We start from the raw sequence: 57,671 nt of genomic DNA, 5'->3' as shown, positions 1-57,671 counted from the left end.
TTTCGGCAAGTCCCGATATATGGTTCTCAAAACTATTTAACGGGACGGAGAATCCCTTTTGAGGATATTGGCCCCACGTCATCCCGCCAGGCGCGGGCCGCACCCATCGCCGCCTCTGCACGGGCGGTCGGCTTGGGGGAATATGCCGACCTCGGCATATTCCCCCATTTTGCTTCCTTACCGGATGTGCAGCCCGTCATGAGTCTGCCGCTCTTGCTGATCGCCATGGCCGCTGCCGCGCCGGCTTCCCTCCATTTCGACCTCAGCGACCGATCGCCGCAGCGCCATCAGGTCTATCAGCCCGGCGGGCATGGCATGGAGCCGGGCGTGACGGAGCGCGACTATCTGTTTTCCGTTGCGCTGCCGGAGGGCAATTATCGCGTGACGGTGCGGCTGGGCAGTCGCACATCGGCCGGCAACACCAGCGTCAAGGCGGAAGCACGGCGGTTGATGCTGCGCAATATCGCCACGCGCAAGGGCCAGTATGTAGAGCGCAGTTTCCTGGTCAATATCCGCACCCCCGCGCTGCCGCCGCCCCCTGAAAATGCGCCCGGTGGCGCGCGGGTGCTGCTGACGCCGGGCGACCGCGCCGAATATACATGGGATGACAAGCTGACGCTGGAATTTCTGGGCCAGCCGCGCGTCGCCTCGCTCGACATCGCGTCCGTCGATGCGCCGACCCTGTATCTTGCCGGCGATTCCACCGTTACCGACCAGTATGCCGAACCGGCGGCCAGTTGGGGCCAGATGCTGCCGGCCATGCTGGACGATCAGGTCGCGGTCGCCAATCATGCCAAGTCCGGCGCGACGATGAAAAGCTTTTCCAGCGACCTGCGCCTGGCGAAATTGCTGTCGGGCATGAAGGCGGGCGACTGGCTGTTCATCCAGTTCGGGCATAACGACCAGAAACGGCAATGGCCGCAAACCTATGTCGATCCGCAGACCACCTATCCCGCCTGGCTGCGCGTCTACATCGCCGAAGCGCGGCGGCGCGGCGCGCATCCGGTGCTGGTCACATCGCCCGAGCGGCGCAATTTCGACGCCGGGGGCCGGATAGAGGACACGCTGGGCGCCTATGCCGATGCGATGCGCCGCGTCGCTCGGGACGACGGCGTGCCGCTGATCGACCTGAACGCTGATAGTCGCGCCATCTATGAAGCGCTTGGTCCTGACGTCGCCCCCACTGCCTTCAACGATGGCGGTCGCGACAAGACGCATCACAATAATTATGGCGCTTTCCTGTTGGCTAGCGCCGTGGCGCAGCGGATCCGGACGATCCTTCCCGATCTTGCGCCGCACGTTACGGCGCCGGCATTCGATCCGCGCCATCCGCCGAGCGCAGAGCGAATCGCCATTGTGCCCAGCCTGATCCACAGCGATCAGCGCCCGGCCGGCAATTGAGCATGATGGCGATGAGCCGCCGCGACGTCGCACTGGGCCTGATCGCCGGCGGCTTTGCCAGCCTGCCTTTCCCCGCCCATGCCGCGCGCCAGTTCGACGTGCGCGATCATGGCGCGCGCGGCGACGGGCGGACGATCGACAGCGCCGCGATCAACGCCGCGATCCTGGCCGCATCCGCGGCCGGCGGGGGCACCGTCATCGTGCCGCGCGGGCGCTATCTCTGTTTTTCCCTGCGGCTGCAAAGCCGCGTCACCCTGTTGCTGGCGGGCGGCGCGGTGATCGAGGCGGCCGACCCTGCCCGTCATGCAGGGCGCTATGACCTGCCCGAAGACGGCATCGACCAGCTCTATCAGGATTTCGGCCACAGCCATTGGCACAACAGCCTCATCTGGGGAGACAATGTTGAACAGGTGACGATAACGGGGGCGGGCATGATCCATGGCGTGGGCCTCACCCGCGATGGCCCCGGCGCGCGCTGGAAGACGCAGGCCGGCGAACGGCCGCTGTCCATGGCGCAGATGACCGATGCCGATATCGCAAGGCTGGAACCGGACGCGGCGAAGATGCGCGGCCTTGGCAACAAGGCGATCGCGCTCAAAAATGGCCGCGACATTCGCCTGTCGGGCTTCACGATCCTGAAGGGCGGGCATTTCGCCATCCTGGCGACCGGAACGCAGCGGCTGACGATCGACGGCCTTTCCATCGACACCGATCGCGACGGCATCGACCTCGACTGCGTGCGCGATGTGCTGGTGGAACGCTGCCGCGTCAATTCGCCCAATGACGACGCCATCGTGGTCAAGAGCAGCTATGCGCTCGGCCGCGCCATCGCGGCGGAAAATATCCTGATCCGCGATTGCGACGTGTCGGGCTATGACATGGGGTCCATGCTGGACGGCACGCGCGGCACCACCCAGCAGGTCGCCCCAGATCAGGACCGGGTCACGGGCCGCATCAAGCTGGGCACCGAAAGCAATGGCGGCTATCGCAACATCCGGATCGAGGATTGCCGCTTCACGCGCTCCCGGGGCCTCGCACTGGAAACCGTCGATGGCGGAGCGATGGAGCATATCGTCGCCCGCCGCCTCACCCTGCGCGACGTCACCACCGCGCCGTTGTTCCTGCGCCTCGGCGACCGCCGGCGTGGGCCGCAGGACACCGGCATCGGCATGATTCGCGACGTGGAAATCAGCGAAGTGGACGCGCGCGGCATCGACCATCGTTTTCCCGCCGCGCTGGCGGGCCTGCCCGGCCACCCGATCCGCGACGTGGTGCTGCGCGACGTCCACCTGGCTTATGCCGGCGGCGGGACGGCGCAGGACGCCGCGCGTCGCCCGGCCGAACTGGCCGACGCCTATCCCGAACCCAGCATGTTCGGCGTACTGCCCAGCTGGGCGCTCTGGGCACGGCATGTCGAGGGGCTGACGCTCGACCGCTTCACTGCGACGACCAAAGCGCCCGATGCGCGGCCGCCGTTGCTGCTCGATGACGTCGCCCGTCTCACCATACGCGACACGCCTTTGGCTGATTGACGAACATATGGGACACTGCTACCAAATATCGGTCTAAGGTTCCATAATATGGTTCATCGAGGGGAAGCCATGACGATCCACGCCTTCAAGATGCAGCTCAAGCCCGGCGTGGTCGAGGAATATCGCCGTCGCCATGACGAGATATGGCCCGAACTGTCCGCTTTGCTGTCCGAATCGGGCATCCATGACTATTCAATCTTTCTGGACGAAGACACGCTCAGCCTCTTTGCCGTGCTCAAGCTGCGTGCCGACAACAGCCGCGACGCCCTGCCCGATCATCCGGTGATGAAGCGCTGGTGGGACTATATGGCGCCGCTGATGGAAGTGCAGCCGGGCAACCAGCCGCGCGAATGGCCGCTCCCCCTGCTGTTCCACATGGATTGACGGCACACCCATGCGCACCCTGATCGCCGCCCTGCTGCTGGGCTCCTCACTCGCTGCCGCACCCCTGCCCGTCCGCGCGCAGGAAGCCCGGCCCACCGCCAACCTGTCCGCGCCGGTCAAGACGTTCGGCCGCGTTTCCTATGACGCGCGCTCGCTGATGATCGATGGCAAGCGGGCCATCATCTGGGGCGGGGAATTCCATCCCTTCCGCCTGCCTTCGCCCGATCTGTGGCGCGACATCCTTCAGAAGATGAAGGCCAGCGGCTTCAACACCGTCGCCCTCTATTTCGACTGGGGCTATCACAGCCCGAAACAGGGCGTTTACGACTTTACCGGCATCCGTGATCTCGACCGGCTGCTGACGATGGCGGAGGAAGAGGGCCTCTACGTCATCACCCGCGCCGGCCCCTATGTGAATGCGGAACTGACGCGCGGCGGCTTTCCGGGCTGGCTCGTCAACCAGCGCGCCCGCGCCCGCACCGACGATCCCGATTATCTCAAGGCGGCCGACGAATGGCTGAGCCACATCAATCCGATCATCGCCCGGCATCAGATCAATGCGGACCCCAAGCGCAAATATGGGGTCATCCTGCATCAGATCGAAAATGAGCTGGCGCTGACCACGCCGGCGCAGCGGCGCTACATGGACCATATCTTTGCCAAGGCACGCGCCGACGGCATCACCGTGCCGATCTTCCATAACGATCAGGGCCGCAACGGCTATTGGGTGCCGGAAAGCAGCCAGGTGGACAAGGTCGTCCACGGCCCCAACGACATGTATGCGTTCGACGGCTATCCCGGCGGCACCTGCACGGTGGAGGGCGAACCCACGCGCGGGTCGGCCGCGCCCGACTGGGGCTATTATGGTCCGGGCGGCCCAAGAGGCGGCGCATCGGCTTCCCCCGACACGCCCGGCTTCCTCGCCGAATTTGGCGGTGGCTGGTTCGACTATTGGGGGTCGAACGGCGGCTATGACTGCAACGCGATCCAGCGCGGCAAGCGGTTCCAGCGCGTCTTCTATGGTACCAACCTGGCCAACGGCATCGGCATCCAGAGCTTCTACATGACCTATGGCGGCACCAGCTGGGGCTGGCTGCCCGCCCCGGTCGTGTTCACCAGCTATGATTATGGCGCGGCCATTTCCGAACCGCGCGCGCTGCGTGAGAAAGCGGAGGAGATGAAGCAGCTGGGCGGCCTCATCGCCTCTGTCCCCGACCTGGCCGGCATGATTCCCGCCGGCGCAGTCCAGATCAGCGATCCCGACATTCAGGTCTATCATAACAAGAGCCCGGAAACCGACACCCGCTTCCTGATGGTGACGCACAAGCCGTCTAATGGCCAAAGCCGCGACAGCTTCAGCTTCACCGCCGACCTGCCCGATGGCCGCTATACCGTGCCGATGCAGCTCAATGGCTTCGACGCCAAATGGCTGATCGCCGGCGCAAATCTGGGCGGTCAGCGGCTCGTCTATTCGACATCGGAGCTGCAATCGGCGCAGGGCATGGGCGACCGCGACGTGCTGCTGTTCTACGGCCGTGCGGGCGAACCGGGCGAAACCGTCCTGCGCTACGCCTCCGCGCCCCGCGTGACGTTGATCGAAGGACAGGCGACCAGCGCCTTTGACGCAGGCAAGGGCGACCTCAAGATCACATATGCCCATCAGGGCCGCGCGATATTGCGCGTCGAAGGCGGCGGGCGTCCCCCGCTGACCCTCATCCTTGCCGATGAAGCGGAAGGGGCGCGCTACTGGCGGCGCGACGGGATGCTGGTGCGCGGCCCCGTCCTGCTGCGCGATGCGTCGGTGCGCGGCGGCACGCTCGCGCTCACCGGCGATACCGCGCAGGACAGCCCGCTCGAAATCTGGGCGCCTGCCGCCGTGCGCGCCGTCACATGGAATGGCGCCCGGGTCGCAACCGCCGCCACGCCGGCTGGCAGCATCGCCGCCAGCCGGCCGCTCGCGGGACCTGCCGACATTGCCCTGCCGCCGCTCACCGACTGGCGCATGGCCAAGGGCTCGCCCGAATCCGATCCCACCTTTGACGACAGCGCCTGGCAGGCGATCGATCGCCGCGCCTATGCCAGCACCACCGCCCGCCCCGATGGCCAGCCCAACATGCTGATGGACGCCTATGGCTTCCATGAAGGCGACGTCTGGTATCGCGGTCGCTTCACCGGCACGCCCGACGCAAAGGCGCTTTCGCTTTTCTATGGCGCGGGCGGATCAGGCCTCGTCCAGGCATGGATCGACGGCCGGTTCCTGGGCGAAGCGGAAACGCCCCATGGCCTCCCCCGCCCGATCACGACCGGCACGGCCCGCTTCGCCCTGCCCGCGAGCGCGCAGTCGGGCGATCATGTCCTGTCCGTCATGGTCCGCAACAATGGCCATAATTGGGACCTGGATTCCGACGATTTCCACAAGGAAGCGCGCGGCCTTGTCTCCGCCTCGCTGGAAGGCGGCCCGTCCGGCCGCAGCTTCGCCGTGCCGATCGACTGGAAGATCCAGGGGCGCAAGGGCGGCGAGACGCTGGCCGACCCGGTGCGGGGCGTCGCCAATAATGGCGGCCTGTATGGCGAGCGGATGGGCTGGCACCTGCCTGGCTTCGACGACAGCGCATGGGCGAAAGCCAGCGTCCCCGCGCAACAGGCGATGGCAGGCACCAGCTGGTTCCGCACCGCCTTCACCCTTGCCGTGCCCAAGGGGCAGGACGCGACCATTGGCCTGAGCTTCGGCAATCCCGACACGCCACGGTCACCGGTTCGCTATCGCGTGCTGGTCTTCGTCAACGGCTGGAACATGGGCCAGTTCATCGCCCATATCGGCCCGCAACGCACCTTCCCCATTCCCGAAGGCATCCTCAATCATCGGGGCGAAAATCATGTCGCGCTCGCCGTCACGTCGGACGGCGCGCCCGGTGACGCGCTGGAAAGCGTGCGCCTCGTCACCCTTCGCAACGTCAAAGGCGGTCTGCCCGTGCAGATGGTAACCGCGCCAAAAGCACCTTCAGACCTCAAGGAGATCAAATAACGTGGCCGCTCTCAATCATGACGTCCCGCGCAGCCAGGTCGTCGAGTCCATCGGCCGGCTGATGGACAATCTCGTCAATATCAAGGACGAGACCGGCGAATTCCTGCTCCATCTGGACGATGGCCGCATCATCGACACCAAGGGCTGGGCCGGGTGGGAATGGACCCATGGCGTCGGCCTGTTCGGCATGTGGCGCTATTTCGAGCAGACCGGCGATGCCAAGGCGCTGGAGATCATCAAGCAATGGTTCGAGGATCGCTTTGCCGAAGGCACGCCGACCAAGAATATCAACACGATGGCCCCGTTCATCACGCTGGCCTATCTCTATGAATATGAACCCGACCCGCGCTACATCCCCTATCTCGACACCTGGGCCGAATGGCTGATGGCGCCCGACGGCCTGCCCAAGACCGAAGAGGGCGGGTTCCAGCACATCGTCTATAATGACGAAAATCCCGGCGAAATGTGGGACGATACGTTGATGATGTCGGTCCTGCCGCTGGCCAAGATCGGCCTGTTGCTGAACCGCCCCCATTATATCGAGGAAGCCAAGCGCCAGTTCCTGGTCCACATCAAATATCTGTTCGATACCAAGACCGGCCTGTGGTTCCACGGCTGGGATTTCAACGGCCGTCACAATTTCGCGCAGGCGCTGTGGGCGCGCGGCAATTGCTGGGTGACGATCGCGATCCCTGAAATCATCGAGATTCTCGACCTCAAGGATGGCGACTTCTTCCGCACCTTCCTGATCGACACGCTCGCCGCGCAGGTAAAGACGCTTGCCGAGACGCAGGACGCGGAAACCGGCCTGTGGCACACCCTGATCGTCGATCCGACCAGCTATCTGGAAGCTTCGGCTACCGCCGGCTTTGCCTATGGCATCCTCAAGGCCGTGCGTAAGGGCTATCTGCCCCGCCATTATGAGGATGTCGGCATCAAGGCGGTGCGCGGCGTGCTCGCGAACATCGACGAAGCCGGCGAATTGCAGCAGGTCAGCTTCGGCACCGCGATGGGCGACACCCAGCAATTCTACAAGGACATCGCGCTCACCTCCATGCCCTATGGCCAGAGCCTGGCCATTTGTGCGCTTGGGGAATTTCTGCGCACCTATATCTGACGCGGTCAGCGGCGGGAGGAAGGGAGATGGAAGGACCGTTCGAGCGCCGCTTTCTGCTGAAGGGCGCCGCCGGCATGTCGATGCTGGCGGCGCTTCCCGCGTTCGAGCCGAACCGCGCCTGATGCTGGCGCGGCTGTGCCTGATCTTGATGCTGCTCGTTGGCGGCGCACGCGCGCAGGCCGCCGACTGGGTCGGCGCCGCCGCCGGGCAAGGCAGCTTTCCGCTCGCGGCCGATGGCGCGGCCGCGCGGATCGTGACCGATCCCGCCGATCATGCGGTGGTCCAGATCGCCGCCACCGATCTACGCGCCGACATCGCCAGGGTCACCGGCGCGTCCCCCGGCGGCACGGCACAGGTCTGGATCGGCACGCTGGGCCGCAACGCCGCCATCGACGGGCTGGTCGCCAGCGGTCGCATCGACGTTTCCCGCCTGCGCGGCGCATGGGAAAGCTTCCTCATCCAGACCATCGACCGCCCCGCGCCCGGCGTGCGGCAGGCCCTGCTCATCATCGGCAGCGACCGGCGCGGCACCGCCTATGGCGCCTATGAGTTGTCGCAGGCCATCGGCGTGTCCCCCTGGCATTGGTGGGCGGACGTCACGCCGCTGCATCGCGACGCGCTGCATGTCTCACCGGGCACCCGCCGCTTCGGCCCGCCTTCGGTGCGCTATCGCGGCATCTTCCTTAATGACGAGGATTGGGGGCTCGTCCCCTGGGCGGCAGGCACCCATGCCCCGGACGAACCGCCGCTCGGCCCCAAAAGCTACGCTCGGGTCTTCGAACTGTTGCTCCGGCTCAAGGCTAATCTGCTCTGGCCGGCGATGCACCGCATCACCCGGCCCTTCAACGCCGATCCCGCCAATGCCGCCCTGGCCGATCGCTATGCCATCGTCATGGGGTCCAGCCATGCCGAACCGATGCTGCGCAACAATGTGGGCGAATGGACTGCCCCGGCCGCTGATTTCGACTATGCGAAAAATTCCGGCGGCGTCGGCGCCTATTGGCGCGAACGAGTCGCGACTAACGCCCGCTATGAAAGCGTCTGGACGCTGGGGATGCGCGGCATCCATGACAGCGGCATGGTCGGCCCCACCAGCATGGCGGACAAGCGCGCAACGCTGGAGCGCATCTTCGCCGACCAGCGCGCCATGCTCCGCGACCATGGTATCGAACGCGCGCCGCAGGTGTTCATGCCCTATAAGGAAGTGCTCGACATTTATCGCGCCGGGCTGACCGTTCCCGACGACGTCACGCTGATGTGGCCGGACGATAATTTCGGCTATATCCGTCGCTTCCCCGATGCCGCCGAACGCGCCCGGCCGGGCGGATCGGGCATTTACTATCATCTCTCCTATCTTGGCGCGCCGCTGTCCTATCTCTGGATCTCCACCACGCCGCCCGCGCTCATCCGCGAAGAGATGGGCCGCGCCTGGGATCGGGGCGCGCGGATGATGTGGGTGGCCAATGTCGGCGATCTCAAGCCCGCCGAGCTTGCCACCGACTATTTTCTGCGCCTCGCCTGGGATGTGGAAGGGACGCGCGCGCGGCCGATCGACGATGTTGTCGCCCAATGGGCGGACGAGAACATCGCGCCGGGACAGGGCGCGCGGATCGCCCCGCTCTTTGCCGCCTATCACCGGCTGAACTTCGCGCGGCGGCCCGAACATCTGCAATGGTATCTGCCCGGTGAAAAGGCGCACCCCAGCCCGCTCGACATCGCGCAGGCCGATGCCCGGCTGGCCGAATTTGCGCGGCTGGAAGCGGCGACCGACGCCCTCACCCCGTCGATTCCTGCCGCGCGGCAGGATGCTTTTTTCGAACTGCTCGCCTATCCAGTGCATGCTTCCGCCGCCGCCAACCGCCGCGTCTTTGCCGCCGAAGCCCATGACCAGCTGCGCGATACCGACCTTGCCGGAGCGACGGCGCGGGGACGGATGGCCTGGGCGGCCGACGCACAGCTTCGCGCGCTGACCCGGCGCTATAATCGCGACCTTGCCGGCGGCAAGTGGCGGGGCATGATGGCGATGGAACCGGCCGACGGCCAGTGGCGCAGCTATCGCATGGCCGCGCCGCTGCTGCCCTCAGCCGACGCGCCGCTGCCTGGACCCAGGTCCGGCGCCACGTCCCCCGCGCCCGCGCCGACCGTCGCGCCTATGATCGTCGCGCCGGATCGTTTTGCCGTGTCGGCCGGCTGGCGCAAGGTGGATGGCCTTGGGCGGCAGGATGGGGTTCTGGCGAGCGATGGCAGCGGCGCAGCCCGCGTCCGGATCAATCTACCCCAGGGTTCATGGCGCATGGTCGTCGATATACTCCCCACCTATGCCGGCGCGGACGGTGGCCCGCTGCGTCTCGTCGTGGCGGTCGACGGCAGGCGTCAACGCATCGACATTCCCCGTACGACCGGCGACCGCGACTGGGCCGATGCGGTGCTGGACAATCGGATTACCGTGCCGGTCCCCACGCGGCTTGACGGCGGCGCGCACCGCATAGCCCTTGAAGGCGCAGGAGAACCGTTGCTGGTGGAGGCGGTGCGGTTCCTGCCGGAACGGATGTTGGATGGCAGCTTGCACTAATTCCAAAATATGTGATAGCGACCCACTATATGACATTAGCTATGTCACGTGCGCGAAGATCAGGAAGAATGGGCGCATCGCATGACGAGGCGGAGGAACTGAATTGCCCGATATTGCCCCACCCGTGACGCGCCCGGTCCGCCTCCACAATTATCTCGCCTATGGCTCCAACGACGTGCTGGGTGCCGGGTCGATGGCGGTGATCTCGGGCTGGGTGCTGATCTTCTACACGCAATTTTGCGGCCTGTCCGCCGGCCAGGCGGCGACCATCTTTGCCGTGGCGCGCATTCTCGATGCCTTCGCTTCACCGATGATCGGCTATATTTCGGATCATTTCGGCGGCACCTGGCTTGGCCAGCGTTTCGGTCGTCGGCGCTTCTTCATCCTCGCGGCCATTCCCCTGCTGCCCAGCTTCGCGCTGATGTGGCTGCCAGGGCAGGGTTTCTGGTATTATCTCGTCAGCTATGTGCTGTTCGAACTGGTCTACGCGATGGAGATCATCCCGTTCGAAACGCTCGCCGCCGAAATGTCGAGCGACTATCGGACGAAAGCGAAATTCGCGGGGTCGCGGATTCTCTTCGGTCAGGCGTCCGCCATCCTCGCCGGCTTCCTGCCGCTCTGGCTGATCGAGGCGCTGGGTCGCGACAGTGCCGATACCTTCTTCTACATGGGCATCATCTTCGCCATCCTGTTCATGGCCACGGCGGGCCTGCTTTACGCATTCAGCTGGGAACGGCATCTTCCCGCCGAAGCCGCCGCCGCGGCGCGGGCCGGTCCACGTACCGCCGGCGGGCCGGGTCAGGCTCTGAAGGCGCTCTACCGCAATCTCTTTTCCACCATGCGCATCCGCGCCTTCCGCCTGCATCTGGGCATGTATCTGGGCGGCTATATCAGCCAGGACATTTTCAACGCGGCCTTCACCTTCTTCGTGATCTTCGCGCTGGCCGGCTCGACAGCCATCGCCTCGGGGCTGCTCGGCACCATGTATATCGTCCAGTTCGTGGCGGTTATCATCGCGATCAACCTGGCGCTGCGCGCGTCCCCATCGCGCGCCTATCAGGTGGCGGCGGCGGATTTCGCGGTCGGCGCGCTCGCGCTGGTCGGGCTGTGGCTTTTGGGCGTGCCCGCCACGTCACCCTGGATCTGGCTGCCGATCATCCTGTCAGGCCTCGGCCGCGGCGCGCTCAACTATATTCCCTGGGCAACGTACAACTATATGGCCGACGTCGATGAAATCGTCACCGGCCAGCGGCGCGAGGGCAGCTTTGCCGGCGTCATGACCTTCGTGCGCAAGGCGACCCAGGCGGCGGCGGTCGCGGGCGTCGGATTCATCATGCAGGCGGGCGGCTTCGTGTCGGGCGCGCAGGTGCAGAGCGATCAGGCGATCCTGACCATGGCGCTGCTGCTGGGCATCGGTACGGTGGGGTGCCTGTCGGCAGGCATCTATATTTCCACCCGTTTCCGCCTCAGCCCCGCGACGCACGATATATTGATGCACGAAATAGAACATCTGCGCAGCGGCGCACGCACCCCCAGCACCCCGGCCGCCCGCGCGGTGGTGGAGGATCTGTCGGGCTGGCGCTATGATCAGCTGTGGGGCAACAACCCGGTCGCGGGCGCCGCCGCGCGATAAAGGAAAAGGGAGATATCAAGGATGCGCAGCCTTCTATCCATCGGCCTGTTGCTGGCCCTGTCCGCTGCGCCCGCCCAAGCGCAAAGCTGGTCGCGCAGCTGGATGGCCGCGCCCTTGGTGTCCCGCACGCCACCGGAAAAGCGCCCCGACCTTGGCAATCGCACATTGCGGCAGGTGGTGCGCATATCAACCGGAGGGACGCGTATCCGTCTGCGCCTCTCAAACGAGATGTCGACCCAGCCCCTGCTGCTCGGCGCGGTCCATGTCGCGCTGGCCGGCGACAATGGCGAAACGCTGCCCGGCACCGACCATGTCGTGACCTTCAATCAGGCCCAGGGCGCGACCATCCCCGCCCGCGCGCCGCTGCTAAGCGACCCGATCGCGATGCCGGTCAAGCCGCTGACCCGCCTCACCATCAGCATTCACCTGCCCCGGGGCGCGCCGGACGCCACCGTGCACAGCTATTCGGCCGCCACCGGCTGGACCGCGCCGGGCGACCAGACCGCCGCGCCGCGCATGACTGACACGACAACGCTCGGCCCGCGCGTCATCATTGCCGGCGTGGAGGTCGAAAACCGAAAACCCGCCCGCACCATCGTCACCCTGGGCGATTCCATCACCGACGGGGTGCGCGCCACGCCCGACAGCAATCGCCGCTGGCCCGACCTGCTGGCCGAACGCCTGCAAAAGGCTGGCATGACGCTGACCGGTGTCGCCAATGCCGGCATCAGCGCCAACCGCCTGCTATCCGAAGCCGATGGGTATAACGCCCTTGCGCGCTTCGACAGCGATGTGCTGGCGGTACCGGGCGTCAGCCATGTCATCATCCTGGAAGGCGTCAATGATCTGGGCGCGGCCGCGCGCGAACAACGCCCCATGCTGCCGCCTGCGACCATCATCGGCGCCTATCGGCAGATGATCGCGCGCGCCCATGGTCGCGGCGTGAAGGTGATCCTGGCCACCATCCTGCCCTATAAGGGCGCTGGCTATTGGAGCGAACAGGGGGAGGCTACGCGCGTCGCCGTCAATGACTGGATCCGCACCACCACTGAAGCGGATGGCCATGTCGATCTCGCCAAGGCGGTCGCCGATCCGGCCGACCCCGCGCGCATGGCCAAGCCCTATGATGTGGGCGACGCGCTGCATCCCAATGATGCGGGCTTTGCCGTCATGGCCGACGCCATCGACCTGGCCCTGCTGTGATGATCGCATCGCTGTTGGTGATGGCGATGGCGGCATCCAGCGCGCCGGTTGCGCCAAAACCGCTCTATCGCGACCCGGTGCATGACGGCGCGGCGGACGCATCGACCGTCTACGACAAGGCGGCGGGCGAATGGGTGATGTTCTACACCAATCGCCGCGCCGACCTGCCCCGCGCCGACGAAAAGGATGTGCGCTGGGTGCATGGCACCGCGATCGGCACCGCGCGGTCGAAGGACGGCGCGCAGTGGCGGTACAGCGGCACGGCCGATATTCCCCAAGGCTGCACCGGTCCCACCTTGTGGGCGCCCGAAGTGCAATGGCTGGCGGGCCAGTGGCATATGTGGCTGACGGTCGTGCCCGGCGTCTTTCGCGACTGGAATGCGCCGCGCTACATCGTCCATCTGACCAGCCCCGATCTTGCGTCATGGACTTGCGGCGACCGGCTCGATCTCGGGTCGGACCGCGTCATCGACGCCAGCGTGCTGGCGCTGGGCCAGAGCCACTACCGCCTCTTTTTCAATGATGAGCGGCAGAACAAGGCGATCGTCACCGCCGACAGCCCGGACCTTGTCCACTGGACGGTCGGGAAGCGGCTGACGCAGACGCCGGGCGAAGGCCCCAAGGCCTTTCGCTGGAAGGGGCGCACCTGGCTCATTTCCGACGCGTGGAAAGGGCTGCTGGTCATGCGATCCGACGATAGCGGCGACAATTGGATCACGCAGCCCGGCCATATTCTAGGCACGTCTGGCCGCCACCCCACTGATCGCGCAAAGGGCCAGCATCCCGACATCGTTGTTGCCGGCGACCGGGCCTATATTCTCTATTTCGTCCATCAGGATGGCGAGGATGAGGCGAAGGCCGACCCTGAATGGCATCGCCGATCCGTTATTCAGATTGCCGAACTCCAGGAAAAGAGCGGTATCATCAGCGTCGATCGCAACGCCCCCGTCACGATCCGCCTGACCCCCTGATCAGGGCCGATTTTCCTTTGCCTGTAAAATGGCTAAGGATCGGTCACGATGCAGAGAAACGACCGCAAGCCGCCCACGATCAAGGATGTCGCCGCCCGTGCCGGCGTATCGGTCATGACCGCATCGCGCGCCATAAACGGCAAGGCGCTGGTCAGTCCCAGCGCGCGGCAGGCCGTGGCGCGCGCGGTGGAGGCGCTGGGCTATGTTCCCAATGCGTCCGCGCGCGCATTGGCAGGCAGCGCCGACCGGCGCGTCGCCCTGCTCCACAGCAACAGCACCACATCGGCCTATCTTGGCGAATTGCTGCTCGGCGCTCTGGCTGAAGCGCCCCAGCGTCACCTGCATCTGGTGGTCGAACAATGTGCGCCCGGCGCCTCCGCGCAGGAGGTGGTCGATCAGGTCGCGCAGGCGCATGTGGCCGGTGTCATCCTGCCCCCGCCGCTGTGCGACTGGTCGGAACTGGTCGATCTCCTGACCCAGCGCGACATCGCCGTCGTGGCGATCGCGCCCGACAGAGACGGCCCGGACCGGCTGTCGGTCGGCACGGACGATAGACATGCCGCCTATGATCTTGCCCGCCACCTGATCGACCTTGGCCACCGCCGCATCGGCTTTATCGAGGGCAATCCGCGTCACCGCGCCAGCGCCCGGCGGCTACAAGGGTTTCGCGACTGCCTGGCGGATCATGGCATCGCGGTCGATGACGCGCTGGTGGCGGCGGGCGACTTTTCCTTCCGCTCGGGATTGGACGCGGCCGAACTATTGCTCGGCCTTGCAACGCCACCGACCGCGATTTTCGCCTGTAATGATGATATGGCGGCGGCCGCCATCACCGTCGCGCATCAGCGCCGGCTGAACGTGCCTGGTGACATCAGCATCTGCGGTTTCGACGACACGCCGCTCGCCAGCGCCATCTGGCCCGCGCTGACCACCATTCGCCAGCCCATCCGCGACATGAGCCGCGAAGCGATCGGTCTCCTCGCCATGCGGTTCCGCAGCCAGGACGAAGGCAGCGCGGGCAGCATCGCCGCTGTGAAACTCGACTATCAGCTCATCCGCCGCCAGTCCGACGCCGTGCCCGCCCGGCATTGACCCCGGCTCACAGGAACCCTTCCTGACGCAACCATGCTTCGCACAGGCGCGGCCATAGCGACACCGGCAAGTCGGGCGTATCGAGCGCAAAGCCATGCGGCGCGTCGGCAAAGACATGCAACTCCGCGCGTCCGCCCGCATCGCGCCATGCCCCTGCCAGCCGATGGGCATTGTCCACCGGCACCACCGGATCATTGCCGGCATAGACGATGAAGGCGGGCGGGGGACCGGCCAGCAACTGCGCGTCGGGCTGCAATGCATCATACAGCGCCTGCTTTTCCACCGGCGGCAGCGGCGGCTTGTCGGCGATGATCGTCCGCCCGCGGGCATTGGTGGAAATGGGCGCATAGCCGATCACCATGATGTCCGGCCGCTGTGGTGTCCCTGTCCCCCATTCGGCAGGATAGGCGGCCGCCAGGCAGGCGGCGAGATGACCACCCGACGAAAGGCCGACGACGCCCAGCCCCCGATCGGCAAGGCCGCTGCGACGGATCATCGCCATCGCCGCCATTGCGTCGTCCAGCGGGGCCGCCGGCCCGGTCCCGGCATGGGGAAAGCGGTGGATCAGAACGAAGGCATGATAGCCAAGGCCATTCAGCCAGCGCGCGACCTGCACGCCCTCCCGTCCTGCCATCAGCGCGGTGTACCCGCCACCGCCCAGCACCAGCATCGCCCGACCATTGGGGTGTTCAGGTGCATAGCCCAGCAGCACCGGTCGTTCGACGGCGCTGACGACGGCGGCCTCGGGCGCTGCGGCGTCATCCTCCAGCGTGAATGCGCCGCTGGCCGCCCCGTGCAGCGGCCAGATCAGATCAGCAGCCAGCATCGCGCGCTTCCATCGGGCAGCCATGGGTGGGATAGGCCTCGCCATCCAATTCCACCGCTTCGCGCACCACCTCCAGCCGGTCGCCCGCGTCACGCATTTCATAGAATTTCGCCAAGGCGCGCTTGAACGGGCGGTGCAGCACCAGCATCAGCCGCCCATCGAATGCGCGAAACAGCATGCCATGCCCGCTGTCCCGCTCGATCAGCGGCCCCAATTGCTCCCACGGCCCCGCCAGTGTCCCGCTGGTCGATCGCGCCTGCGCCTGGACATAACCGTCCTTGCCCCAGCTCGACCAGAGCATCAGCAGCGTGCCAGTCTTCGTGCGGAACAACTCCGGCCCGTCGGTGACATAGCCGGTATCGCCTTCGGGCTGCGTCTGCCCCACCACCCAGTCGGCGGCGTCGGCCCGGAACAGGACGCGCGGCTTGCCGGCGGGCGACAGATCGTCCTTCAGCGGCAGCGCCTCCATCGTGCCGACCCTCAGTTGCAGCCATTCATGCGCATAAACCATCCAGGGCTTGCCCGCCGCATCAATATGCAGCGTGCCGTCCAGCGTCATGGCATCCACCGGCGTCGGCGGCTCTCCGCGATTGATAAGGACATAAGGCCCCTCAATCCGGTCGGCCACCGCCAGCAGGGTCGCGCGCCGGTAAAGCGGGCGTTTGGACTTGGCCGGCAGGGCCGCTTTTTCATTGTGAAAGGTCGCGAACAGATACCAGCGACCCTTCCAGCGATGCACTTCGGGCGCCCAGCCGCCATCATCGGCCCAGCTGCCCTGCGGCAGGGCGAATACCAGCCTGGGCCTTTGCCAATGGGCCAGGTCGCCGCTGGCATAGGCCATGATGCCGACCCGCCGATCGCCCGTGACCGCCGGGTCATTCTTCGAAAACAGCCAGTAGGTCCGGTTCGCGTCGTCCGCCACCACCCAGGGGTCGTGAATGCGCAGGTGCGACGTCAGCAATGGCGCGTCGGCCGCCGCGGGCGCGGCAAGGCCCAGCAGCAGGGCGGCGACGAGCGTCCAGCGCATCACATCGCCAGCCTGTTGCCATAGCCGATGATGATCGTCGCCAGGATCAGCAGGCCAACGCCGCTCCACACCATGCGCCGCACGGCGGGCGCCGCGTCCTTCCACTCGCGAAAGGCAAAGCCCCAGCAGGTGCCGAAGATGATGATCGACGCCATGTGCAGCGTCCAGCTGGAAAAGCCGAAGCGACCCATCTGGCTTTCGCCCATGGTGTAGAAGAAGAACTGGAAATACCAGGCCGTGCCGGCGAGCGCACAGAGCAGGAAATTGGGGAGCAATGCGGGGCGTTGACCCGACGCATCCGCCGCACCAACCCATTGGCCTGCCGACTTGTTCTTCCTGATGAGCCAGGCGCACCAGAGTGCATTGGTGATCAGGCCGCCGAACATGACGATGCAGAGCGTCGGCAGGCCGACCCACAGCGGTCCGGTGCCCGCCGCACGGCTGAGTTCATTCACCGGCTGCCCGGCTGCAAGTCCGAAGGCAAAGCAACTGGACATGATGCCGGAGAAGATGGCGACCGCGATGCCCTTCTTGAAATCGAACTCTGCGACGGCTGCGGCCTTCTGATCGGCCGATAACGCTGCATCCTTGCGCGCGCCGGCCATAGCGACGACGACGATGCCCAATATCGTGACGGCAAGGCCGAGCAGCACGATCTGACCGTGTAGCGTGCCGGCAATCTCCGTTATGAACGTGCCCTCGACGATGGGGGGGATCAATGTGCCGAACACTGTGCACAGGCCCAGCACCACCGCCATGCCGAGCGATAGGCCGAGATACCGCATGGTAAGGCCATAGGTGAGGCCGCCAAAGCCCCAGAGGAAGCCGAAGAACACACACCAGCCAACCACGGACGAAGGCACCTGGGCCATCACACCCATCAGGTCGCTGGTCTGGATCGAGGCGAAGAACCAGGGCGCGATCACCCAGGAAAACAGGCCCCCCGTCAGCCAGAATATCTCCCAGTTCCAACGCTTTACGCCGCGATAAGGCACGTAGAAGCTGGCCGAAGCGAGACCGCCCAACCAGTGGAAGAGGACACCGAGCAGTGGATTTCCGATCATAGGTCAAGTTCCAGGCGATAAAGGCGATTGGCGTTGTCGCCGAACAGTGCGCGGCGGTCGGCTTCCGGAAAATCCGCGACGATGGCGTGATAGGCTTCCATATAGCGGTCGATGGGCGAGAACAGTTTGTCGGTCGGCATATCGCTGGCGAACATGCACCGTTCGACGCCGAATAGGTCGATTGTCTCGCGCACCAGATGCCCGATCGTCTCGCGGCTCCAGTCGCGCCGGATGAAGCCCATGCCCGACAGCTTGACCGCGACATGGGGCAGGCGGCTGAGCGCCTTCATGCCCGCGCGCCAATCCGACAGTCCATCAGGGTCGGTAAGGACCGGCATGCCCATATGGTTGATGATGACGGGAATGTCGGGATGCCGCTCGATCAGCGGGACGAGGCCCGGCATCTGCCCCGGATAGCATTGCAGGTCGAACGACAGGCCATATTTGGCGAGCAGCGCATAGCCCGCCTGCCACTGCGGATCGACGGTCAGGTCGACCGGGCCATAGGTCCGCTGCGGGTCGGCATGCCAGTTGACGATATGGCGGATGCCCCTGACGCGCGGATGTGTGGCCTGCGCGGCCAGCAGCGCGTCGACGTCCGGATCGTTGAGCGCGGCAAAGGCGACGATGCCGGTCGGCAGGCCTTCGATCCGGGCGAGGCCGTCCAGCCACTGCGTCTCGCGCAGCGCGCTGTCCGCCGCCGCGCCCGCATCGACATGCACCGCGCCCACGACATTCCAGCGGGCCAGGTCGGCGCGATATTGGGCGACGCCATAATCCTGCGCGATCGCCTCGACACTGCCGTTCGGCCCCTCGTCGGAAAAGGGCGGGCTCAGCCAGTCATAGCGTATGTGGTTCAGGTCCCACAGATGGATATGCGCATCGACAAAGGGGATCATGAACCTCTCCCGTCATGGACATCCGGCGCTCCGGCTCTTCCGGCCGGTCGCGCCGCGTGGCTTTGCAATTCAGAAGGTCGTGCGCCCGCCCGACGTGTCGAAGGTCGACGCCGTGGTGAAGCTGCATTCCTCGCTGGCCATGAAGCAGACCATGGCGGCCGATTCCTCGACCAAGCCAAGGCGTCCCATCGGGATTTTCGATCGCATATAATCGACTTGGCTTTGCGGCAGCTGGTCAAGGATCGGGCTTTCGAAGGTCGCGGGGGTCAGCGCATTGGCGATCACGCCCTTGCCCGCCAGTTCCTTGCCCAGGCTCTTGGTGAAGCCGATCACGCCCGCCTTGCTCGCGCTATAGGCGCTGGCGTTGGGATTGCCCTCCTTGCCCGCGACCGAGGCGAGGTTCACGATCCGGCCATAGCCATTTTCGAGCATGAACGGCACGACTTCCCGGTTGCAATAGAACAGGCCGTTGAGGTTGATGTCGATCACCCGCTGGAAACTATCGACCGGAAATTCCCAGACAGGTACGGTTGCCCCCGTGATCCCGGCCGAACAAATGAGGATATCCACCTTGCCCAAGGCTGCTGCGCTGTCCTTGGCGGCGGCCGCGACGGCGGCATGGTCTGACACATCCAGCGCGACCACATGGGTCGCGTCGATCTCCGCCTGCGTCGCCGCCAGCGCATCGCCGTTCAGGTCCCACAGCGCTACCGCGCCGCCTTCGGCAATGATGCGCGCGGCGACCTGTTTGCCCAGCCCCGACGCGCCCCCGGTGACGATGGCGCAGCGGCCTGCATAACGTCCGGCAAAAACGCTCATCCGAACACCTCGTCGCCCAGGTGGCGCCATTCCGACACCTGCTGGCGCTGCGTGCCCAGCTTCTCGATGCCCAGTTCCATGACGTCGCCGGCCTTGAGGTAGATGGCTTGCGGCTTCTTGCCCTCGCCCACCCCCGGCGGCGTGCCGGTGATCATCAGGTCGCCGGGATAAAGGGTGATATATTCGCTGACATAGGAGATCAGCTGCGCGACATTGAAGATCATCGTCTTCGTATTGCCGGTCTGCATCCGTGTCCCATTGACGTTCAGATGCATGTCCAGATCCTGCGGATCGCCCACTTCGTCGGGCGTCACCAGCCAGGGGCCGACCGGGCAGAAAGTATCGTGGCCCTTGCCCTTGGACCATTGCGTGCCGCGCTGCTTCTGGTTGAAGCGCTCCGACACGTCGTTGACCAGGACATAGCCCGCGACTTTGGACAGCGCCTCATCTTCGCTGACGAAGCGGCAGGTTTCGCCGATCACCACGCCCAGTTCGACTTCCCAGTCGCCGTGGGTGCTGTTCTTCGGCAGCACGACTTCGTCATTGGGGCCGTTGAGCGAGGATAGCGCCTTCATGAACATCATCGGCTCGGTCGGGATCGGCAGGTTCGATTCGATCGCATGGTCCTCATAATTGAGGCCGATGGCGACGATCTTGCCGATGCCCTTGACCGGCACGCCATAGCGCGGTTCGCCCTCGACCAGCGGCAGCGACGCGACATCCGCGCCCTTCGCGGCGGCCAGCGCTTCGATCGTCAGTTCGGGCACCACGCCCGACAGGTCGCGGATCTTGCCATCGGCATCGATGATACCGGGCTTTTCCTGGCCACGCTGGCCAAAACGGCAGAATTTCATGGGGTCAGTCTCTCTTCTGTCGGATCAATGGGTGTAAGGGCGATGCATCGCGATGTCGGGGTTGAGGTCGACGCCAAAGCCCGGCTTGTCGAGCGCGCTCACCTTCATCCGGCCATTGTCCGGCACGGGCTCGCCCAGCAATTGGGGGTGGAACATCGGCACAACCTCGGTCGGTCCAGGATGCATCATCAGGAACTCGGCGAAGGGCGAATTATGCCGGGTAATGACGAAGTGATAGCTGTAGACGGACGATCCGTGCGGCACGACCATCTTGCCATGGGCGTCGGCCAGCGCGCTGATCTTTAGCAATTCGGTCACGCCGCCGCACCAGCCGACGTCGGGCTGGATGATGTCGCAGCAGTCCATCTCCATCAGCATGCGAAAGCCCCAGCGGGTCGCTTCATGCTCGCCAGTGGTGACCAGCATGCCCTTGGGCACGTTGCGCTTGAGCTGCTGGTAGCCCCAATAATCGTCCGGGCTGATCGCCTCTTCGATCCATTTGAGGCCAAAGTCATGGGCGGCGATGGCAAGGCGGGTCGCATAGTCGACGTCCAGCGCCATCCAGCAATCCCACATCAACCAGAAATCATCGCCGACCTTCGAGCGCATGTCGGCCAGTTCGGCGATGTTTTTCTTCAAGCCCTCAACGCCTTCGGCCGGGCCATGGTGCAATGGCATCTTGCCGCCGATGAAGCCGAATTCCTTCGCCTTGTCCGGCCGTGCGCCGGTGGCGTAGAATTGCAGTTCGTCGCGCACCGCGCCGCCCAGCAGATGATAGACCGGCTCCTGCCGCAGCTTGCCCAGCAAATCCCACAGCGCCAGGTCGACGCCGGAGATGGCGTTCACCACCAGCCCCTTGCGGCCGTAATATTGGGTCGAGAAATACATCTGATCCCAGATCTTCTCGTAATCGGTAGGCGCGCGCCCCTCCAGGAAGCGGGCGAGATGCTTTTCGACGATATAGGCGGCCGGCTCGCCCCCGGTGGTGACAGCGAAGCCGACGGTGCCGTCCTCCGCCTCGATTTCCACCACCAGCGTGCCCAGCACATTGATGCCGAAGCTCTGGCGCGACTGGCGATAGTCGGGATAGCGCGACATGGGCGTCGCGATATGATCGTCGATCCAGTGGCCCTCGCCCTGGTCATGATAATCCGCGCCGCCGCCGCGTACGGTAAAGGCCCGGACATGTTTGATCTTTGGCAAGCTCACGATCGGCACGCAGTCACTCCTTGAACCCCAATTGAACCCGACCCGCTGCCCGATCGTCCGGGCCAGTGCGGCAATTCATTGCAAATACGGGCGAACTCGCCCCAATCTGGACGAGCATGAGGGTCTGGCGCGATCGAGAAGAATCATGTCGGCCCCTCCTTCACCCTTGTTTTTCTCATTTTGTGGGATAGAGTGTTAGTAGATGAGACAAAATTCGTCAAACCCTGAATCGGGACAAAAGACGGGAGGGCAAAAGGGCATGGCGGACGGCAGCGAAAAGGCCGAACCGGCGCGCGCTTCGGGATCGCAAACGCTGCAACGCGGGCTCGACCTGCTGGACCAGGTGATCGACGGTCCGGTCAGGCTCGCCGACCTGTCCGAGCGCATGGGCCTCACCCGCTCGACCACGCATCGGCTCGCCAATGCGCTGGTTGATCGCGGCTTCCTCACCTTCCTGCCGCGCGAAGGCTATCAACTGGGGCCAAAGCTGTTGCAGCTCGGCTTCCTCGCGCAAAGCCAGACCGACGTGGTGCAGATCGCCCGCCCTCATCTCGAAGCGCTTGCCGCCGCGAGCGAGGATGTCGTGCATCTCGGCCGGCTCGACAGCGACCATGCCCTCTATCTCGACAAGATACCCGGCCGCCGCCGGGTCGAAATCTCCAGTCGTATCGGCGATCGCCAGCCGCTCACCTCCACCGGCCTTGGCAAGGCGCTGCTGCTCGATGACCCGGAAGCCAATTGGAGACGCCTGTTCGACGCCGATCAGGCGGCCGGCACGCATCCGATCGACTATGACCTGTGGGTCGAACGCATGCGCGGCTATGCCGCCGCCGGCCGCGCCTTCGACCTGGAGGAAAATGAGGATCAGATACGCTGCGTCGCCGCCCCCATCCGCGATGCGTCCGGCGCGATCGTCGCCGCCATCAGCCTGTCGAGCGCGGCGCAATATATGGACGACGCGCGGATGGACATGCTGACCGAAGATGTCCGCGCCACCGCGCAGAAAGTCAGTGCCGACCTGGGCTGGACCCCCGGCGTCAAATCCCCCCGCCGCCCGGTGCGGCGCTAACAGTCAAGGAAACGCCCCCATGAAGCTGCTTGAAGGCAAGACCGTCCTCGTCACCGGCGCATCGACCGGCATCGGCCGCGCCGCCGCCATCGGCGCTGCGCAGCATGGTGCCGATGTCGCGATCAACTACGCGCATAGCGACGGTCCCGCGCAAAGCTGCGTTGCAGAGATCGAGGCGCTGGGCCAGCGCGCCATCGCGGTGAAGGGCGATGTCGCCGATCCGCAGACCGCGCAGGACTTCGTGGCGAAGGCCGTCGAAACCTTCGGCAAGGTGGACGTGATGGTCAGCAACGCCGGCATCTGCCCCTTCCACGCCTTTCTCGACATGCCGGTCGATGTGGTGGAACGCACGTTCAAGGTGAACCTGCATGGCGCCTATTTCATGGTGCAGGCGGCTGCGCAGCAGATGGTCAGGCAAGGGCATGGCGGTTCGATCGTCGCCGTGTCGTCCATCTCGGCGCTGGTCGGCGGCGAATATCAGACCCACTATACCCCGACCAAGGCGGGCGTGCACTCGCTGATGCAGTCCACGGCGATCGCGCTCGGCAAGCATGGCATTCGCTGCAACAGCGTCCTGCCCGGCACCATCCTCACCGAAATCAACAAGGACGACCTCGCCGACCAGGAAAAGCGGGAATATATGGAAGCCCGCACCCCACTCGGTCGTCTCGGCGCACCCGAAGACCTGGCCGGACCGATCGTCTTCCTCGCCTCCGACATGGCCGCTTATGTCACCGGCGCTGCGCTGCTGGTCGACGGCGGCATGTATGTGAATTTGCAGTAACCTTCATCGGTGGAAAAGATCGCAGCATGAGGATTGCCCAGAAAGCCGTCATCGCCTTCGCGGCCCTGCTGGCGCCCCTGCCCGCGCAGGCCGCGCGGCCGGGCGACACCATCCTGATCGCCGGTGATTCGACGGCCTCCGCCTACACAGGCGATCGCTATCCGCAGACCGGCTGGGGCCAGATGCTGCAATGCGGCCTGGCGCCCGACGTGCGGGTGCTCAACCATGCGATGGGCGGCCGCTCCACCCGCACCTTCCTTGGCGAAGGACGATGGCAGGCGCTGCTGGCCGACATGATGCCGGGCGACACGGTGCTCATTCAGTTCGGCCATAATGACGCCTATCGCGCCAAGCCCGAGCGTTGGGCGCCGGCCCGTACCGAGTATCGCGACAATCTGCTGCGCTTCATCTGGGACGTGCGCATCGCGGGTGGCCATCCGGTGCTCCTCACGCCCGTCGCGCGCCGCAGTTTCGGGGCGGACGGTCGGGCCAAGGCGGATTTCGCCGACTATAGCGCGGTGGTGCGCGAACTGGCGGCCAGCACCGACACGCCGCTCATTGATCTGGAATCGCTTTCGCGCGCCTGGGTGAACCGCGCCGGGCGCGACGGATCGAAAGCCTATTATCTTCACTACAGCCCGCAGGACCACGCCCCCGGCTTCCCCAAGGGCGTCGATGACGACACGCATTTCAGCGAGCTGGGTGCGCGGCAAGTCGCCAATCTCGTCGCCGGCGGCCTCAAGGCGCTGAACCTGTCCATCTCGGCCAAGGTGCTTGCGCCGCGTCCCGCGCTGACCCGCACCACCCCGCTCGGCAGCACGGAGTGCCAGTGACCATGCCCGATTTCGACCGCCGCACCCTGATGGCCGGCGCGCTTGCCGGCGCCGCCCTTTCCGCCGCCCCGGCAATGGCGCAGAGCTTTCCGCTGCCAAAGGGCTTCACGCGATTTCCCATCTGGCCGGGCAAGGCGCCGGGCGGTGAAAAGGTGACGGTGCAGGAAGTCGAGACGCTGCGCCGCCCTGACAGCGGGCCGGACGACGGCGTCTTCGCCCATATCGTCACGCCCACGCTCACCATGTTGCGGCCAGAAGCGGTGGGGGCGAAACCCAATGGCGCGGCGATGCTGCTGTTTCCCGGCGGCGGCTACAGTCGCGTCGCGATCGGTCATGAAGGCTATGCTATCGCCCGCCGCTTCGCCCAGGCCGGCTATGTCTGCTTCGCGTTGCTGTACCGCCTGCCCGCCGACAATTGGGCGGCCGGCCCGGAAGCCCCGCTACAGGACGCGCAGCGCGCATTGCGCGTCGTGCGCAGCCTGGCCGCGCGCGAGAAATTCGATGCCGGCCGTGTCGGCGTCATGGGATTTTCCGCCGGCGGCCATCTCGCCGCCTGGCTCACCAGCCGCGCGCCGGTCGACAGCTATCGGCCCGTCGACGCGGTCGACCGCGAACCGATCGCCGCCGCACTCGCCGCCTATCTCTATCCGGTCATTTTGATGGAGGGGCCGTTCGTCCACGCCGGATCACGCACCCAGTTGCTCGGCCCCGATCCTTCAGCGCAGCGGATGCGCGCCTACTCGCTCGACCAGCAGGTGAGCGATCGCACCCCGCCCGTCTTCCTCGCCCATGCGCTGGACGACAATGCCGTGCCGCCGGAAAACAGCCTCGCCATGCTCGCCGCCTTGCGCGCCAGGGGCGTGGCCAGCGAATGTCACCTGTTCGAAAGCGGCGGCCATGGTTTTGGCCTGGTTGCGCCGCCCGCCGCCCCCGCGCCCTGGCCCGACCTGTTCGTCAACTTCGCGAAACGACATGGCCTGTGACGCAGCAGGTCGCCCTCTTCGTCACCTGCCTGGTCGACCTGATGCGCCCGCGCATCGGCTTCGCCGCGATCCGCGCGCTCGAAGCAGCCGGTTGCGACGTGATCGTGCCGCAGGGCCAGACCTGCTGCGGCCAGCCCGCACTCAACAGCGGCGACCACGCCCATGCCGCCGCGCTGGCGAAACAGACGATCGAAGCGCTCGAACCCTATGCGGCCGTCGTCGTCCCGTCCGGCTCCTGCGCCGGCACCATCCGCTGCCATTATCCCGAAATCTTCGAAGGCGACGCGGACTGGCTCCCCCGCGCGCAGACGGTCGCCGCCAAAACCTACGAGGTCATGGCCTATCTGGACGAAGTGCTGGGCTGGAAGCCCGAAAGCATCAGCATTGACGCCACCGCCACCTATCATGATAGCTGCTCGGGGCTGCGGGAACTGGGCATCAAGGCGCAACCACGCCGCCTGCTCAAGGCAATCGATGGCCTCAGGCTCGCGCCGCTGGCGGGCGAGGAGACATGCTGCGGCTTTGGCGGCACCTTCTGCGTCAAATATCCCGCCATCTCCAATGCCATTGTTGGCGAAAAGGCCGATGCCATCGACGCGACGGGCGCGGACCTGCTGCTGGCGGGCGATCTTGGCTGCCTCATGAACATGGCCGGAAAGCTGCATCGTGACGGCAGCACGGTGCGCGCCTTCCACGCCATCGAATTGATTGCTGGTATGGGCGATGGTCCTGCCATCGGGGAGGAGCCATGAGCGGGTTCGACACCCGCGCCGCCGCCGCGCTTGCCGACCCGCTCCTCAAGACAGCCGTTGAGCGTACCGCCGGCACCGCCGAGGCCAAGCGCACGCTCGCCGTCTCGGCCTTCCCTGATTTCGACGCCGCGCGCACCCGCGCCGCCGCGATCAAGGATCATGTGATCGCCCATCTGGGCCATTATCTCGAACAGTTTGAGGCCAATGCCATCGCCGCGGGCGCGCAGGTGCATTGGGCCGCCACCGCCGACGAAGCCTGCCGCATCGTCATCGACCTCTGCCAGGCAGCAAGCGCCAAGACCGTCGCCCGCTCCAAATCCATGCTGGGGGAGGAAATCGGCCTGCCCCACGCCCTGGCGGAGGCCGGGATCGGCCGGATCGAAACCGACCTGGCCGAACATATCATCCAGCTGGCCGACGAGCGCCCGTCGCACATCATCTGGCCCGCCATGCACAAGACGCGCGAACAGGTGTCGGCCCTCTTCAAGGCGAAACATCGCACCCCGCATGAGGAAGACAGCATCGCCGCCATGGCCGAAAGCGCCCGGCGCGAACTGCGCGACCGGATGCTGGGCGCGGATGTCGGCATATCGGGCGCCAACTTCCTCATCGCCGATAGCGGCGCGGTGTGCACCGTCACCAATGAAGGCAATGCCGAATTGTCTCTAGTGCCGCCACGTGTCCATATCGTGACGGCGGGCATCGAAAAGATCGTGCCGTCCATGCCTCATGCCGTGCATATGCTGCGCATGCTGGCGCGCTCCGCCACCGGCGCGGCGCTCACCCAATATACGACCTTCTATACCGGCCCGAAACGTCCCGACGACCGCGACGGGCCAGAAGAAATGCACATCGTGCTGGTCGACAATGGCCGCACGAAAATGCGCGAGGAGGGGCTGGCGGATATGCTGCGCTGCATCCGCTGTGGCGCGTGCATGAACCATTGCGTCGTTTTTCGCCAGATTGGCGGCCATGCCTATGGCGGCACCTATCCCGGTCCCATGGGCGCGGTGCTGACCCCCGCGCTCGATGGCCTCGCCCCCAATCGCGACCTCGTCCATGCCTGCACGCTCAATGGCAAATGCCAGGAAGTCTGCCCGGTGCGCATCCCCCTCCCCACCCTGCTGAAGGGCTGGCGGGAGAAAAGCTGGCGCGAAGGGCTGGAGCCGACCTCCATGCGCATGGGCCTTGGCCTGTGGGCCTGGGTCGCGCGTCGCCCGGCGCTCTACCGCCTTGTCACCAGCCTTGCGCTGCGCGCGATGCGGCTGATGGGTCGGCGCGGCTGGATCGAGACACTGCCGCTGGCGGGCGGCTGGACCCGCCATCGCGCCATGCCCCGGCCCGCCGCCAGCAGCTTCATGGAGCAGTATCGCAAGGAACGCCGCCCATGAACGCGCGCGACGCCATCCTTGGCCGGCTGAAAGGCGCAGCGCCCGATGCGGCGCAGGCCGCCGCGCTGCTGGTCGCGCCCGAACGCCCGGCCGTGGACGAAGCCGCGCTGGAGGCCGAATTTCTCGCGCGCCTCGCCCTCCCCAGCGTCAGCGCAAGCCATGACGCGATCGACAGCATGGCGGACCTGCCCGCCGCTATTCGCCGCTACCTCGATGCGCAGGGCGAGGACCGGACATTGTGCCTGCCGCCCGATCCGCGGCTCGATTCTTGCGACTGGAACGGTTTCACCCTGCATGATGTCGCCGCGCCTGCCGAAGTCGCCGCGCTCGCCATCGCGCGGCGCGGCATCGCCGAAACCGGATCTTTGGTCTTCGAAACCGGCCCGGCCGCGCCGATGCTGCCCAATTTCCTGGCCCTGCATCACATCGTGCTGCTGGCGACGCGCGACATCGCCCCCTATCTGGAGGACGCGCCGTTGCCCGGCGCGCAACCGCGCGCCCATTACTGGATCACCGGCGTATCTGGCACCACCGATATCGAGGGCACCTATGTCCGGGGCGCCCATGGCCCCCGCTTCCTGCACGTCATCCTGTTGCGCGCTTGATGACCGCATATTAGAACATCATTCCATATTGCGGGAATTTTCTTGGACTTTGCGACGGGGAGCGTATAGTGTGATGCGTCCCTATCCTATGCAAGAGGCTTGCCCGGCATGACCACCCCCTTCGATCTTCATGGCAAGACCGCGATCGTCACCGGCGCCAATACCGGCATCGGCCAGGCCATTGCCCTGTCGCTCGCGCAGGCTGGCGCGGATATCGCCGCCGTCGGCCGCACGCCCGCACAGGACACGGTCGATCAGGTCCGCGCGCTCGGCCGCCGGGCGGACATTATCTCGGCCGACCTTTCGACCATCGAACCGGTCCAGCGCGTCCTCGACGAAACGCTGGAAAAGCTTGGTGCCTTGGACATACTGGTCAACAATGCCGGCATCATCCGCCGCGCCGACAGCGTCGATTTCACCGAGGAGGATTGGGACGCGGTGATCGACACCAATCTCAAGACCACCTTCTTCCTCTGTCAGGCCGCCGGTCGCCACATGCTTGCCCAAGGCGCTGGCAAGATCATCAACATCGCCTCGCTTCTTTCCTTCCAGGGCGGCATTCGCGTGCCCAGCTACACCGCGTCCAAGAGTGGCGTCGCGGGCCTGACCAAGCTGCTCGCCAACGAATGGGCCGCCAAGGGCGTCAATGTAAACGCCATCGCGCCGGGCTATATCGCCACCAACAACACCGCCGCGCTCCAGGCCGACGAGACGCGCAACCGCCAGATCCAGGAGCGCATCCCGGCTGGCCGCTGGGGCGACCCCGCCGACATTGGCGGCGCGGCCGTGTTCCTGGCGTCCAGCGCCGCCGATTATATCCATGGCCACACGCTCGCCGTCGACGGCGGCTGGCTCGCGCGCTGATCGGCACACGGCACAACCGATTTTGCACCGTTCGCACTGAGCTTGTCCAAGTGCCTGCCTTCTTCGGACGACAAGCGCAGGCTCCGTGCGAACGGTGAATGACAGGAGAGGGACATACCCTCCCATCCCATCAGGAGAGGAACGATGCCCCAATTCGACAGGCGAACCGCGCTCACCGCCACGGGCCTTGCCGCAATGGGCGCTGCCCTCCCCGCCCGCGCCGCCGCACAAGCCCCGCTTCCCCTCGACGCACGCAAGCCCGGCCTGCCGCTCAAATCCGGCCATCTCCATATGGGCACCGGCACCGGTCCGCACGGCACATTCGGCATCACCAACCGCTATCTGACCCGCGATGACGCGCCCTGGTTGCCGGTCATGGGCGAATTTCACTTCACCCGCTTCCCTTGCGCCTATTGGGAAGAGGAACTGCTCAAGATGAAGGCGGCGGGCGTCACCATCGTCGCCAGCTACATCTTGTGGAACCATGTCGAGTTATCGCCCGGCCAGCTGGACTGGAGTGGCGACCGCGACATTCGCCGCTTCGTCACCCTGTGCCAGACCCACGGCCTGCTCTTCTTCCTGCGCCCCGGCCCCTGGGGCCATGCCGAGGCGCGCTTTGGCGGCATCCCCGACTGGATCGTCGCGGGCACGCGCCCTCGCAGCAACGACCCGGCCTATATGGTCGAGGTCGAACGCTTCTGGCGCAGCCTCCACGATCAGGTGCGTGGGCTGTTCTGGAAGGATGGCGGGCCGATCCTCGGCATGCAGATCGAAAATGAATATAATCTCGACGGTCCGGGACAAGGCCGGGCGCATATTGCGGCGCTCAAGAGCCTGGCGCTCAAACTCGGCTATGACGTGCCGCTCTACACAGTCACCGGATGGGACCAGACGCTCTATCCCAAGGGCGAGGTGGTGCCCGTCCATGGCGGCTATCCTGACGAACCCTGGTCGGCGAAGACCACGAAGCTGCCGCCCAAGGAGAATTATCTCTTCCGGTTCGACAGCCGGGTGAGCGGCGACCTGGGCGCGCAAACCCGCAACAACCGGCGCGGCGACGCCGACGACGACATGGACGACACGCCCTTTCTGGGCGCGGAATATGGCGGCGGCGTCCCCGTCATGTATCGCCGCCGCCCGCTGCTTGCGCCCGCCGACGTTGCTGCCGCCGTCACCACGCAGGTCGGATCAGGCGTCAACCTGCTGGGCTATTATATGTTTCATGGCGGTGCGAACCCACTTGCGGCCGGCCGCAGCCTGGAAGAAACGCAGCGGTCGGGCGGCTATAATGACTGCCCGATGATCGGCTATGATTTTCAGGCGCCGATCGGCCAATATGGGGAGGTCAACGCGGTCAGCGCCGCGCTGCGCCCCCTCCATTATTTTCTGGGCGCCTATGGCGACCGGCTCGCCCCCATGACCGTGCACGCCCCCACGATCCAGCCTGGCGACAAGGATGACCTCAAAACCCTGCGCTGGTCGGTCCGGGCGGCTGGCGGCAGCGGCTTCCTGTTCGTCAACAACCATGTCCGCCAATATGCGACCGCCGCCCATACCGCGACGCGCTTCACCGTCACGCTCCCCAACGGCGCGCTGACCTTTCCCTCTCGCGCCGTGACCATTGCACCGGGCGCCTATTTCTTCTGGCCGTTCGGCATGGACCTGGATGGCGTGCCGCTGGACTGGGCCACCGCCCAGCCGGTCACGCGTATTACAGATGCCGACGGCCCCATCCACATCTTCGCCGCCACCCTGCCCGGCCCGGTCGAACTTGCCTTCCCCGCCGACACGCGACTGTCCGCGCCCGCCCGTTCGGAACAGGGGCGCGTCATCGCGGACGTGACTCCTGCCGCTGACCGGCTGCTAACCGTCACCGCGCCGGACGGTCGCCGCGTCCGCATCCTGCTGCTCGACCAAGGCTCGGCGCAGCAACTCTGGGTCGGCGACATAAGCGGACAGCGCCGCGCGATCGTCACCGCGGCCGATACCCTGTTCACACCGCATGGCCCGCTCCTGCGCCAGCGCGGTACTGCCCGGTTCGACTGGCGCGTCCTGCCCGGTCCGGCTGCCAGCGCCACGGTCAAGGGGCCGGCCCCGTCCGCCGTCCCTTTCACGCCGGCGCGCGCTGCCGGCAAAGCGCCTCCCATCGTCATTGGCGGCCCGGCCAAAGCCGCGATGCAGCCGCTGCCCGAAGCGCATCGGGCCGCTGCGGCCTTCACCTTCACCCTGCCCGCCGACGCGGTGGAAAGCGGCGACGCCTTCCTCGAAATCGACTGGCGCGGCGACATCGGCCGACTGTTCGACGGCACCACCATGCTGGACGACGCCTATTGGGACGGGCGCGTCTGGCGCATCGGCCTCAAACGCTTCGCCGATCGGCTGGGCCGCCCCTGGACGCTCACCATCCTGCCGCTGCGCGCCGACGCGCCCATCTATCTGGACGACATGGCCCGCGCCAAATTGCCGCCAGGCGATCAGGTCGCCAGCCTCCTTGCCCTTCGCATCGTCCCTGAACTGGAGCATCGCCCATGACCCGGCTGACCCGTCGCGCCGCGCTCGCGCTTGCAACTCTGCCCTTCCCCGCCCTGGCGACCACGCCCCGCAAAAGCGGCGCGCGGCCCGGCCCCTTTTTGCTCGGCGCGGACATCAGCTGGGTGCCAGAAGACGAAGCCGCCGGCGCGCGCTATTTCGTCGACGGCGTGCGGAAGGACCCTGTCCTGCTGATGCGCGACGCGGGTTTCAACGCCATCCGCCTGCGCATTTTCGTCGATCCGGCAAAGGGTTATTCGAAGCGTGAACCCGACAAGGCCTGGGCCGGGCTTGACCAGACCATCAGGCTTGGCCGCCGCATTCGTGACGCGGGCATGGGCCTTGTCCTCTCCTTCCACTACAGCGACACCTGGGCCGACCCGGAACATCAGGGCGTGCCCGCTGCCTGGACCGGCTATGACCTCCCCCAACTCGCCAAGGCGGTCGAGGCGCATACCCATGACACGCTTGTGGCGATGCGCGCGGGCGGCGCGCCGGTCGACATGGCGGTGATCGGCAATGAAACCACCTTCGGCATGCTTTGGCCCCATGGCCGGGTCAAGCTGTCCACCCCCACCGGCAATCCCGTCACCGACGCCAATCATGCGCAGGTCGACGATCAAGCGATCGGCGGCTTCGACGGCTTCGCCGCCCTGCTGCGCGCAGGCATAGCCGGCGCCCGCCGCGCGCAGCCCGACATCGCCATCCAGCTGCACAATCATCTTGGCCGGCACTGGCCGATCCTGCGCGAATGGACCGACGCGCTCATCGCCCGCAATGTCGCTTTCGATGTCATCGGCCTGTCCTGCTACCAGCAGCAAAGCCAGGGCGACTGGGCAAACAGCTTCGACCAGTTCGTCAGGCGCTACCCCGACAAGGGCTTGCTGATCGCCGAATATTCCAGCCGCAAACGCTATCTCAACGACCTCGTCTATAATCTACCCGGCAAGCATGGCTGGGGCAGCTTCATCTGGGAGCCGCTGCGCCATCAGGAAGCGATCTTCGACCTTGACGGCCGCAATGCCGGAGGCGGACCCAAGCCCGACCTGCTAAGCCAGGGCATCAACAGCGCCGAAGCGCCCGGCGGCCTCGCCAACCAATCCCCCGCGCCCAAGCCGGACCCGGCGGGTCCAATGGGCAAGGGCGGCGATTATATCGCCAATGATCTGCTCGACCTCTATCGCCAGATGGCGAAAGATTATTCGTGAACCGCCGCGATTTCACCCTGACCCTCGCCGCCCTGCCGCTCGCCGCCTGCGTCACTGCCCCCGTGGCGCGAAATGATGATCCGCTCGTCTTCGCCTATTTCACCACGGGAAAGGCCGGCGAAGGCGCGGGTCTCAAACTGGCCGTCAGCGACGACGGCTTTGCCTTCCGCACGCTCGCCGGCGGCCGGAGCCTGCTGGTGCCGCAGGTGGGCGAAAAGCAGCTGATGCGCGACCCGTTCCTGTTTCATGACGGCACGGATTATCACCTGCTCTGGACCACCGCCTGGGAAGGCGTGACCATCGGCCATGCGACCAGCCGTGACCTCGTCCACTGGTCGGACCAGCAAGCGATCCCGGTGATGCGCGACGTGGCGGGCACCCGCAATTGCTGGGCGCCCGAGGCAATCCGCATGCCCGACGGCCGTTTCCTGCTATTCTGGTCCAGCACCGTCACGGGGCGCTACCCTGAAACCGCCGGTACGTCGGAGTCGGACTATAATCACCGCCTCTGGCAGTGCAGCACCGCCGACTTTCGCAGCTTTTCCGCACCGCAGCCGCTCTACGATCCGGGGTTCAGCGTCATCGACGGCACTTTTGCCCACGCCCCCGATGGCAGCTTGCACCTGATCGTCAAGGATGAGACGGTCACGCCGCCGCGCAAATGGCTGCGCGCCGCCCGCGCCGAAAGCCCGACCGGCCCCTTCGGCCCGCTCTCGCCGCCTTTCTCCCCCGCCTGGGTCGAAGGGCCGATGACCGCCCGGGTGGGCGACGCGCTCATCTGCTATTATGATGTCTATAAGGACGGCCGCTGGGGCGCGATGATGACCCGCGACATGGCCCGATGGCAGGATGTGGGCGACCAGCTGTCGCTCCCCGCCGGCGCGCGCCACGGATCGTTACTGCGCGTCCCCCGCGCCCTCGTCGACGCTATCGCCTGATCCCCATCCCCCGCCCAGCGCCAGGAACAGCGCGATCTGGTCCTGCACCAGTTGCGTGCGCGCCGACGCCGCCGTCACTTCCGCGCTGGCCTGGCTGCGCTGCGCGTCCAGTAACGACAGGAAATCGCCCCGGCCAAAGCGGAACAGCTTGCCCGCCTGGGCCGCCGACACGCCCGCGCTCTCCCGCGCTCGGTCCAGCGCCGCCGCCCGCTCGGCATCGCGGCGATAGGTTTCGAGTGCGCTTTCGGTCTGGCGCAGCGCTTCCAGCACGCTGGCATCGAAGCCGGCCAGATCGGCGCGTATCTGCGCATCGGCCTGTGCGATGCGGGCGCGGATCACCGGCCGGTTGGGGAATGTCCAGCTGATGAGCGGCCCCAGGCTGAAGCCGAAGGCGGACCCGGTGCCAAAATCCTTGAGCGGCCCCGACAGGCCGACCGATCCGCCGATGCTGACCTGCGGGTAGAGTTGCGCCATGGCCACACCCAGCCGCGCGGTATCGCCCGCAATGGTCCGCTCGGCCTGCCTGATGTCGGGCCGCCGCCGGATCAGCGCCGCGCCATCGCCCACCGGGATCGGCTGGCGCAATACCGGCAGGTCCGCGCAATTTGCGATTGCACGCGGATAATCGGCCGGCGGCCGCCCCAGCAGCGTGGCGAGCAGATACAGCCCATTCTGGCGCTGTGCGGCAAAGGCGGGCAGCGCCGCCTCGCTCGTTTCCACCGCCGCCTGCGCCCGGCTGACGTCGAACGCCGTCCCGCGCCCGCCCTTGGCCAGCCGCCGCGTCGCATCGAGCGTCTGGCGCTGCAACGCCACCACCTTGCGATTGACCGCCAGGCTGTAATTGGCCGCGCACACCTGCGCATAGGCCTGCGCCGTCGCCGCCGCCACGCTGACCCGCACATAGTCGCGCGCCGCCGTCACCGCCTCGACATCGGCCGCGCTCGCTTCGATCCCGCGCGCAATCCGACCATTGAGGTCCAGCGGATAGGCCGCGCTCAGGCCCAGATCATAGCTCACCGATCCAGGCAGATGCTGCGCCACGCCCGATGGCCGGGACAGCGTCTCGCCGCCGCTGATCGCGGTCGTCACCTGTCGCCCCGCCTCCGCCTCGCGCAGCACCGCCTGCGCGCGTTCGACATTGGCCTGCGCCTGTTTAAGGTCGGCATTGGCCGCCAGCGCTTCTTCGACCAGCGCGTCAAGCTGGCGGTCGGCATAGAGCCGCCACCATTGGTCGGGCAGCGGCGCATTGCTGAACCGCGCGCCCTGCGCCGAATGGAAATCGCCCCTCGCCGTCGGCGCTGTCGCGACCAATCCTTGCGGATAGCGATAATCCGGCCCCGCCGTCGCGCAGGCGGCCAGGCCCAACGCCAGCAGCGGCGCGCCGATCCCTTTACGCATGACGGCAATCCCCCGGCTTGGCATCCTTCGCCGCTGGCTGCACCGTCACAGTAGCGGTCCGCCCGGAAATCAGCCGCAGCCCCGCCGGGACCTTCTCCAGCCGCACCCGCACCGGAATACGCTGCGCCAGCCGCACCCAGGAGAAGGTCGGCTCGACCGAGGGCAGCAAATTGCCCGCATTGGACCGGCTGTCGTCATTGATGCCATAGGCGATGCTGTCGACGCGCCCGTGGATCTCGCGCTCCTCCCCCATCAGCTTCACCGTGACCGGCGCGCCGATGCAGATGAGCGGCAGCTTGGTTTCCTCGAAATAGCCCTCCACCCGTGTCGAATCGCTGTCGATCAGCGCCATCGCCTGGCTCCCCGCGCCGACATAATCGCCCGGATGCAGATCCAGATTGGTGACGACGCCATTGACCGACGCGCGCACCTGTGTGCGTTTAAGGTTCAGCGCGGCGGCGTCGCGCCCGCTATAGGCTTCGGCCAGCGCCGCCTGCGCCGTCTCCACCCGCGCCAGATTCTGTTCATGCGTTTCCGCTGCGACCAGGTCGCCCAGGGCGGTGTCGCGCCGCGCCTCGCGCCGCGCCTGCGCCAATGTCGCCCTCGCGCTGGCGATCTGCGCCTCGGCTTCCTCCAGCGCCAGCTTGTAACGCGGCGTGTCGATGACGAACAGCAGGTCGCCCGCTTTCACTTGCTGGTTGTCCCTAACGGCCACCGACGTCACCAGCCCGCTGATGTCGGGCGTCACCCGCACCACGTCGGCGCGCACCCGCCCGTCGCGCGTCCAGGGGCTGCGCTCATAATGGTTCCACATGCCTATCGCGGCCAGCAGGGCGGCGATGACCAGGATGATGGTGGCGGCGCTGCGGATCAGCGTTGCGGGGATGCGGTTCATAGGCGGATTCCAAGGGTGGGGACAAGGATGGCGAGCCCGCCGAGGATCAGCACGAAGAGGCTGAGGTCCACTGCGGCGCGATAGGCGAAGAAGCGATAGAGGCCGAGCGCGCCAATCAGCCGGGTCACCGCCCAGGCCAGGATCAGCGCGACCAGCGCGAGCAGCAGCAGCGTCGGCACATAGACGCCGCCCAGGGCGATTTCTCCGGTCATGCGGCGGCCCTCCTGTGGCCGGGAGCGTCGGGGAAAAGATTGCGGCGCAGGCTGACCAGCGCCAGCACCGACTCCCGCCGCACCGCTGGCAGCGCATGGCCGCCCAGATCGTCGATCGCGCCATCGATCGCCGATAGCAGCGCCGGATCGGCGGGCGCGGGCGCATCGGGGTCCATCGCGCGGTAATGATCGCCAACGCCGGCCAGCACCCGCGTCAGCGGCACGGTATCCTGGGGGGCAAGGTCAATGCGCAGCTGGCGCAATTCCCCGATGGCGACACCGGTGCGCAGGTCGCGCAATGCATCATAGAGGGGCGCGCCGCTATCCTGCCGCGTGGCGGCCAGACGCGGGGCCAGCAGGGCGATGCGGTCCAGCATCCGGTTGACCCATGCGCGCACGTCGGGCGCGCCCTTCATATTGGCGCGGTTGGCGATGTCGATCCAGCCGGCGCGCACGGTGCGGCGGATCGCGCGCTCGACGCCGGCCGATTGCAACAACCCCGCCATGATGATCGCGAACCAGATGCCAACGAGCTGCGCCACGGCACCATTTGCGTAGGATGCAAAGGCGTTCACATAGCGGTCGGACAGCAGCACCGGGCTGCCCAGTCCCAGCAGCGTGGGCAGCGCAATGCCCATCCACCGGGGCGACGCCATCATTGCCCCCAGCACCAGCAGCGGCGGCGCATAGGCCAGCGCCAGCATCGCAAAGCCATCCAGGCGCGGCATGATGACATAGCCGTAGACCGCGCCCAGCGCCGACGCGATGATCGTACCGATCATGAATCCCTTGAGCGGCGCGAGCAGGTTATCCTGCGCCGCAAACAGCGCCAGGAACACGCCCGCCAGCATCACCGCCGTCCCGCCATCCTTCCAGCCGCTGCCGATCCACAGCGCGCAGCCGATGACCACGGTCAGGAAGGCGCCGAACGCGGCGCGCAGCGCCCCGGCATGGTCCCGATGCAATTCGCGGTTGCGCCGCCCGTCCAGCAATTCGGCCACGCGCGGCGTCACCGCGCTGCGCCGGTGCGTCGCCATCTGGTCCAGCAGGTCGCGGCAATCGCGATGGACCGCAATCAGCGTCGCCAGCCGTGCATAGAGGCTAAGGCGCATCATATCGGCCCAACCCATATCGGCGCGCGCGTCCGGCTCCATCGCGTGGCACCGGTCGATCAGCGCCTGGGTCCGCCGCGCACGGGTTTGGTTGTCGGGCGCGGGCGTCTCCAGCCATGCGCGCACATCGGCGATCAGCGCTTCGACCGGTGCCGGCACAACGCCACCATTGGCGGCCTTCAGCTGCGCCAGACGATCCTCGACCGCCGCGCCCAGCGGCAGCAGCATCGACAGCTGGTCCTGCAATGCCCGCACGGTGCGGACGCGGGGCGCCAGCCGGCTGATGTCGAAAGGCAGGTGGACCGACATCTGGTGCAACTCGGTCACGTCCTGCGCCAGTCTGCGACGCTCGGCGTCCAGCCCTGGCACCGGATCAGTGGCGATGGCGTCGCGCGACCAGCGTTCCGCGTCGCGCAGGATCGCCTCGACCCGGCCCAGCAGGACGCCGGTGATCGATCCGGGCAACACCACGCCATGCACCAACGTGCCACTCAGGATGCCAAGCATGATCTCCTGCACGCGCAGCGACGCCACGGTGAAGATGGTCTGGGGCGAATCCACGTCAGGAAACACGATCAGGCAGGCGGTATAGCCCGCCAGCACGAACATATAGGATCGCGGGGTCCGGTCGAGCAACGACACAAACACGCACAGCCCCAGCCAGGATGCCATCGCGAGCGACAGCAATTCGGGTGCATTGACCAATGGCGGCACGACCGCCACGGAAAAGATCGCGCCGACCAGTGTGCCGATTGCGCGAAACACCGCCTTGGAGATCACCGCTCCGGCAAGCGGCTGGGCGACGATATAGCTGGTCAGGAACGCCCAATAGGGCCGCTCCAGCCCGATATGAAAGGCGAGGAACAGCGCCAGCATCGCGGCGATCAGGCATTTGAGCGAAAAGAGCGCGGCCGGCAGGCCGATCGCCTCGCCCAGCGGGCGGCCGCTCATGCCTGGTTGCGTTTCTCGGCGATGCGCTGCCCGATCAGGTCGAGCAGCTCGACCATGATCTCGATCGCCTCGTCGGGAATGTCGCGCAGCAAATGGTCGCGCAATAGGCCCAGCTTCTGTTCGATCCCTCCCACCAGATCGCGCCCGGCGGGCGTCAGGGTAATGATGTTGGATCGCCTGTCGCCCGGGTGCGCCGCCCGCGCCACGAAACCACTCGCCTGCAAACCATCCAGCGTGCGCACCAGCGAGGGCTGGCGAATGTCCAGCGCATCGGCCAGGTCCGCCTGCCGCACATCGGACCCCATCCGGTCGATATGGATCAGGCACCATCCGGCACTGTTGGACACGCCGAATTGCGCCAGCGCATCGTCCGCCAATTGCCGCCACTGCCGCGCAACCGGGGCCATCTTGTGCGCCAATGCGCGGCGGGGATCGTCAAGGGGGTTCGTCATTAGCTAGCTAACTAATGATTTTGGGCAATCTTTGCACCTGTCATTTTTGCTGTCGCAGATGCGCAAATTGCAATCCGTCGCCGGGCCGGAAACAATCCGGCCCGACCAATTCGGACCAGGTCAGGCCCGGCGGGTCCCGTTAAAGGCCGACGCGCCGAACGCGCCGAGCTGCATCGTGCCGGTAATGGCGTCGCCCGCCACTTCCGCCTCGCATTCCAGCGTCATCGGCATCGGCATGGTCATTTCCATCTTCCAGGTCAGCGTGTCGCCATCGACCTTGCCGTCGACCACGTCGAGCGATCCCATCATCCCGGCAAAGGTGCCGTTGAACCGGTCGCCACTGCTGACGACGGTGAAGACGCCCTTCTGGTCACCCATCGGCGTCTTGGCCACGCAATCATAAGCGCCATCCACTGCCATATCGATTCTCCTTTACGTTGGCGTCAATCAGCCAATGTGCCCATTTCCACCGGCAGCCCCACCGCGTCAAGCTGCGGCCGCACCTGTTTGACGTCGCCCACCACGACCCAGATCAGATTGTCGGGGTTGATCGACTCCCGGGCGGCCTTGTCCATGTCGGCGGGGGTCATCGCGCGATAGGTCTTGGGCAGCGTTTCGTAATAATCGTCCGGCCGGCCGATCAAATGGTTGCGCATCATCGCGCCCAGCAATTCCGACGATGTCTCGAAGCTGCCGGGCAGGGACAATATCTGGCTGTTGATCGTCTGGTCGCGCTCGGCCTGGGTCGTGCCCTTGGTGGTGAGATAGTCCTTCACATCCTGCCGCGCGGCGATGATCGATTCGCCGGTCTTGTCGGTCTGCACCGGAGCGTAGACCAGCAACGGGATCGTTTCCTTGACGCCCGGCAGAGCGGTGCCCGCGCCATAGGCCCATCCCTTCGTCTCGCGCAGGTCCATCGTCAGGCGCGACGTCGTGCTGCCGCCTAGCACCTCGTTCGCAGTCAGCAGCGTCACCGGATTGTCAGTGCCCGCCTTGTTGGTCAGCACGCCCGCCAGGATCAGCGATTGCGGGCTTTGCGGCTTGTCGATCAGCACGATGCGCGACGGGCGCATCATCCTGTCCATGCGGAACAGCTTAGCCCCCTTCTGCGCCGCCGGCGCCTTCCAGTCGCCGAACCGCTTTTCGAGCAGCGGCATCATTTCCGCCAGCGTCGTGTCGCCAGCGACAAAGATGGTCGCATTGTCGGGGCGCATCCATGCGTCATGGAAAGCGGTCAGGTCCGCCCGCGTCACGGCCTTCACGCCGCTCTCCGTCCCCGATCCGGTGAAGGGGATGCCATAGGGATGCGCCTGCCCATAGAGCAGCGGTGGCAGCATGCGCTGCGCGATCGCCATCGGTTCAGTCTTTTCGGCCGCGATGCGGGTCAGCACCTGCCCGCGCAGCCGTTCGACCTCTTCGGGGCGGAAGGCGGGATTGCGGATCACATCGGCCAGCAGGCCCAGCGACGCATCCAGATTGGGCTTGAGCGCGAACAGCCCGACGGTCGTGCTGTCCATGCTGTTGGCCGCGCTGATCGCCGCGCCCAACCGTTCCTGCTCTTCGGCAATCTCGATCGACGACCGCGTCGTGGTGCCTTCGTCCAGCAGCGCGGCCGTCAGGCCCGCGGTCCCCAGCTTCGCCTTGTCATCGGCGGCATTGCCCGCGTCGAACGCCACCGACACGCGAACCGTCGGCACAGCGTCGCGTCGCGCGAAGACGACGGGGATGCCGTTCTTCAATGTGGCATGTTCGACGTCAGGAAAGTCGAGGTCCTTGACCGGTTCGATCGGCGGCTCGGCGATCCTGGTGGGGGTCGGCGGCGTCGCGGCAGCCGGAGCCGACGCGGCGGGATCGCGAAAATGCGCCGGCTGATGCGTTGCGCCTTCTGCCTTCACATTGCCCGCCAGCGCATTATCCGCAGCGCTCCGCTCGCCCGGCGCGACGGTCAGGCGCAGCACCGGCCGGCCCAGCCATTTGCGCGCCGCCGCCGCCACACTCTGCGGCGTCGCAGCGGCGTAGATCGCCAGGTCCTTCTTATATTTGGCCGGATCGTCGGAATAGACAGCCCCTTCAGCCAGCGTCACCGCCTTGCCGGTGAAGCCGCCCACCTTTTCCAGCCCCCCGATCGTGCCCGACAGCTGGCGAGTCGCGGCGCGCTGCACTTCATCGGCGCTCGGCCCGTTGGTCAGGTAATCGGCCAGCAACTGGTCCAGCCGCTTGCCTACCGCCACCGGATCGACGCCCGGTTTCACGTCCACCGTAATCTCGGCGAGGCTCAGCTTCTCGAACGGCTGCACGCTGGCCTTGACACCAACCGCCACCTTCTCGTCCCGCACCAGCGCATTGTCGAGCCGGGAGGAGCCCAGACCGCCGAACACCGCCAGCGCCAGGTCCAGCTGCGGCAGGTCGGCCGAATTGACGCCGGGCACCACCCAATTACGATAAAGGCGCGTGGCCGCTACATTGTCGTGCATCATCACTTCGGCGTCCTTCGCCAGAGTGGGCACGCTGGCGTCCACATCCTGCGGCGCGGGGCCGGCCGGGATGTTGCCGAACCATTTTTCGACCTTCGCCTTGGCGGTTGCCGCGTCGATGTCGCCGGCCAGCACCAGCACGGCGTTGTTTGGGCCATAATGGGTCTTGAACCACATCTGCACGTCGGCCAGGCTCGCGGCATTGAGGTCCGCCATCGACCCGATGGTCGAATGGCGATAGGGATGGCCTTCGGGCATCAACGCGGCGAGCTGCGCATATTCCACCAGGCCATAGGGCTCATTTTCGCCCATGCGCTTTTCGTTCTGCACGACGCCGCGTTGCGTATCCAGCTTCACTTGCGTCACCGCGCCCAGCAGATGCCCCATGCGGTCGCTTTCCAGGAACAGCGCCCGATCAAGCGCGCCGGTCGGCACCGTCTCGAAATAATTGGTGCGGTCAAACCAGGTCGTGCCGTTCCAGTCGGTCGCGCCGATATCCTCCAAGCGACCGAAAAAAGGCCCGTCGGCATTTTCCGAGCCATAGAACATCAGATGTTCGAACAAATGGGCAAAGCCCGTCTTGCCCGCCGGCTCATAGCGCGACCCGACATGATACCAGACCGACACGGCGACGACCGGTGCCTTGCGATCGGTATGGACGATGACGCGCAGGCCGTTCTTCAGCGTGAATTCCTCATAGGGAATATCGACCTTGGCCACCAGGCTGGACAAGGGCGCGGGCGCGGCGCTCGCGGCGCTCGGCTGGGCAGCGGCAGGCAACGCCGGCATCAGCGCGATCGCCGACAGGCCGATCAGCAGGGGCAGACGGCGCGACAGGGAAGATAGGGTCATCGAAGGGCCTCTGGCAGGAGCATATGGACCATGGAACGCGGATGCGTCCGAAGGACATGCACCATAGCGAGGCGTGATAGGCGCGCAATACGCAAAGGGTGGACAGCGACCCTGCGGAGCGGCAATCCTGCGCGCCATATCCGTTCAGCAGAAAGCCCTGTCCCTTGATCAAACGCCTGTCCCTGTCGGCCGCCGCGCTCGCCCTGATCCTGCCTGCCACCCTGCCCGCGCAATCGCCCGACCGGCCAGCGACCACCGATCCGGTCTTCACCCCGGCCGCGATGCGCGCCCATGTCGAATTCCTGGCCGACGATCTGCTCAAGGGCCGCGACACCGGCAGTGAGGGGCATGAGATCGCCGCCCGCTATGTCGCCAGCCAGTTTGATGGCCTGGGCCTCAAGCCCGCCGGCGACGCCGATGGACAGGGGCGCAGCTGGCTCCAGCGCATCACCTTCCAGAAGACGGAACGGACACAGACCCCCGCGACGCTCACCGTCAGCGGCCCGGCCGGCGACCAGCGCTTCACCCATGCCGGCGACGTGCTGATCGGCATGAATGCCGCCGAACCCCGACTGGACGTGCGCGCGCCGCTGGTCTTCGTCGGCTATGGCCTGGAAAATCAGCGCCTCGGTCTTGACGACTATGCCGGGCTGGATGTGAACGGCAAGATCGTCGTCACCCTGCGCGGCTATCCCAAGGGCCTGCCAAGCGAGGAAGGCGCGCATCTGTCCGCGACCAAGGCGATGGTCGCGGAAAAACACGGCGCGATCGGGATGCTCTCGCTGGGCACGCTCCAATCGATGAAGGCGCGGCCCTGGGCGCGCATGGTGCAGTTCGCCGCCGAGCCCGATTTCACCTGGGTTTCGCCCGAAGGCGAGCCGTTCGACCAGGCGCCCGGCATCCGCGCCGGCGCGGCGCTCAACGACCCGGCGGCGCAGGCCGTGTTCGCCGGCGCGCCGCAGACCATCGCCGCGATCCGCAAACTGGCCGATCGCAAGGGCGGCCAGCCCAAGGGCTTCGCACTCAAGACCAGCGTGCGCATCCAGTCGGACAGCACCAGCCAGCGCGTCACCAGCCCCAATGTCGTCGCCATCCTGCCCGGCAGCGATCCGGTGCTGAAGGATGACTATGTCGTCCTGTCCGCACATCTTGATCATATCGGCGTCAGCCCGGAAAAGCCGGGCGAACCGGCCGACAAGGATCGCATCAACAATGGCGCGCTCGACAATGGCGCGGGCATCGCGACGATGCTGGAAGTTGCGCGAGCGATGGCCATGGCACCGGACAAGCCACGCCGCTCGATCATCTTTCTGGCGTCGACCGGCGAGGAAAAGGGCCTGCTGGGCGCCGATTATTTCGCCCGTCATCCGTCCGTCCCGATTCGTCAGATCGTCGGCAATGTCGATCTCGACATGCCGCTGCTGCTCTATCCCTTCACCGATGTCATCGCCTTTGGCGCGGATCACTCAACGCTCGGCCCCATCGTCGCGCAGGCGGTCAAGCCCATGGGCGTCAGCCTGTCGCCCGACCCCATGCCGCAGGAAAGCATCTTCGTGCGATCGGATCATTATATGTTTGTGAAGCAGGGCGTTCCCGCCGTTTTCCTCGCCACCGGCTTTGCCAATGGCGGTGAAAAGGCGTGGGGCGATTTCCTCTCCGGCGCCTATCATCATCCCGGTGACGATATGACCCAAAAGATCGACTGGCAGGCGGGCGCGCGTTTTGCGCAGGCCAATTATCGCATCACGCGCGCCATGGCCGATGCCGATACGCCCCCGCGCTGGTTCAAGAACGACTTTTTCGGCGACATCTTTGCGCCGCAGGCGAGCAAGGCGACAAAATAAGGATTATCACGCATCGCCCCTTGTGTGGTTTTTGAGCAACACTACATCCGAACCAACCAAATCCATGGGGATGTCATGAACCTCGAAAAATTTACCGACCGCGCCAAGGGCTTCCTCCAGTCGGCGCAGACCGTCGCGATCCGCATGAACCATCAGCGGATCAGTCCGGAGCATCTGCTTAAGGCGCTGCTGGAGGATGAGCAGGGCATGGCGTCGGGCCTCATCCAGGCCGCTGGCGGGTCGCCGCAGGTGGCGCTGCGCGACACGGATGCTGCGCTCGCCAAGGTGCCCGCCGTGTCGGGCAGTGGCGCGCAGCAGACGCCGGGCCTCGACAATGATGCCGTGCGCGTGCTCGATTCGGCTGAGCAGGTCGCACAAAAGGCGGGCGACAGCTTCGTTACTGTCGAACGGCTGCTGCTCGCGCTCACCCTTGCCACCACCACTGCGGCTGGCAAGGCGCTGGCCGCTGCCGGGGTAAAGGCAGAGGCGCTCAACGCCGCCATCAACCAGTTGCGCGGCGGTCGCACCGCTGACACGGCAGGCGCAGAGGATCGCTACGACGCGCTCAAGAAATTCGCCCGCGACCTGACGGCGGCGGCGCGCGACGGCAAGCTCGACCCCGTGATCGGCCGCGACGAGGAAATCCGCCGCACCATCCAGATTCTTGCCCGCCGTACCAAGAACAACCCCGTCCTGATCGGCGATCCCGGTGTCGGCAAGACCGCGATCGCCGAAGGTCTGGCGCTGCGCATCGCCAATGGCGACGTGCCTGATACGCTGAAAGACCGCACGCTGATGGCGCTCGACATGGGATCGCTCATCGCCGGAGCCAAATATCGCGGCGAGTTTGAGGAGCGGTTGAAGGGCGTGCTCGATGAGGTCAAGGGCGCGGAAGGCCAGATCGTCCTCTTCATCGACGAAATGCACACGCTGATCGGCGCGGGCAAATCCGAAGGCGCGATGGATGCGGGCAATCTGCTGAAACCCGCCCTCGCGCGCGGCGAGCTCCATTGCATCGGCGCGACCACGCTCGACGAATATCGCAAATATGTGGAGAAGGATCCCGCGCTTCAGCGGCGGTTCCAGCCGGTCTTCGTCGGCGAACCAACGGTGGAGGACACCATCTCCATCCTGCGCGGCATCAAGGACAAATATGAGACGCATCACGGCGTCCGCATCGCCGATGGCGCGATCGTGTCCGCCGCGACCCTGTCCAACCGCTACATCACCGACCGCTTCCTGCCAGACAAGGCGATCGACCTGATGGACGAGGCGGCGAGCCGCATACGCATGGAAGTGGAGAGTAAGCCCGAAGAGATCGAAAATCTCGACCGCCGCATCATGCAGCTCCAGATCGAGCGGGAGGCGCTCAAGAAAGAAAGCGACCAGGCGTCGAAGGACCGGCTGGCGACGCTGGAAGGCGACCTCGCCAATCTGGAGCAGCAGTCGGCCGAACTGACGACGCGCTGGCAGGCGGAAAAGGACAAGATCGCCGGCGAGGCCAAACTCAAGGAGCAGTTGGACGCCGCGCGCATCCAGCTGGAGCAAGCGCAGCGTTCGGGCGAATATGCCCGCGCCGGCGAGTTGCAATATGGCGCCATCCCGGACCTGGAAAAGCGGCTTGCCGACGCGCAATCCGCCTCGGCCGGCGCGATGCTGCGCGAGGAGGTGACGAGCGAGGATATCGCCGCTGTCGTATCCCGCTGGACCGGCATCCCGGTCGACCGCATGCTGGAAGGCGAGCGCGAGAAGCTGCTGGCGATGGAAGGCGAACTGGGCAAGCGCGTCATCGGGCAGGCGGACGCGGTCAAGGCCGTGTCGACCGCCGTGCGCCGCAGCCGCGCAGGGCTACAGGACCCCAATCGCCCGCTCGGTTCCTTCCTGTTCCTTGGCCCGACGGGCGTCGGCAAGACCGAACTGACCAAGGCGCTCGCCAGCTTCCTGTTCGACGATGACAGCGCGATGGTGCGCATCGACATGAGCGAGTTCATGGAAAAGCATTCGGTCGCCCGCCTGATCGGCGCGCCTCCGGGCTATGTCGGCTATGAGGAAGGCGGCGTGCTGACCGAAGCTGTCCGCCGCCGCCCCTATCAGGTCGTTCTGTTCGACGAGGTCGAAAAGGCACATGGCGACGTGTTCAACATCCTGCTCCAGGTGCTGGACGACGGCCGCCTGACCGACGGGCAGGGCCGCACCGTTGACTTCACCAACACGATCATCGTGCTGACGTCGAACCTGGGCAGCCAATATATTGCCGGTCTTGGCGATGACGACCCGGTCGAAAAGGTCGAGGATCAGGTGATGGACGTTGTCCGCGCCCATTTCCGCCCGGAATTCCTGAACCGGCTGGACGAGATCATCCTGTTCCACCGGCTGGGCGCCGCCCATATGGCGCCGATCGTCGACATCCAGGTTGCCCGCATCGGCAAGCTGCTGAAGGATCGCAAGATCACGCTGGACCTGACCGATGGCGCGCGGGCCTGGCTCGGCAGGGTGGGTTACGACCCAGTCTATGGCGCGCGCCCATTGAAACGCGCGGTCCAGCGCTACTTGCAGGACCCGCTGGCCGACATGATCCTGCGCGGGGATATACCCGACGGGTCAACTGTGCGCGTGGATGAGGGCGACGGGGCGTTGGTGCTGACCCTGGCCTGATGCGAGCAAGGCGCGGCGGCACGCCGCGCCGCTTCGCTCAGCCGCTAGGGTTCATTCCGGCACGGCTGCGGGTAATCAGGTCATCGGCGTCCCGGTTCTGCTGGTCGCCGATTGACTGCCACTCAGCGTTGGTCTTGCAGATGCGTTTGCTGCTGACCAGCGAACCGGTCACACTCAATCGCTTGCAGCGGACGGCGTTAGGGTCATTGCGATCGAGCTTGGGCTTGTCTTCGGCCATAGCTGGCGACGCCGGAAAAGCTAGGGTTAGAGCTAGAAATCCCGAAGCGATCGCAGTTTTCACAACAGACACTAATCATCTCCCTGGACAAGGCAGCGCGGTTCGAAACTAAGCCGGTCGCCGCAAATCAGACGCTGGCTTGGTTCATTCCCCTGCTGGCGTCGGCTGTTGCGTAGAATTGCTTTAATAGCATCTGCTCTTCAAGTGACAAATGCGGGTTCCACACATCGAAGATCAGCACCACGCGCAGATGATCACTCCTGTTCCATGCTTCGTGGTCGATCGTATCGTCGAACGCAAAGGCTTCGCCTTCTCGCCAGTTTCGTGTTTCTCCTCCGACCCGAAAGCCGCATTCAGGCGGCACGATAAGCGGCAGGTGGATGATGGCACGCGTGTTCGTCACGCCGGTGTGCGCTGGAATATGACTATGCGGTTTCAGCAGCGAAAAGAAAGCCGACGGCGCACGCCCCGGAATGTCCGCGCGGGGAAGCGCTTCCAGAGCCGCTACGGTTTCGGGGCATGTTGCGCATATGGCTTCGTTGCGCACCCCATATTCCCACAGAAACAATGCCCCCCAGTCGAGCGAGCCATCAAGCGCGGTCCACTTGTTTTCAGGCGTACCGGCTTCCTGGCGAACATAAGGTCTTACAGCGGCGCCATTTTGCGCCACCAGCGCCAGAAATTCGGCGCGAATGGCGTCGGTACGCCGTTCGAGTGCTTCCATCCAGGGAAAATGAGCACGATCAAAAAACTCATCAGCGGGAAGAAAGGGATAATGAAGGCCCGAACAGTGATTCTGATAAATGGCACGGCGGCCAAATTCATGGTCGAGGCATGCCTGGAATCGTCGTTGGCCGAGTGCTGGCGCAGCGGATAAATTTTCGGCAACCCCTGCTTCGATGAGAGCGGCAAATTGCGCTTTATGCTCGCGCACATAGGAGCGGGCCATGTCGAGCGTTTCGGACAGCGCTGGCGGAATATCGCCCATCGCTGCAGTCAGCGCCAGGACCTTGCCCCAACTATCAGCAGCGGCCTGTCTTTCACCCAGTCGTTGCTGCAACTGCGCCATGCGGATCTGCGCCATCAGGTTGCGCTGATCGACATCGATCGCGCGTTGCAGGGCGGTCCGTTCTCCCTCCGCCTGGCCATTGCCGCGCTGGGCCGAAGCCAAATTCATCCAGAGGGCCGCTTCATTGGGATCAGCCTCCGCCGCCTTGGCGAAATGGAAACAAGCATCGGAATAATGCTCCTTTTCCAAGGCAATCAGACCCAGCATATTATGCGCCAAGGGATCGGCGGGCCAGGCATCCAGGACTGCGCCCAGCGCCGCAACCGCCTCTGTCGTCCGCCCACCTCTGCGCGCTTCGGCAGCGCGCTGTAGAAGCGCCTCACGTTCCTTCATCAAAAGCCCCCCAGCCTTAATTCCATAGGAGTATCAGATGCGCTCAACGGCGCAACCGCCCTGAGCGCACCAACCCTTGTTCCGGACAAGTCCGCGTGCGAAGCCTTGATCATGACCCAATCGCCTTCATTCCAGACTGTGATGCATGACCCGCAATGGCTCGCCCATCGCTATGACCCGGGGCATGACGCCTTTCATCTGCGCCACGTCTCGCGCGCGCGTCGCGCTGCTATGCCATTCCTGACCGACGAATATCTCGGAAGTGACAAGCCCTTGATCCTGCGCCGGGTCGATGCCGTCGAGCATGCGCCGCCAGCGTCCCCTATCCACTTCATCTTCCACTCCGCTTACTGCTGCTCGACCCTTCTTGCCGCTGCTTTTGACATTCCTGGTACCTCGATGGGGCTAAAAGAGCCGGTGCTCCTGAACGACCTCGTCGGCTGGCGGCATCGCGGCGGTGGCGGTGCCCAGGTCGCTCGCGTCATGGACGAAGGGCTGCGCCTGCTTGCGCGGCCTTTTTCGGCAGGCGAGGCGACGATCGTGAAACCGTCGAACATCGTCAATCCACTCATCCCTGCGATCATGGCGATGCGGCCTGACGCACGCGCCTTGTTTCTCTATGCGCCGCTTGAGGCCTATCTCGCCTCAATAGCGCGCAAGGGCATGTGGGGCCGGCTGTGGGTCCGTGATCTGTTTGGCAAATTGCTGAGGGAAGGTATGCTAGGAGCGCTCGGCATCGCGCCGGAGGCGTTTTTGGGTCTCACTGATTTGCAGGTAGCAGCCGCCGGCTGGTTGGCGCAACAGCAGCAGTTTCAAAGCCTTGCCGGCACGTTGAAGCAACGCGTCGCGACGCTCGACAGCGAAACATTCGTGGATCGGCCTTATGACACGCTGGACGCGCTGGGACAGTTTTTTAAGTTTGAACTCGATCCATCGGCCATCACCGCCATTATCAATGGCCCGGTCTTCGGCCGGGATGCAAAAAACGGGGACGCCTTCGCGCCCGGAAAGCGTGCCGCCGATGCCAGGTCAGGCGTCGCCTTGCATGCGGAGGAACTGGAAAAGGTCGTCGTCTGGGCTCGCCATGTCGCAGACAGCGCCGGCATATGCGTCGCCCTGCCCCAACCACTCATCCGGTAGGCGATTTCCCACCGGCTAGCCTTTGGCAACGAAGTCTTACCGACATAAAAAAGGGGCCGGTGTGTCCACCGGCCCCTTTTCTTTCATTACCTTATGCGCCGATCAGAAGCGGAACTTCACCGCGGCGGCATAACGACGACCCAGCGCGTCGTAGGTCGACGGATAGACGTTGCCGCTGTTGTAAGCGGTCGAACCCAGCGTGGAACCAACAACCTTGGGCTTGTTGTTGAACATGTTCTGCGCCGTCAGGGTCAACGTGATGTTGTCCGAAACGTGGAAGCGGCCCGTCAGGTCGAAATAATGTTCGGCCGGAATCTTCCGGAATTCCGGATTGACCACGCAGCCGTCCGGATCCGCACCTTCGGGGTCTTCACAACCAAAGCCGATCGCCGCAGCCAGATCGTCGTCATAGGCGGCGGGTTCATAGCTGACCGAGTCGATATAGCGCCACAGCAGCGAGATATCGAAGGTTTCGAAGCCCAGCGTGGTGCGCTGCGAGAACTGCCATTCAGGCTGAATGGAGGCGCAGTTGACCGAGTAGTAGCCGGTGCATTCACGGTTCAGCGAAGTCGGCGACGCCTGGAACTTCGAGCTGCCCGTCCAGTTGCCGGTCAGGCTGAGCGACAGCTTGGCAAAGCCGATGTCGCGGCCGTAGTTGACCGAGAAATCGACGCCGTCCGTCTTGAGCGTGCCGAGGTTCGACAGACCCAGGAACAGACCCGGCGTGGTGGTCGATTCACCGAATAGGTTACCCGTCGCCGGGTTACGCTGGATGCTCGTGCAAGCGTCGCTGGTCGCGCTTGATGCCGACAAATTGTCGAAACAAGCACTGATCGCATCGCCCGGGGTCGGCGTGGTGATAGCACCGGTGACCTTGATGTTGTAATAGTCGACCGTTGCCGAGAAGCCGGGCAGGAAGTCAGGCTGGAACACAGCGCCGATTTTCCAGCTGTTCGACTTTTCCGGGCTCAGCGCCAGGTTGCCGCCCGAGGTCGCATTGACCTGGCCAGCCGGATCATTTTCGATCAGACCCAGGAACGCTCCGCCGCCCTGCGCGGTGCAGACCGCAGCCAGATTGGCGTTGTTGAGCGGCGCATTGCCAGCGCAGGGGTCGACCGCCAGGTTGGTCAGGCCCGTATTGTTGGGCGCGAACAGTTCGGCGATGTTCGGTGCGCGAACGGCACGGGCGTAGTTGCCGCGGATTTTCAGAGCGCGAACCGGGCTCCAAGTACCGCCCGCATTCCAGGTCCAGGTTTCGTAGCCGGGCGAACCAGCGGCATCGATGCTGTACTTCGAATAACGGACACCGCCCTGAACGACCAGTTCCTCGAAGAACGGACGATCCTGAACGATCGGCAGGACGAGTTCGCCATAGGCTTCGTAAACGTCATAGCCGCCGGTGATGTTCGGCGCCGCACCACCCGCGCCACCGAGGTCACCCGACTGCGAGAGAAGGTCCGATTCCTGCGAAGCGGTATATTTGCGATATTCGCCACCCAGCGCGAAAGCGACAGCGTCTGTTGCCCACGGCACGGTCCAGCCGAAGTCTCCATTGATCAAGCCCTTGACCTGCGCAAGCGAGGTCTTGGTCACAATCTGGCTGTTGGCATTCAGGAACGCATTCATCGAGTCCGTGATGGAACCATTGCCGCCGAATGCGTTCAAAGGAACGCAACCATTGCTATCATCCAGGCAGGTTTCGGTGTTGGTTGCCAGCAGCGCCTGACGGACGCGGCTGTTGAGCCAGTAACCCTGCTGGGTCTGGATATTTTCCGATTCGCCATAGGCCCCGGTAACATCCCAGTTGATCGTGTCGGTGATGCCGCCACGCGCGCCAATCTTGTAATCGAAGAAGGTCGTCGTGAAGTCGGAAACACGCGGCCCGAGTTCCACGGAGCGACGCGAGAAGGCCGTCGACACAGTCTGGTAGTTCGGATCGTTGGGATCGGTCGCGAGCGCAGCAGCGTCGCACTGGGCCTGTGTGAACAGCGGCGTGTAGACGCCGGCGGCCGGATTGGTGTCACGGGCGCAGAAGGCGTTGCGCTGGGCAGCCGTCAGATACGGGTTGCTGAGCGGAACATCGACCGCGATGCCGAACGCGCCCGAGGGCGCGATGATGGTGTTGACGGTGTTCTTGGAGAAGATACCGCGCGAATAGACCTCAACCGCGTCGCTGACTTCATATTTGGCGGCGCCGAACATATTGAAACGTTCGAACGGCGTCTGGAAGATATTATACGGGTTGAAGTTGAAGGCATCGAACGCGCTGGTCGGGCGGAACGCGGTGCCGTCAGCGGTGATCTGCCGCGTGCCGTTGCCATTATCGGTGCCCGTGACGTTCACATTGGTGAAGCGCGAAGGGGTCGCCGTACCCGAACCGCCGGCAAGACCGCTATAGGAATCGACATTGTCGAACGAGAAGTCGCGACCGCCCTGATAGACCGGATCAGACTGCTGGTAGCCGACAGCGAATACGACATTACCGCGGCCGTCATCAAAGTTGGCGCCCATGGTCAGGTCGGCGCGGAAGTAGTTGCCGTCGCCCTCTTCGGTGATCTGGTTCGAGATATTCGCTTCCAGGCCAGAGAAGTCAGACTTCGTAACGAAGTTGACGACACCCGAAATGGCGTCCGCGCCGTAGGTGGTCGATGCACCGCCGGTCAGAACGTCAACGCGCTCAACGAGCGCGACGGGCACGTTGTTAAGGTCGAAACGGCCGTTCAGTTCGGCAGGAACCAGACGGTCGCCGTCGATCAGCACGAGGTTGCGGTTCGAACCCAGACCACGCAGGTTGACGAACGAAGCGCCACCATTGCCGTTGTTCACCGCCGAACCGATGCTCGGCACGATGCCGGGGATTTCACGCAGAATGTCTTCTGCGGTGTTGTTCTGCTTCAGCTCGATCGTGTCGGCGGTTGTGGTCAGCACCGGGTTCGATTGAAGATTGGGGTTACGGATCAGCGAGCCCGTAACGACGATGGTGTCGCCAGCAGCGGGCGCTTCGGCCGCCTGGGGCGCGTCTTGCGCGATGGCGGCGCTGGCGATCAGCGACGCGCCCAGGATCGCCGGTGCGGCGCTGGCACGCAGCAGTGCCCTTTTCGAAAATGTCTTCACGGTCCAGTCCCTTGCTCTGGAGTCGGCAGATTATCTGCCACCTAGTAGCCCGTACGGAGGGATATGGTGCCCGACAGCGATCCCCCCATATGGATTGGTGGAACCTGCGCGGGCTTCAGGGCGCTGTAAAGCATGGCAAAAGGCCAATCGCCGCTTTTGGCGAGCGCTGTATCATAATTGCAACAAGGCGGCAGCGCGCCGGTTTTACGATCATGTTGCAATATAATTTCATTGAAATGTCACGGAGTGCAGCTTTCATACATCACCTCGTCAAACGCTGTTCTAAAATATGTCATCTCTTAGCGTATGCGCATTGCCACCCTCTCTTGACGCATATTTTCCGCGAAAGGCATGGTAAGGCAGCGGCGAACGGCAAGGGAGACAGAGTGACATGAAACGCGGATCGACGATGCTGGGCGTCATGGCGCTGGCGCTGATGACGGGGTCCGGGCTGGCCGCGACCAAAGCGCGCCCGCCTCAGGCCGAGCTTTTCACCAATTTGCTGCAATGCCGCTCGATTACTGCTGACGCGGACCGCCTTGCCTGTTTCGACCGCCAGGTCGGCGCTATGGAAACCGCTTCGCAACGCGATGAAGTCGTGGTTCTCGACAAGGGCGAACTCAACAAGACCCGCAAGACGCTGTTCGGCTTCTCCTTCCCGAAACTGCCTTTCCTGGGAGGCGGCGACGATGACGGTGCAGCCAAGGAAGAGGAGGGCGTCAGCCACATTCAGGCGACGATCGCCAGCCTGCGCAGCCTGGGTTATGGCAAATGGCAGATCGGGCTGGAGGACGGCGCACAATGGATGACCACCGAAGCGGTCACCGGTCGCGATCCCAAAGTCGGCCAGTCGATCGAGATCAAACGCGCGGCCATGGGCAGCTTCATGGGCAAGGTGGAAGGCGGACGCGCCATCCGCATGAAGCGGGTCAGCTAAGGTTCTATCAGCGCCCCTGCGGCATCGGCCCGGCGATCAACAACGGGTCGATGCGCGCATCGTGCCATTTCATGCCCCAGTGCAGATGCGGTCCGGTTGCGCGGCCCGTTGCGCCGACAGCCCCGATCTGTTGCCCCTGTGCCACATGGTCGCCCATCTTCACGTCGATCCGTGACAGGTGAAGGAAGGCGCTGTTGAGACCATGGCCATGGTCGATCATCAGCAAATGCCCTTCCAGCGTGAAGGGCTTGTCGGTCGCCGCCAGGATCACCACGCCATCGGCGGGCGCCCGCACCGGCTCGCCCGTGGCGGCGGCGATATCGACGCCGCCATGATAGGACCCCGGCTCGCCCTGATAGATGCGCTGTGCGCCGAACAAGCCGGAAATGCGCCCGAGGCGCGGCCAGATGAATGTCTGCCGCCATCCTTGCGCATCCGTCACCTTCGCACGCGCCGCTGCTATCGCTTCCAGTTCGGGGCGGCGCAGCGCCAGAAAGGCTTCGCTGCTTTTGCCCACACGCAGCGGCGCGTTGATCCGCTCCAGACGCCAGGCGCGCGGCGCCACGATCAGTGAATGGGTGAGAACGCGTCCGTCGGCCAGGCGTGCGGTTAGCAAGGCGTCGGGCTTCGCATCCCGGTCGAAGGCGATCAGGAACCGGCCATCAGCGTCGATCGCCACCGGCCGGTCGCCGAGTGTCAAAGCCACTGTTCCACCGGGCGCCGTGCCAAGCAGCCTGCCACCCTGCACTGCTGCGCCCTCAAGCCGGAATGCGGCCGATACCGCATTTTGTGGCGCGATGGGCTGCGCCGTCGCCCCACCGGCAAGGCCAACCATTGCCGCCAGAACAATCGCCTTCATCGCTCGCCTGCCGCCTTCTGCTCCGCCTCCACCGACGCTTGCGCGCTGGCATAGGGCTCCTGCCGGGCGATGCTCCAGTAGCGCAGGTCCTGCAAGGCGATAGGCTGTCCGGTCATGGCGCACAGCACATGATCGCCGGCCTTCAGCACGCGAAAGCTGTAGGGCAGATAATGAAGCCGGGCGATCCGGTCGCGGCTGGACATCAACATGGGGACGACACTTTCTTCATCTGTCAGGAGAACAAATCCTGCTGTGCATGGGCGGGATCACGCGGCTTGCGCGTGGGTCGCGCCGACGGCGACGGCGCCATCCCGGCGGGGGCCTCAGCCTGCCCAACGGCCGCGTCGACGGTTCCATCGTGGAAGTGCAGGACGACTTGCCCGGCCGCGCGTGCGGCCTCGACCGACCGCACCAGCCGGTCGCCAGCCATGACCCGGGCATAGCCGCGTTGCAGCGGCAGATCGGGATTGAGCGACGCGAAATGCCGCGAGACGCGGTCGAACGCCGTGGCGCAATCGCGCTGCGCCCGGACCAGATTTTCCGGCCGCAACCGCAACCGATCGAGCCGCTCGCCCGCACGCGCCAGTTGCTGGCGCAGCAGCGCGGGGCGCAGCGCGCCGCTCGCCTGCCCCAGATGCGCACGCGCATCGGCCAGGCGATGACGCAGACCGCTGGCCAGGCCGTCCGACACCTGGTCCAGCCGCTGCCGCTGGGGGCTCAGCAACGTGTCGGGCGTGGGCATCAGCCGCGCCTGCATGTCCAACCGCTCGCGCGCCTGCGCCGCGCCGCGCCGAACGGCACGGCCCGCACGCAGCCCCATGTCCGTCAATCCCGCCAGCAATTCCGCGCGCACCGGCACCGCCATTTCAGCCGCCGCCGTCGGCGTGGGCGCGCGCCGATCGGCGGCATAATCGCACAGCGTCGTGTCGGTCTCATGCCCCACCGCGGAGATGATCGGGATGCTGCATTCCGCGACCGCACGCACGACGATCTCTTCATTAAAGCTCCACAGATCCTCGATCGACCCGCCACCGCGCGCCACGATCACCAGTTCCGGCCTGGGCAGCGCACCATCGCCAGCCATTTCCGAAAAGCCGCGGACCGCGCGCGCGACCTGCTCGGCGGCGCCCTGCCCCTGCACCAGCACCGGCCACAGCAGCACCTGGGTCGGGCAGCGATCCGCCAGCCGGTGGAGAATGTCGCGAATGACCGCGCCCGTGGGCGATGTGACGACGCCGATGGTGCGTGGCAGGAAGGGCAATGGCTTCTTGCGCTCCGGCGCGAAGAGCCCTTCCCCCGCCAGCTTGGCCTTGAGCTTCTCCAGCAGCGCCATCAGCGCGCCTTCGCCGGCCAATTCCATCCGCTCGATCACGATCTGATATTTGGACCGGCCGGGATAGGTGGTGAGCTTACCCGTGGCGATCACCTCCACCCCGTCCTGCGGCGCGAAGGCCAGCCGCTGCGCCCCGCCTTTCCACATGACGCCGTCGATGACGGCATTGTCATCCTTCAGGCACAGATACAGATGCCCCGACGCCGCACGCTTGAACCCCGAAATTTCGCCGCGCAACCGGACATGACCGAACCGGTCCTCCACCGTGCGCTTCAGCATCCCCGACAATTCGCTGACGCTGAGCGGCGGCGCGTTGTCGCCCGCGCGATCCTCGGCTAACAGGCGGCCCGAACTGTCATAGGCATCATATTCCGGGGACATGGGCGACATGAACATCCTTCTGCTTGGCGGCGGCGGCCGCGAACATGCGCTGGCGTGGAAGCTGGCGCAATCGCCCGGCCTCGACACGCTTTATGCCGCGCCCGGCAATCCGGGCATAGCGCAGCACGCCACGCTGGTCGACCTTGATGCGGCGGATCATCGCGCGGTCTTGGACTTCTGCATCCGCCATTCGATCGGGCTGGTGGTGATCGGCCCCGAAGCGCCGCTGGTTGACGGGTTGGCAGACAATCTGCGCACCATGGGCGTTCCCGTCTTTGGCCCCAACCGCAAGGCCGCGCAACTGGAAGGGTCAAAGGGTTTCACCAAGGATTTGTGCAAGCGCGCAAATATCCCGACCGCTGCCTATGTCCGCGTGACCAGCAAGGATGGAGCGATCGCCGCGCTGGACGATTTCGCGCTCCCCGTCGTCATCAAGGCGGACGGCCTGGCCGCCGGCAAGGGCGTCATCATCGCACAAAGCCGGGAAGAGGCGCTGGAAGCTCTCGATTCGATGTTCTCCGGCGCATTTGGCGCGGCTGGCGAGGAAGTCGTGCTGGAAGAGTTCATGACCGGGGAGGAAGCGAGCTTCTTCGCCCTGACCGACGGCAGCGCAATCTTGCCCTTCGGATCCGCCCAGGATCACAAGCGCGTGGGCGATGGCGATACCGGTCCCAATACCGGCGGGATGGGCGCCTATAGCCCGGCGCGCATCCTGACGCCCGACCTGGAACAGCAGGTGATCGACACGATCATTCGCCCGACTGTCGATAGCTTGGCCGCTGAAGGCATGCCCTATTCGGGGGTCCTCTATGCCGGCCTGATGCTGACCGAGGCTGGGCCCAAGCTAATCGAATATAATGCCCGCTTCGGCGACCCGGAATGCCAGGTGCTGATGAGCCGCTTCGATGGCGATCTTGCCGCGCTGCTGCTCGCAGTCGCGCAGAGTCGGCTGGCCGATCAGGGACCGGTTGCGCTGGCCGAACGCACCGCCTTGACGGTCGTCATGGCCGCCAACGGTTATCCCGGCACGCCGGAAAAGGGCGGGCGCATCGCGGGTCTGGACGCCGCCGAGCGGGCAGGCGCCAAGATTTTTCATGCCGGCACGGCGAGTCGGAACGGATCGCTCGTCGGCAATGGCGGCCGGGTGCTCAACGTCACCGCGACCGGCAACAGCGTCGCTGCTGCCCAGGCCGCAGCCTATGCCGCCGTCGATGCGATCGACTTTCCCTCCGGCTTCTGCCGCCGCGACATTGGCTGGCGCGAAGTGGAGCGAGAGGCGAAACAAGGGTGAACCCTTGCGGCGCGACGGAAAGCATCCTTAAATAGCAGAACGACACACAGAGGGGAGACGTAGCGCGATGCAGGAATTCTTCATGGACTATGGCCTGTGGCTGCTGATCGCACTGCTGGTCCTTATCGCCCTGGTGTTCCTGCTTTCGGGCAAACGCAAGCCCGACGTGGAAACCCTGGCGGACACGACCGCGCCTGTGGAAACGGCTCCCCTTGCCGCCGCGCCGCCGGTGGCTGATCCCGTCACGGTGCCGCCGACGCCCGCTCCGGTGGCGACGTCGCCCGCGCCCGCCGCCGATGTCGAGCCCGTCGAGACAGTGGAGCCTGGGTCGGCGGTGGAGCCGATCGCCGAACACGTCCCGCCGGCCGACGCCGAACCGATCCCCGCCTCACCCGCTATCGCCGCCCCGGCCGATGATGCCGCCCCCGACGATCTTCTCCGACTGAAAGGCGTTGGCCCCAAGCTCAAGGCCTTGCTGATCGAACTGGGCGTCAGCCGCTATGCGCAGATCGCCGCCTGGACGGATTCCGACATTGCCGCCATCGAC

The 57,671-nt window shown here is 65.4% G+C and carries 47 protein-coding genes (1 of these 47 cut by a window edge); 27 read left to right on the top strand and 20 right to left on the bottom strand.

Annotation, left to right across the window (positions count from 1 at the left end; genetic code table 11):
• Positions 1 to 198: 198 nt before the first annotated feature.
• From SKA58_RS01245 to SKA58_RS01200, 10 genes are all read left to right on the top strand, one after another.
• Positions 199 to 1,401, top strand: a complete 1,203-nt coding sequence (locus tag SKA58_RS01245) for a rhamnogalacturonan acetylesterase (RefSeq protein WP_009820517.1) — start codon at positions 199 to 201, stop codon at positions 1,399 to 1,401.
• 11 nt (positions 1,402 to 1,412) lie between these two features.
• On the top strand, positions 1,413 to 2,933 hold the full coding sequence (locus SKA58_RS01240) for a rhamnogalacturonidase (protein ID WP_037542403.1): 1,521 nt from the start codon (positions 1,413 to 1,415) through the stop codon (positions 2,931 to 2,933).
• A 69-nt stretch (positions 2,934 to 3,002) separates the two neighbouring features.
• Positions 3,003 to 3,317, top strand: a complete 315-nt coding sequence (locus tag SKA58_RS01235; protein ID WP_009820515.1) for an L-rhamnose mutarotase — start codon at positions 3,003 to 3,005, stop codon at positions 3,315 to 3,317.
• A gap of 10 nt (positions 3,318 to 3,327) precedes the next feature.
• A complete protein-coding gene (locus tag SKA58_RS01230) occupies positions 3,328 to 6,342 on the top strand; it encodes a glycoside hydrolase family 35 protein (protein ID WP_009820514.1) in 3,015 nt (1,004 codons plus the stop codon).
• 1 nt (position 6,343) lies between these two features.
• Complete coding sequence (gene bglB / locus SKA58_RS01225) at positions 6,344 to 7,459, top strand: beta-galactosidase BglB (RefSeq protein WP_009820513.1); 1,116 nt, start codon at positions 6,344 to 6,346, stop codon at positions 7,457 to 7,459.
• Between the two features lie 121 nt (positions 7,460 to 7,580).
• A complete protein-coding gene (locus tag SKA58_RS01220) occupies positions 7,581 to 10,031 on the top strand; it encodes a glycosyl hydrolase 115 family protein (RefSeq protein WP_009820511.1) in 2,451 nt (816 codons plus the stop codon).
• A 124-nt stretch (positions 10,032 to 10,155) separates the two neighbouring features.
• Entirely contained in the window at positions 10,156 to 11,664 is a 1,509-nt protein-coding gene (locus tag SKA58_RS01215) for an MFS transporter (RefSeq protein ID WP_009820510.1), read from the top strand.
• A 21-nt stretch (positions 11,665 to 11,685) separates the two neighbouring features.
• Complete coding sequence (locus tag SKA58_RS01210; protein ID WP_009820509.1) at positions 11,686 to 12,867, top strand: SGNH/GDSL hydrolase family protein; 1,182 nt, start codon at positions 11,686 to 11,688, stop codon at positions 12,865 to 12,867.
• Positions 12,867 to 13,838, top strand: a complete 972-nt coding sequence (locus tag SKA58_RS01205; RefSeq protein ID WP_009820508.1) for a family 43 glycosylhydrolase — start codon at positions 12,867 to 12,869, stop codon at positions 13,836 to 13,838. The genes SKA58_RS01210 and SKA58_RS01205 overlap by 1 nt, the downstream gene beginning before the upstream one ends.
• Before the next feature lie 48 nt (positions 13,839 to 13,886).
• A complete protein-coding gene (locus SKA58_RS01200; RefSeq protein ID WP_009820507.1) occupies positions 13,887 to 14,930 on the top strand; it encodes a LacI family DNA-binding transcriptional regulator in 1,044 nt (347 codons plus the stop codon).
• Positions 14,931 to 14,937: 7 nt separating this feature from the next.
• Here the strand turns inward: SKA58_RS01200 and SKA58_RS01195 are convergent, their stop codons facing one another.
• The 7 genes from SKA58_RS01195 to rhmD all read right to left on the bottom strand — a co-directional run bounded on the left by SKA58_RS01195 (position 14,938) and on the right by rhmD (position 21,628).
• Positions 14,938 to 15,756 (bottom strand): alpha/beta hydrolase, encoded by an 819-nt coding sequence (locus SKA58_RS01195; protein ID WP_037541989.1) that lies wholly within the window; start codon positions 15,754 to 15,756, stop codon positions 14,938 to 14,940.
• Complete coding sequence (locus SKA58_RS01190) at positions 15,743 to 16,783, bottom strand: glycoside hydrolase family 43 protein (protein ID WP_009820505.1); 1,041 nt, start codon at positions 16,781 to 16,783, stop codon at positions 15,743 to 15,745. Before SKA58_RS01190 ends, SKA58_RS01195 begins: the two co-directional genes overlap by 14 nt.
• A complete protein-coding gene (rhaT, locus tag SKA58_RS01185; protein ID WP_009820504.1) occupies positions 16,783 to 17,847 on the bottom strand; it encodes an L-rhamnose/proton symporter RhaT in 1,065 nt (354 codons plus the stop codon). Before rhaT ends, SKA58_RS01190 begins: the two co-directional genes overlap by 1 nt.
• Positions 17,844 to 18,746 (bottom strand): amidohydrolase family protein, encoded by a 903-nt coding sequence (locus SKA58_RS01180; RefSeq protein WP_009820503.1) that lies wholly within the window; start codon positions 18,744 to 18,746, stop codon positions 17,844 to 17,846. The genes rhaT and SKA58_RS01180 overlap by 4 nt, the downstream gene beginning before the upstream one ends.
• A gap of 69 nt (positions 18,747 to 18,815) precedes the next feature.
• Positions 18,816 to 19,565 carry an SDR family NAD(P)-dependent oxidoreductase gene (locus SKA58_RS01175; protein WP_009820502.1) on the bottom strand — a complete coding sequence of 250 codons (750 nt, stop codon included), beginning with the start codon at positions 19,563 to 19,565 and terminating at the stop codon, positions 18,816 to 18,818.
• Entirely contained in the window at positions 19,562 to 20,419 is an 858-nt protein-coding gene (locus SKA58_RS01170; protein ID WP_009820501.1) for a fumarylacetoacetate hydrolase family protein, read from the bottom strand. The genes SKA58_RS01175 and SKA58_RS01170 overlap by 4 nt, the downstream gene beginning before the upstream one ends.
• A 24-nt stretch (positions 20,420 to 20,443) precedes the next feature.
• Positions 20,444 to 21,628, bottom strand: coding sequence for an L-rhamnonate dehydratase (rhmD, locus tag SKA58_RS01165; RefSeq protein WP_037542401.1), 1,185 nt, complete (start codon positions 21,626 to 21,628; stop codon positions 20,444 to 20,446).
• A gap of 202 nt (positions 21,629 to 21,830) precedes the next feature.
• Between rhmD and SKA58_RS01160 the strand changes: the two genes are divergently transcribed.
• The 11 genes from SKA58_RS01160 to SKA58_RS01110 all read left to right on the top strand — a co-directional run bounded on the left by SKA58_RS01160 (position 21,831) and on the right by SKA58_RS01110 (position 33,584).
• Positions 21,831 to 22,697, top strand: coding sequence for an IclR family transcriptional regulator (locus SKA58_RS01160; protein ID WP_037541985.1), 867 nt, complete (start codon positions 21,831 to 21,833; stop codon positions 22,695 to 22,697).
• A 19-nt stretch (positions 22,698 to 22,716) separates the two neighbouring features.
• On the top strand, positions 22,717 to 23,481 hold the full coding sequence (locus tag SKA58_RS01155) for an SDR family NAD(P)-dependent oxidoreductase (protein ID WP_009820498.1): 765 nt from the start codon (positions 22,717 to 22,719) through the stop codon (positions 23,479 to 23,481).
• 26 nt (positions 23,482 to 23,507) lie between these two features.
• Positions 23,508 to 24,314, top strand: coding sequence for a rhamnogalacturonan acetylesterase (locus SKA58_RS01150; protein WP_009820497.1), 807 nt, complete (start codon positions 23,508 to 23,510; stop codon positions 24,312 to 24,314).
• Between the two features lie 2 nt (positions 24,315 to 24,316).
• A complete protein-coding gene (locus SKA58_RS01145; RefSeq protein ID WP_037541983.1) occupies positions 24,317 to 25,297 on the top strand; it encodes an alpha/beta hydrolase in 981 nt (326 codons plus the stop codon).
• Positions 25,294 to 26,049 (top strand): (Fe-S)-binding protein, encoded by a 756-nt coding sequence (locus SKA58_RS01140; RefSeq protein WP_009820495.1) that lies wholly within the window; start codon positions 25,294 to 25,296, stop codon positions 26,047 to 26,049. Before SKA58_RS01145 ends, SKA58_RS01140 begins: the two co-directional genes overlap by 4 nt.
• Positions 26,046 to 27,440 (top strand): lactate utilization protein B, encoded by a 1,395-nt coding sequence (locus SKA58_RS01135; protein ID WP_009820494.1) that lies wholly within the window; start codon positions 26,046 to 26,048, stop codon positions 27,438 to 27,440. The genes SKA58_RS01140 and SKA58_RS01135 overlap by 4 nt, the downstream gene beginning before the upstream one ends.
• On the top strand, positions 27,437 to 28,045 hold the full coding sequence (locus SKA58_RS01130; protein WP_009820493.1) for a LutC/YkgG family protein: 609 nt from the start codon (positions 27,437 to 27,439) through the stop codon (positions 28,043 to 28,045). The genes SKA58_RS01135 and SKA58_RS01130 overlap by 4 nt, the downstream gene beginning before the upstream one ends.
• A 108-nt stretch (positions 28,046 to 28,153) precedes the next feature.
• Positions 28,154 to 28,909: a 2-dehydro-3-deoxy-D-gluconate 5-dehydrogenase KduD gene (gene kduD / locus SKA58_RS01125; RefSeq protein WP_009820492.1), complete on the top strand. Its 756-nt coding sequence runs from the start codon at positions 28,154 to 28,156 to the stop codon at positions 28,907 to 28,909.
• Between the two features lie 144 nt (positions 28,910 to 29,053).
• Positions 29,054 to 31,441: a beta-galactosidase gene (locus tag SKA58_RS01120; RefSeq protein WP_009820491.1), complete on the top strand. Its 2,388-nt coding sequence runs from the start codon at positions 29,054 to 29,056 to the stop codon at positions 31,439 to 31,441.
• Positions 31,438 to 32,646 carry a glycosyl hydrolase 53 family protein gene (locus SKA58_RS01115; protein WP_009820490.1) on the top strand — a complete coding sequence of 403 codons (1,209 nt, stop codon included), beginning with the start codon at positions 31,438 to 31,440 and terminating at the stop codon, positions 32,644 to 32,646. The genes SKA58_RS01120 and SKA58_RS01115 overlap by 4 nt, the downstream gene beginning before the upstream one ends.
• The gene (locus SKA58_RS01110) at positions 32,643 to 33,584 is read left to right on the top strand and encodes a glycoside hydrolase family 43 protein (RefSeq protein ID WP_009820489.1); all 942 of its coding nucleotides are present in this window, start codon (positions 32,643 to 32,645) and stop codon (positions 33,582 to 33,584) included. Before SKA58_RS01115 ends, SKA58_RS01110 begins: the two co-directional genes overlap by 4 nt.
• On the opposite strand, the gene SKA58_RS01105 is transcribed toward SKA58_RS01110, so the two are convergent.
• The 7 genes from SKA58_RS01105 to SKA58_RS01075 form a co-directional block, all read right to left on the bottom strand.
• On the bottom strand, positions 33,543 to 34,982 hold the full coding sequence (locus tag SKA58_RS01105; RefSeq protein ID WP_037541982.1) for an efflux transporter outer membrane subunit: 1,440 nt from the start codon (positions 34,980 to 34,982) through the stop codon (positions 33,543 to 33,545). The two genes, SKA58_RS01110 and SKA58_RS01105, sit on opposite strands and share 42 nt — an antisense overlap.
• Positions 34,975 to 35,877 carry an efflux RND transporter periplasmic adaptor subunit gene (locus SKA58_RS01100; protein ID WP_009820487.1) on the bottom strand — a complete coding sequence of 301 codons (903 nt, stop codon included), beginning with the start codon at positions 35,875 to 35,877 and terminating at the stop codon, positions 34,975 to 34,977. Before SKA58_RS01100 ends, SKA58_RS01105 begins: the two co-directional genes overlap by 8 nt.
• Entirely contained in the window at positions 35,874 to 36,089 is a 216-nt protein-coding gene (locus SKA58_RS01095; protein ID WP_009820486.1) for a DUF1656 domain-containing protein, read from the bottom strand. Before SKA58_RS01095 ends, SKA58_RS01100 begins: the two co-directional genes overlap by 4 nt.
• Positions 36,086 to 38,152 carry an FUSC family protein gene (locus tag SKA58_RS01090; RefSeq protein WP_009820485.1) on the bottom strand — a complete coding sequence of 689 codons (2,067 nt, stop codon included), beginning with the start codon at positions 38,150 to 38,152 and terminating at the stop codon, positions 36,086 to 36,088. Before SKA58_RS01090 ends, SKA58_RS01095 begins: the two co-directional genes overlap by 4 nt.
• The gene (locus SKA58_RS01085) at positions 38,149 to 38,604 is read right to left on the bottom strand and encodes a MarR family winged helix-turn-helix transcriptional regulator (RefSeq protein ID WP_009820484.1); all 456 of its coding nucleotides are present in this window, start codon (positions 38,602 to 38,604) and stop codon (positions 38,149 to 38,151) included. The genes SKA58_RS01090 and SKA58_RS01085 overlap by 4 nt, the downstream gene beginning before the upstream one ends.
• 120 nt (positions 38,605 to 38,724) lie before the next feature.
• On the bottom strand, positions 38,725 to 39,024 hold the full coding sequence (locus SKA58_RS01080; RefSeq protein WP_009820483.1) for a hypothetical protein: 300 nt from the start codon (positions 39,022 to 39,024) through the stop codon (positions 38,725 to 38,727).
• 23 nt (positions 39,025 to 39,047) lie between these two features.
• The gene (locus tag SKA58_RS01075; RefSeq protein WP_009820482.1) at positions 39,048 to 41,930 is read right to left on the bottom strand and encodes a M16 family metallopeptidase; all 2,883 of its coding nucleotides are present in this window, start codon (positions 41,928 to 41,930) and stop codon (positions 39,048 to 39,050) included.
• A 167-nt stretch (positions 41,931 to 42,097) separates the two neighbouring features.
• On the opposite strand from SKA58_RS01075, the gene SKA58_RS01070 reads away from it, so the two are divergent.
• Positions 42,098 to 43,774 carry a M28 family metallopeptidase gene (locus SKA58_RS01070; RefSeq protein ID WP_037542399.1) on the top strand — a complete coding sequence of 559 codons (1,677 nt, stop codon included), beginning with the start codon at positions 42,098 to 42,100 and terminating at the stop codon, positions 43,772 to 43,774.
• Positions 43,775 to 43,849: 75 nt separating this feature from the next.
• Positions 43,850 to 46,429, top strand: a complete 2,580-nt coding sequence (gene clpB / locus SKA58_RS01065; protein ID WP_009820480.1) for an ATP-dependent chaperone ClpB — start codon at positions 43,850 to 43,852, stop codon at positions 46,427 to 46,429.
• A gap of 37 nt (positions 46,430 to 46,466) precedes the next feature.
• Here the strand turns inward: clpB and SKA58_RS01060 are convergent, their stop codons facing one another.
• Positions 46,467 to 46,667, bottom strand: coding sequence for a hypothetical protein (locus SKA58_RS01060; RefSeq protein ID WP_009820479.1), 201 nt, complete (start codon positions 46,665 to 46,667; stop codon positions 46,467 to 46,469).
• 127 nt (positions 46,668 to 46,794) lie between these two features.
• Positions 46,795 to 48,069, bottom strand: a complete 1,275-nt coding sequence (locus SKA58_RS01055; RefSeq protein ID WP_009820478.1) for an aspartyl/asparaginyl beta-hydroxylase domain-containing protein — start codon at positions 48,067 to 48,069, stop codon at positions 46,795 to 46,797.
• A gap of 141 nt (positions 48,070 to 48,210) precedes the next feature.
• Between SKA58_RS01055 and SKA58_RS01050 the strand changes: the two genes are divergently transcribed.
• Positions 48,211 to 49,209 carry a hypothetical protein gene (locus tag SKA58_RS01050; RefSeq protein ID WP_232209344.1) on the top strand — a complete coding sequence of 333 codons (999 nt, stop codon included), beginning with the start codon at positions 48,211 to 48,213 and terminating at the stop codon, positions 49,207 to 49,209.
• Positions 49,210 to 49,311: 102 nt separating this feature from the next.
• Here SKA58_RS01050 and SKA58_RS01045 read toward each other — a convergent pair whose 3' ends face one another.
• Positions 49,312 to 52,323, bottom strand: coding sequence for a TonB-dependent receptor domain-containing protein (locus tag SKA58_RS01045; protein WP_009820475.1), 3,012 nt, complete (start codon positions 52,321 to 52,323; stop codon positions 49,312 to 49,314).
• Between the two features lie 436 nt (positions 52,324 to 52,759).
• Here SKA58_RS01045 and SKA58_RS01035 point away from each other — a divergent pair, with 436 nt between their 5' ends.
• Positions 52,760 to 53,260 (top strand): hypothetical protein, encoded by a 501-nt coding sequence (locus SKA58_RS01035; RefSeq protein ID WP_371388675.1) that lies wholly within the window; start codon positions 52,760 to 52,762, stop codon positions 53,258 to 53,260.
• Between the two features lie 7 nt (positions 53,261 to 53,267).
• Here SKA58_RS01035 and SKA58_RS01030 read toward each other — a convergent pair whose 3' ends face one another.
• Genes SKA58_RS01030 through xseA form a run of 3 tightly spaced genes read right to left on the bottom strand, consistent with a single transcriptional unit; the run spans position 53,268 to position 55,833 of the window.
• Positions 53,268 to 54,119 (bottom strand): M23 family metallopeptidase, encoded by an 852-nt coding sequence (locus SKA58_RS01030; protein ID WP_009820473.1) that lies wholly within the window; start codon positions 54,117 to 54,119, stop codon positions 53,268 to 53,270.
• The gene (locus tag SKA58_RS01025) at positions 54,116 to 54,328 is read right to left on the bottom strand and encodes a DUF2093 domain-containing protein (protein WP_009820472.1); all 213 of its coding nucleotides are present in this window, start codon (positions 54,326 to 54,328) and stop codon (positions 54,116 to 54,118) included. Before SKA58_RS01025 ends, SKA58_RS01030 begins: the two co-directional genes overlap by 4 nt.
• 23 nt (positions 54,329 to 54,351) lie before the next feature.
• A complete protein-coding gene (gene xseA / locus SKA58_RS01020) occupies positions 54,352 to 55,833 on the bottom strand; it encodes an exodeoxyribonuclease VII large subunit (RefSeq protein WP_009820471.1) in 1,482 nt (493 codons plus the stop codon).
• A gap of 7 nt (positions 55,834 to 55,840) precedes the next feature.
• On the opposite strand from xseA, the gene purD reads away from it, so the two are divergent.
• Positions 55,841 to 57,124 carry a phosphoribosylamine--glycine ligase gene (gene purD / locus SKA58_RS01015; protein WP_037541977.1) on the top strand — a complete coding sequence of 428 codons (1,284 nt, stop codon included), beginning with the start codon at positions 55,841 to 55,843 and terminating at the stop codon, positions 57,122 to 57,124.
• 67 nt (positions 57,125 to 57,191) lie between these two features.
• Positions 57,192 to 57,671, top strand: the 5' portion of a protein-coding gene (locus SKA58_RS01010) for a hypothetical protein (RefSeq protein ID WP_009820469.1). Its footprint extends 114 nt past the window's final position; the window shows 480 of its 594 coding nt (coding positions 1–480); the start codon lies at positions 57,192 to 57,194; its stop codon lies off the right edge, out of view.

This window comes from Sphingomonas sp. SKA58 (genome assembly GCF_000153545.1).
Classification (GTDB): Bacteria; Pseudomonadota; Alphaproteobacteria; order Sphingomonadales; family Sphingomonadaceae; genus Sphingobium; species Sphingobium soli.
This window is presented reverse-complemented; position numbering and strand designations above follow the sequence as displayed.

Coding starts and splice junctions, on each gene's coding strand:
- SKA58_RS01105 (WP_037541982.1), bottom strand. CDS start 34,982: ATGCGTAAAGGGATCGGCGCGCCGCTGCTGGCGTTGGGCCTGGCCGCC.
- SKA58_RS01200 (WP_009820507.1), top strand. CDS start 13,887: ATGCAGAGAAACGACCGCAAGCCGCCCACGATCAAGGATGTCGCCGCC.
- SKA58_RS01080 (WP_009820483.1), bottom strand. CDS start 39,024: ATGGCAGTGGATGGCGCTTATGATTGCGTGGCCAAGACGCCGATGGGT.
- xseA (WP_009820471.1), bottom strand. CDS start 55,833: ATGTCCCCGGAATATGATGCCTATGACAGTTCGGGCCGCCTGTTAGCC.
- SKA58_RS01190 (WP_009820505.1), bottom strand. CDS start 16,783: ATGCGCTGGACGCTCGTCGCCGCCCTGCTGCTGGGCCTTGCCGCGCCC.
- SKA58_RS01130 (WP_009820493.1), top strand. CDS start 27,437: ATGAACGCGCGCGACGCCATCCTTGGCCGGCTGAAAGGCGCAGCGCCC.
- SKA58_RS01150 (WP_009820497.1), top strand. CDS start 23,508: ATGAGGATTGCCCAGAAAGCCGTCATCGCCTTCGCGGCCCTGCTGGCG.
- SKA58_RS01100 (WP_009820487.1), bottom strand. CDS start 35,877: ATGAACCGCATCCCCGCAACGCTGATCCGCAGCGCCGCCACCATCATC.
- SKA58_RS01115 (WP_009820490.1), top strand. CDS start 31,438: ATGACCCGGCTGACCCGTCGCGCCGCGCTCGCGCTTGCAACTCTGCCC.
- SKA58_RS01245 (WP_009820517.1), top strand. CDS start 199: ATGAGTCTGCCGCTCTTGCTGATCGCCATGGCCGCTGCCGCGCCGGCT.
- SKA58_RS01240 (WP_037542403.1), top strand. CDS start 1,413: ATGAGCCGCCGCGACGTCGCACTGGGCCTGATCGCCGGCGGCTTTGCC.
- SKA58_RS01120 (WP_009820491.1), top strand. CDS start 29,054: ATGCCCCAATTCGACAGGCGAACCGCGCTCACCGCCACGGGCCTTGCC.
- SKA58_RS01135 (WP_009820494.1), top strand. CDS start 26,046: ATGAGCGGGTTCGACACCCGCGCCGCCGCCGCGCTTGCCGACCCGCTC.
- SKA58_RS01205 (WP_009820508.1), top strand. CDS start 12,867: ATGATCGCATCGCTGTTGGTGATGGCGATGGCGGCATCCAGCGCGCCG.
- purD (WP_037541977.1), top strand. CDS start 55,841: ATGAACATCCTTCTGCTTGGCGGCGGCGGCCGCGAACATGCGCTGGCG.
- SKA58_RS01180 (WP_009820503.1), bottom strand. CDS start 18,746: ATGATCCCCTTTGTCGATGCGCATATCCATCTGTGGGACCTGAACCAC.
- SKA58_RS01210 (WP_009820509.1), top strand. CDS start 11,686: ATGCGCAGCCTTCTATCCATCGGCCTGTTGCTGGCCCTGTCCGCTGCG.
- SKA58_RS01055 (WP_009820478.1), bottom strand. CDS start 48,069: ATGAAGGAACGTGAGGCGCTTCTACAGCGCGCTGCCGAAGCGCGCAGA.
- SKA58_RS01145 (WP_037541983.1), top strand. CDS start 24,317: ATGCCCGATTTCGACCGCCGCACCCTGATGGCCGGCGCGCTTGCCGGC.
- SKA58_RS01230 (WP_009820514.1), top strand. CDS start 3,328: ATGCGCACCCTGATCGCCGCCCTGCTGCTGGGCTCCTCACTCGCTGCC.
- clpB (WP_009820480.1), top strand. CDS start 43,850: ATGAACCTCGAAAAATTTACCGACCGCGCCAAGGGCTTCCTCCAGTCG.
- SKA58_RS01050 (WP_232209344.1), top strand. CDS start 48,211: ATGCATGACCCGCAATGGCTCGCCCATCGCTATGACCCGGGGCATGAC.
- SKA58_RS01220 (WP_009820511.1), top strand. CDS start 7,581: ATGCTGGCGCGGCTGTGCCTGATCTTGATGCTGCTCGTTGGCGGCGCA.
- SKA58_RS01095 (WP_009820486.1), bottom strand. CDS start 36,089: ATGACCGGAGAAATCGCCCTGGGCGGCGTCTATGTGCCGACGCTGCTG.
- SKA58_RS01160 (WP_037541985.1), top strand. CDS start 21,831: ATGAGACAAAATTCGTCAAACCCTGAATCGGGACAAAAGACGGGAGGG.
- SKA58_RS01025 (WP_009820472.1), bottom strand. CDS start 54,328: ATGTTGATGTCCAGCCGCGACCGGATCGCCCGGCTTCATTATCTGCCC.
- SKA58_RS01155 (WP_009820498.1), top strand. CDS start 22,717: ATGAAGCTGCTTGAAGGCAAGACCGTCCTCGTCACCGGCGCATCGACC.
- rhaT (WP_009820504.1), bottom strand. CDS start 17,847: ATGATCGGAAATCCACTGCTCGGTGTCCTCTTCCACTGGTTGGGCGGT.
- SKA58_RS01175 (WP_009820502.1), bottom strand. CDS start 19,565: ATGAGCGTTTTTGCCGGACGTTATGCAGGCCGCTGCGCCATCGTCACC.
- SKA58_RS01085 (WP_009820484.1), bottom strand. CDS start 38,604: ATGACGAACCCCCTTGACGATCCCCGCCGCGCATTGGCGCACAAGATG.
- SKA58_RS01090 (WP_009820485.1), bottom strand. CDS start 38,152: ATGAGCGGCCGCCCGCTGGGCGAGGCGATCGGCCTGCCGGCCGCGCTC.
- SKA58_RS01030 (WP_009820473.1), bottom strand. CDS start 54,119: ATGAAGGCGATTGTTCTGGCGGCAATGGTTGGCCTTGCCGGTGGGGCG.
- SKA58_RS01075 (WP_009820482.1), bottom strand. CDS start 41,930: ATGACCCTATCTTCCCTGTCGCGCCGTCTGCCCCTGCTGATCGGCCTG.
- SKA58_RS01235 (WP_009820515.1), top strand. CDS start 3,003: ATGACGATCCACGCCTTCAAGATGCAGCTCAAGCCCGGCGTGGTCGAG.
- SKA58_RS01170 (WP_009820501.1), bottom strand. CDS start 20,419: ATGAAATTCTGCCGTTTTGGCCAGCGTGGCCAGGAAAAGCCCGGTATC.
- SKA58_RS01060 (WP_009820479.1), bottom strand. CDS start 46,667: ATGGCCGAAGACAAGCCCAAGCTCGATCGCAATGACCCTAACGCCGTC.
- kduD (WP_009820492.1), top strand. CDS start 28,154: ATGACCACCCCCTTCGATCTTCATGGCAAGACCGCGATCGTCACCGGC.
- SKA58_RS01035 (WP_371388675.1), top strand. CDS start 52,760: ATGACGGGGTCCGGGCTGGCCGCGACCAAAGCGCGCCCGCCTCAGGCC.
- SKA58_RS01195 (WP_037541989.1), bottom strand. CDS start 15,756: ATGCTGGCTGCTGATCTGATCTGGCCGCTGCACGGGGCGGCCAGCGGC.